This is a genomic window from Gordonia sp. McavH-238-E (genome assembly GCF_022348225.1).
GTDB classification, from domain to species: domain Bacteria; phylum Actinomycetota; class Actinomycetes; order Mycobacteriales; family Mycobacteriaceae; genus Gordonia; species Gordonia terrae.
Genome location: NZ_JAKRFE010000007.1, coordinates 1 through 57,671, shown reverse-complemented (window position 1 = coordinate 57,671; position 57,671 = coordinate 1). Strand labels below are relative to the sequence as shown.

Here is a 57,671-nt window from a genome sequence, read left to right as displayed (position 1 = left end):
GCAGCGCGACGAGGTAGGTGTCGTCGGCGGTGAGGCCGGCGATGCCCGCCGACAGCCGCGCGTTGAGGTCGTAGTCGTCGTGCGTGCGGGCGATCAGTTTCGGCAGGCCGGTGGTTCCCCCCGAGACCAGGAACAGCGCAGGCAGACCGGGGTCGGGGCCGTCGGGGAGCGCGGTCGCGGCGGGGTCGGCGTCGGGCAGCGCCGCGAACCGGCCGGGATCGCCGGAGATGAAGACCTGCGCGATGTCGGGCACCCGCGACTGCAGTTCGGCCGCGAGGTCGCGGAAGTCGAACCCCCGGCGGCCGTCCTCGCCGATGTAGGCGACCGCGCCCGAGCCGGTCGCGAGATGGGCGATCTCGGTGATCCGGTGCGCCGGCAGTGTCATCACCGGCACGACACCCGCGCGAAGGAGGCCGAACAGGGTCACGGCGAAGTCGAGGGAGTTGTTGAGCTGCAGGACGACCCGTTGGGCGGGCCGCAGACCGGCGTCGACGAAACCGGCGGCCCGGCGCAGGGTGGCGGCGCGGAACTCGGCGTAGGTGAGCGTTCGCGGACCGTCGGTGGATGCGTCGGTCACCGCGGGCGCATCGGGGGAGCGCTCGGCCGCGACGTCGAGGGCCGCGAACAGCGGGCGGCCGAGGAACACACCCGCGTCCCGGTATCGCTGGGCCTGTGCATCGGTGTGGGGTGAGAAACCGTCGAGCAGATCGGTCACGTGGTCGAGGTGCGTCGGCATGAGTTCATTCAAACACAGCCAGGATAGGGTAACCTTACCGGTCGATGCGGGACGGTGGGCCCGCTCTCGACCGTGGGGGGTTGTTTGATTAGGCTGCCCTAAGCTTCCCTATGATCATCGGTGCTCGAGTGCATCACGACCGGAGGAACGAAGGACATGTCGCTGACAACCGAATCGCACGCCGCGCAGTTCGTCGACCTGCTCGCGCCCGCCTCGCCGCTGGGTGAGTCCGATGCTGCGCGGATCACGGCCGCCTGGGCGGGTTCCGGCGAGTTCGGCGATCATGTCGTCTACGAGCGCGACCGGCGATGGACCTTCGCGGCCGGGGTGCGTGCTCGTGTGGTCGTGACGCGGAGCGAGGTCATCGTCGACGATCAGGGTGACCGGACGACGACGCCGTGGCGCGGCGACCCCGCCGACGCGCTCGCTGCCGCGACCGCTTCGTTGTCGATCCCGGACTGGCGCGTCTACGGCTGGGTCGGCTTCGACTTCTGCGCGCCCTATCACGGCATCCTCGACCGCGTCCCGGAGGACACCGTCCTGGCGCACCTCATCGTCCCCGAGTTCGAGGTGACCGTCGATGCCGAGGGCGTCGACACCGGCGCCGTCGACGCCGATCGCGCCCGTCGTCTTCTCGAGATCGCCTCGCAGGCAACTGTTTCGGCAGAGTCGCGACCGGTGGATGTCCAGGCGGACCCCGACGACTACCGGGGGCGGGTGGCGACTGCGGTCGCCGAGATCGAAGCCGGCCGGTATCAGAAGGTGATCCTCTCCCGCGCCGTCGACATCCCGTTCGACGTGGACATCCCCGCAACCTACGCGCGCGGCCGGGCCGACAACAATCCCGCCCGCAGCTATCTGCTCTCGCTCGGCGACCTCCAGGCCGCCGGATTCAGCCCCGAGCTCGTCGTCGCGGTGCATGACGACCGGACGGTGGTCACCGAACCGCTTGCCGGGACAAGGGCTTTCGGCATCTCGGCGGATCAGGACGCGGCGGCGCGCGCCGACCTCCTCTCCGATGCGAAGGAGATCGCCGAGCACGCCATGTCGGTGCGGGCGTGCTTCGACGAGATCTCGTCCATCGCAGCGGACGACACCACCGCGGTGAGCGAGTTCATGGAGGTCCGCGAACGAGGCAGCGTCCAGCACCTGGCCTCGACCGTCCGCGGCACCCTCGCTGCTCACGAATCACCCTGGCGTGCACTCGAAGTCGTCTTCCCGTCGATCACCGCGTCGGGGATCCCCAAGACCCCGGCGGTGGAGGCGATCGATCGCCTCGAGCCGCGGCGTCGTGGCCTGTACTCCGGCGCCATCCTCACCGCGGCATCGACGGGCGAACTCGAGGCCACCCTTGCGCTGCGCACCATCTTCTCCTCCGGAGACGGCGCGTGGCTGCGTGCCGGCGCCGGGATCGTCGCGCAGTCCACGCCGGAGCGCGAGTTCACCGAGACCTGCGAAAAACTCGGCAGCGTCGCCCCGTACGTGGTCCCGCGCTGATCACCCGATACTTTCGACCGAACACCCCATCTCAGGAGTCACCACATGTCCGACCACATCACCGAAGCCCTGCGCGGCATCCTCGAAGAAGACCTCGACCTCTCGCTGGGAGACGTCAGCCGCGACGCGAAGCTGATCGACGACCTGGGACTGGATTCGGTGGCGTTCGCCATCGGTGTGGTGGCGATCGAGGAGCGGCTCGGCGTGCAGCTGTCCGAGCGGGAGCTCTTCGAGTCCAAGACCGTCGGTGACCTCGAAGACCTCATCCGGTCGAAGGCCGGCACCCCGGCCTGAGACGGAGAGTCGACATGAGTGTGGACACACCGGTGCAGACGTACGCCGAATTGCTCGACGCCGCGTTCGACGAGCGGGTGACGTCGTGGACGGCGCAGGCCGAACAGGATCACCGGTTCCCGCGGCCCCTTCTCGAGCACCTCGGCTCCGAAGGTGTCTTCGTCCGTAAGTGGGAGGACCGCAAGTTCACCGACCTCCACGATCATTTCGCGCTCGGCGCCCACCTCGGCGCGCTCGGCTCCGCGGCGATCGGGGTGGGGGTGAGCCTGCACGACTCGGCGATCGCCATCCTCCGCCGCTTCGGCCGCAACGACTACCTCAAGGACCTCGCCCAGCGTGCGCTGACCGCCGAGACCGTGCTCTGCATCGGGGCCTCCGAAGAGCAGGGCGGCTCGGATCTGCAGAACTCCGAGACCCGGATCTTCCCGGAGAACGACGGCTTCCGCGTCGTCGGACACAAGAAGTTCGTGTCGCTCTCGCCGATCGCGGATCACGTGCTCGTGGTCTGCCGTGGCGTCGACGACGGTCCTGATCTGGGCGGCAACGTGGCCCTCGCCGCGGTGCCGATCGAGTCGGTCACGGTGGGTGAGCCGTACCAGAAGCTGGGCGCCGGGCCGCTCGACACCGCCCCGGTCACGATCGATGCCTGGATCCCGGAAGAGGCGCTGATCGCGCGGCCGGGGACCGGCCTGGCCATCATCAGCTGGGGGCTGGCGCACGAGCGGTACTCGGTGGCCGCCCAGATCGCCGCCGCCTGCGAGGTCATGATCGGGGTGACGCTCGCCCGGATGATGGAGCGCACCCAGTTCGGCAAGAAGCTCTACGACCACCAGGCGCTGCGCCTGCGCGTGGCGGACCTGCAGGCCAGGGTCGACGTTCTGCGGTACGCACTCGCCGGCGTCGCCGCCGAGGGCAAGATCAACCTGCGCACCGCCGCGGCGCTGAAGGCGACGGCCGCCAATCTCGGTGAGGAGGTCGCGTCGGAGTGCCTGCACATCTTCGGCGGGATCGGTTACCTCGAGACCGAGACCCCGATCGGCCGGTGGTGGCGGGACATGAAGCTGGCCCGCGTCGGGGGCGGCACCGATGAGGTGCTGTGGGAACTCGTCGCGGCAGCGATGAAGCCCGACACCGAGCGTTACCAGGCCATGTTCATCGATTCGGAGCTACACCGGCCGGGCTCGTCCGCGTCCTGAGAAGCATCCGAACATCCACTCCCACCCAGGCGGTCCTCACATGAACAGCCCAGCCGGCCAGGCCCCGGTCGACGCACGCGTCACCGAACTCGCGCCTCCCGACCACACCTACCTGCACATGGACAAGGCCGGTGCGCCGATGCACTGGTCGATGATCCTGCAGCTCGAGGGCGGCGGCGACGTGCTCGGCCTCGATGCGGTGCGGGAGCGGGTCCGCGAACGATCCGGGCTGTTCGAGATCTTTCGGCTGGGAATCCGTAACGGGCGCTGGCGCAAGCCCGAGGTGGTGCTCGCCGACGACAGCTGGGACGCCGGCGAGCACGTGACCGAACTGGGGTTCACCGACCGCGCGCACCTGCAACGTCGGGTGGCGAAGCTCCTCGAGTCGCCGCTGCCTCGCCCGCGCCCGTTCTGGGACATCACGCTGTTCACCCCGTCGGCCGGCGCCGAGGGCGTCGGGCAGTGGGTCCTGCTGCGGGTGCACCACAGCGTTTCCGACGGCATCGCGGGCGCGGCGTTCGCCGCACTCCTCGCCGACGGCGAACCCGAGGACCTGGCCGAGTTCGAGCGGTTCGCGACCAGCCCTCGATTCCGGATCAGCGGCATCGATCCCGAGGAACTCGCCGAGGCGAAGGCCGCCTACGGCGATCAGCACGCGGCCGGCGGTGGCAAGAAGCGGGCCTGGCCGGCGCTCACCAAGTCGGGCGAGCGGGAGTACGCACTCGTCGATGCCTCGACCCGAGACCTGCGCAAGGCGGCCAAACGCAACGATGCGACGGTCCACGAGTTCCTGCTCGCCGCCATCGGACGGGCGATCAGCCTCAACCCGCCGACGAGTCCACAGGCCGACGTCGTCCGCGTGACCCTGCCCGTGACCCTCGACGACGGATTCCGCCACACCGGTAACGCGGTGTCCGTGGCGCTCCTCAACCTGCTCGGCAACGAGCCCGATCTCACACGCCAGATCGACCGCGCGCGAAGCGAACTCGAGACGATCGCGAGACGGAAGCCGGAGCTGTACCTGGCCGCGGCCGACGATCTGCCGCGCGCACCGCTGTGGGGTCTGCAGCGCGCGATCGTGAACGCGTCGATGTCCCACATGCACCCCGACATCCACATCGGCATCAACCCCGGCTTCTCCCGGGTGCGGTCGGTGCTGGGGCAGTCGATCGTCACCCTGACGCCGCTGTCGCCGCTCGCGGGCTACTCGCTGTCGGTGACGACGTTGATCCTCGGACACACCACGACGTTCGGCGTCGTCACCGATGCGCAGGCACTGCCCGGTTACGCCGACCGCTTCGTGGCGACGCTCGGTGAAGTACTGCGGGAGGCCCTCCCGTCGACCTGACGGGGGTGCAAGCTTAGGCTTGCCTTGTCATCCGATGTCCGAGGGCTGCAAGATACAGGTGGCCGTCGGCTCGGCGGGGGCGAAGACATACACGGAGAAAGATCAACATGAGCAACGACGTCAACTACCAGGACCCGTCGGCGGTCGACTACCAATCCGGGGTCGATTACCGCGAACCGGATGCGGGTTCGTCGCGTCGGTCGGGCGGGGTCAGCATCCCGACCGTGCTGGCGTCGGCAGGCGTCGCCGCCATCATCTCCGCGATCGTCGTGACGATCGGCGTGGTGGGCATCGTGGTGAGCGAGCGTAACGACTCCGCCACCGCCGCCCAGCCGACCGTCGTCAACCTCGGTGCCGCGCAGACGGCGCTGCCCCAGCAGGGCATCGCCGGCCAGCAGCCGGGCGCGGTCCCGGGCCAGCCCGCACCCGCCGGGGCGCCGGCCGCCGGAGCGCCCGCAGCGGCCCCGACGGAGAACGTGCCCGAAGGCGGCGGCGCGATCGGCGGACCGGTCGGCCCTCCCGGTGAGGGAGCTGGTCAGGCCCCGGCACCGGCGCCGGCACCGGGCACCACGGCCGCACCGCAGCAGACCGTGGCCGCCGGGCCCACTGCGCTGACCCCGGGACAGCTCAACACCAAGGTCCGGATCGTCATGAACTCCAACGGCAGCCGCGCCGCCCGGGCCGCCGAACTCGAAGGCGGTGAGCGTGCGCTCCGCCAGATCGACCTCGTCGCCCGTGCGATCACGACCTACGGCAACGTCGGGCTGAGCTACCAGATGGTCGGGCCGGTCCAGGTCAGTGGCAACACGCTGACCGCGCCGCTGCAGATCAGCGTGGTCGGCCGCGGAAGCCAGAACCGGTCGATGACGTTCGTGTGGAGCGGCAACAAGTGGAAGCTGTCCAACCGAAGCGTCTGCACCATCGCGGGATTCGTCCTGCTGCCCTGCTCGCTCTGACAGCCGGGCACACACTCTGTCCGGTCCGCCGGACGACATCGACACTCCATTGGGGGATCTTCACGTGACTTCACGACATCGCCTGGGCGCTCTCGTCGCGAGCGCACTCCTGTTCGCGGGCCTGCTGGCCGGTTGCTCGAGCTCGGATGACGAATCCGCAGGCGGCTCCGTCCAACTCAATCTCCCGGACGGCAGGCAGGTCACCATCCCGGACACCCCGGAGCGGATCGTCACACTGGGTGACCAGTGGACCGACGTCGTGTTGTCGTTCGGTGAGACGCCGGTCGGTTACTACGACTACTCGAAGTCGGCGACCGGCGAGATGCAGCCCTGGTACGGCCAGAAGCTTGCCGATGCCACGTTCGTCGACCCCACCAAGGGTGACGACGCGACGACCATCGCCACACTGAACCCCGATCTGATCTTCGCACCGGGCTTCGCCTCGGACAGCCCGGAGTTCGAACAGATCTCGAAGCTGGCGCCGACGGTGAACGCCATCAGCGACCAGGAGATCGACCCCTGGCAGGACATGGTCACCGTGATGGGCACGGTGCTGCACGACCCGGAGAAGGCGAAGTCGATCATCGACGACACCAACGGCAAGATCGCGGCGGTGTCCGAGGAGTACCCGGGTCTGAAGGGCAAGACCTACGCGTTCGCCTTCATGTACGGCCCCGATCAGCTGTCGGTTCTCGGTGACGAGAACGACGGTGCCGCAAAGCTGTTCACCGAGCTCGGCATGAAGATGGCCCCCAAGCTGGTCGCCGAGTACCAGCGGACCGGGCAGCCGCGGTTCGGTCTGAGCACCGAGAACATCCCGATGCTCGACGCCGACGTGCTCGTCGTGGCCACCGCCACCCCCGAGCAGGCGGAGACCCTGCGGTCGCTTCCCGGGTACAAGAACCTGAAGGCGGTCAAGGACAACGCCGTCACGTTCATGACCCAGTCGCAGATCACCGGCCTCAACGCGCCGACGCCGAACTCGATCCCCTACGTCCTCGATCTGCTCAAGCCGTCCTTCGCCGCGGCGTCCAACTGATCTCCGTCTGACGAACTCGCCCTCCGCGGAAAGCGGAGGGCGAGTTCGTTTCTGGAGCACCCGACCCTTCGAGGCTCGTCGCTTGCGCTCCTCGCACCTCAGGGAGCAGAGGGTGCCCCCTGCTGGTTGAGCAGGCGACGAGCGCAGCGAGGAGCCGTGTCGAAGCCACTTCGCAACCCCACCAACGACAACGGCCCGACCCTTCGAGGCTCGTCGCTTGCGCTCCTCGCACCTCAGGGAGCAGAGGGGAATCGGTCGCTCGCGCTTCAAGCGACTCAGGGAGCAGAGGGGTGCTCGGCGGCTTGCGCTCCTCGCACCTCAGGGAGCAGAGGGTGCCCCCCTGCTGGTTGAGCAGGCGACGAGCGCAGCGAGGAGCCGTGTCGAAGCCACTTCGCAACCCCGCCAACGACAACGGCCCGACCCTTCGAGGTTCGTCGCTAACGCTCCTCGCACCTCAGGGAGCAGAGGGGAATCGGTCGCTCGCGCTTCAAGCGACTCAGGGAGCAGAGGGTGCCCCCCTGCTGGTTGAGCAGGCGACGAGCGCAGCGAGGAGCCGTGTCGAAGCCACTTCGCAACCCCATGAACGACCACGGCCCGACCCGCGAGGCGGATCGGGCCGTGGGCAGGGTCGACTAGGGAGCGACGATGTCGTCGTCGTCCGCGGCGCCGAAGCTGGTGAACGCGGTGTGCTTGGGCAACCGGTAGGCCTCTCGGCCCAGAACCGTGTTGAGGATGCGCGCGTTGCGGACGGCGCCGATGTCGAGGTTCGGGGCCGAGACGCCGTGCGCGTGCTCCTCGGCGTTGGCGACGAAGATCCGGTTGGTCAGGGCGTCGTCGGTCTCGATCTCATGGTTGGCGCCGATGACGAGCCGTCCACGGGAATCGCGATGCAGCGCAGACTCGATCGGAGCGAGGAAGTCCGCCTTGCGCGCCTGGTATCCGGTGCTGGCGATGACCATGTCGGTGGTGTGGGCCAGTTCGGAACCGGTGTCGAGGTGGCGGCCGCGCACCCGGAGCTTGCCGTCGGCGAGGGTGTCGACGCCGTCGACCTCGACCGAGATCCGCAGCTGCACCGGGTTGAGCTTGTCCTGCAACTGACGCCGGTACAGCAGGTCGTGGAGCCGCTCGAGCGAGTCGGTGGAGATTCCCTTGTGGAACTGCCAGTGCTGCGGGCGGACCCGGTCACGTGCGGCCTCGGGAAGACTGTGGAAGTAGTCCATGTAGGCCGGCGTGGTCATCTCCAGCGACAGCTTCGTGAAGTCCAGGGGTGCGAACCATGGTGTGCGCGTCCACCATCGCACGGCGGGGCCGCCGCGCAGGTTGGCCTCGAGCAGATCGATGACGATCTCGGCACCCGATTGGCCGGATCCGACGACCGTGACGGTGTCGGCGGCCAGCGCCTTCTCCTGGTTGAACAGGTAGTCGGAACTGTGGACCACGGCCGGCGACTCCGACGAGAGTGCCTGCGGGATGAAGGGTTCGGTGCCGATCCCGACCACCACGTGACGCGCGATCACCGTCGAGGAGCTCGTCGGAGTGTGCATGGTCACCCGGAAGGCATCGGCCTCGGTGTCCCATGTCACCTCGTCGACGGTGGTGCTCCACCGGAGTGAGTCGAGCCGGGACACGCACCAGAGAAGGTAGGCCTCGTACTCGATGCGCGTCGGAAAGAAGTCCTCGCGCACCAGGAATCGGTACATGCGATCGATGTCGGCCATGTAGTTCAGGAACGACAGCGGGTGGGTCGGATCGACGAGCGTCACCAGATCGGACAGGAAGCTCACCTGCAGGGTGGCATCGTCGAACATCAGGCCCGGGTGCCACCGGAACTCGTCGCGTGAGTCGACGACGAGGAGGTTCACGTCGTCGAGCGTCGAGGCGAGCGCGGCGAGGCCCAGATTGAACGGGCCGCAACCGATCGCCAATACGTCTACGTTCTCAACAGAGTTCATTCGGAGACTCTCACCATTTCTTCACTGTATGTTCCCGCGCCGGGTGCGGCGGTGCCTTCGGACTCCACCTCGAGGGCGACGCGGAGGAGTTCGTCGAACAGCTCGTCGATGTCGCTCGCCGAGGTCTCCGGGTTGAGGAGGGTCAACTTCAGGCAGGTCTGTGGCTCGTCCTCGCCCGGGATCCGGACCTGGGTACGGCCGATGAGGGCCTTGCCGTCGGCGATGAGGCGGCGCCGCAGTTCACCGTTGACCACGTCGAGATCGGTGCACCGGTAGCGGAACACGACGGTCGTCAGCGTGACCGGCGCGATGAGCTCGAGCTGCAGTTCGGTGGCGACACGCTGTTCGGCGTACAGCGCGAGGTCGTTGCACTTGTCGAGCATCTCCCCGAGGGTGCTGCGTCCGTAGGCGAGCAGGGTGGTCGCGACCTTGAGGACGTCCGGACGCCGGGTCGTCTGGAGGGTCTGACCGAGGAGGCCGCTGTACCCGGCCTCCACGTCGTCGTCGGGATTGAGGTACGCCACCGAGCGATTCAGGGACACGAAGCGATCGGCGTCGGACAGGAGCATGAGGCTCGCAGCGGCGGGCTGCCAGCCGACCTTGTGCAGGTCCAGGGTCACCGAGTCGGCGCGTTCGACGCCGGTGAGCAACCCGGCGAGGCGGTCGGAGAACAGCGAACCGAAACCGTATGCGGCATCGACGTGCATCCAGATCTCATGACGCTCGGCGATGTCGGCGATCTCCCCGAGCGGGTCGACGGTGCCGAAGTCGGTGGTGCCCGCGGTGGCGACGATCGCCAGTGGGGTGGCGGTGCCGGAGTCCCAGATCGCTGCCTCGAGGGCCTCCGGGATCATCCGGTGGTGTGAATCGACGTCGACCGGGATGACCGCGGACTCGCCCAGACCCAGCGCCGCGCAGGCACGATGGACCGAGAAATGGGCGACCCGCGAACAGAAGACGACGGGGCGATGCAGTGCGCCGACGCCGTCATGACGCACGTCCACTCCGTGACGCGCGGCGGTGTGATCGCGGGCGATCATGAGCGCCAGCAGGTTCGAGATCGATCCGCCGGGACTGAAGACACCGCCGGCATGCTCGCCGAAGCCGGCCATGCGGGCCAGTGACTGCACGGTCCAGGTCTCGAGCGCGAGCGTGGCCGGACCCGAATCGTAGGTGTCGAGTGAGGCATTGGTCGCCGATGCGAGGGCGTCCGCGGCAACCGCCACCGACAGCGGAGCGGGCTGCAGATGTGCCGCGGCCATGGGGTGGGTGAGGTCGAGACCGAACTCGGCCACCAGGCGAGCGAGCCGGGTCAGTGCCTCGGATTCGCCGATGCCGGTCTCGGGAATCCCGTGCGGACCGAGCAGTGCCGTCACGCCGCCGAGTACAGCCACGGGGTCGCCGCTCGGCAGCGGGGCGCCGTGGTGATCGTCGCTGACCGCGGCGGCGACCTCGGCCAGGCCTCGGCCGACGTCGGCCCAACCGTGGCCGGGACGGGCGAATCGCGAGGCACCCCAGACGGACTGGTGGTCTTCGGACACTGAGTTCCCCCTTGTTGACTCTGGCGCGCGATGGCGCGGCGGCAGGCCGGTCATCCGGCGATGCCCTTCTGCGGAACGCGCTCGGCGAGGATTTCGAGGAGCGCGGAGACGGAGTGGTGCAACGACGTCGGGATCAGGTCGACGAGCGTGGTGAGCACGGCGGTGGCTCGGTCGGCCATCTCGTCGGGGACGATTCCCGGTTGGTGATCGACCTCGACGTGGGTGCTGACGTCGTCGGCCTCGAAGGCGATCGAGAGCGGGTAGTTCGCGATCCCGTTGAAGACCGACCGGCAGGTGACCGGGGCGTCGGCGGGTTGCGGGATACCGCGCAGCGGCGCGGGCCGGACCGACGCCATGATCTCGATGACGGGGAACCGTCCACCCAGCTGTCGCAACGCGGTGAGGACCGGCCCGAAGTCGGTGCCGGAGTGTTCCATCGACCGGTAGATGACCGAACCCGCGTCGCGGAGGGCCTGTTCGACGGTGGCGTCGGGGTCGACGCGGAACCGCATCGGGATGATGTTGCCGCAGTAGCCGACGTCCTGCGGTGCCTGCGCGCGCCGACGGTTGTCCGCCGGCACCACCAGGACATGGTCGGCGGCGCCGGTCAGTGCGTACGACGCCAGCGAGCAGACCCCGATCAGAAGTGCGTTGGGCGTTGCCCCGACGGTCTGGGCCACCCGCCCGAAGGCGGACAGCGAGTCGGCCGCCACCGGGGCGGCGGCCTTGATCCCGTCGCGGTCGTCCATCGGTGACAGCCAGCTGTCGGCGGCGCTCTCCGTGGGCAGCTCGCCGGTGAGCGGGTAGCGGACATCGTCGGCAGCCCAGGACGCGATCGCATGCCGCACCGCGCTGTTCGCCGCTTCCGCGGCCGCCGCGGGGTCGGGCGTCTCCGGTCGCGCGTCCGCGGTGACGTCTCCCGGCCACGAACCCGACACCAGGGTGCCCAGGAGCAGGGGCCATGACGTGTCGTCGACCGCGAGGTGGTGGACCACCAGGATCATCGTGACGTTCCCGTCCGAACCCGAGACACGCATGCGCAGTGGGACTTCCGAGTGGAGATCGAACGGTGTCCGGGTGAGCGCGGTGGCTGTGGCGTCGACATCGTCACCGACGTCGCTCGCAGCCGTGTTAGTCGGTCCCCAGGTCCACACCGATCGCGAGGCGTCCCACGAGCCCGCGCGCGACACCTCGCGGCGGCTCGGCGTGCCCGCATCGTCGACCTCGACCACCGAGCGCAACACCCGGAACCGGTCGACGAGCAGCTCGGCGGCGGCGACGACCGAACCGAGCGTCCGGCGTCCGCCGAACTCCAGCACGAGTCCGATGTTGTGCGACAACGATTCCGGGTCCAGTTCATAGATCCGCCACATCCGGCGTTCGGCGATGCCGAACTCGCCGAACGGCACAGTCGCCTCGGGTGTGCCGGCGCCGGGAGCGGAGCGAGCGGGCCGAGTGTCACCGGCGCCGGGAGCGGAGTGAGCGGGCCGAATGTCACCGGCCTGCGCGAGCCGACGACGCAGGAGCGTGAGGCGCGCTTCGGTCAACGCGGGCATGGTTCCCTCTCGGTCGATGTGGCGGCGGTCGGCGTCGACGCAGCCGCGGCCATGGCGTGCAGGGTGTCCCAGTCGCGGACGACCTCGACCAGCTCGCCCGTCGCCCACTGGGCAGCCTGGTCCTGGAAGTGTTCGGATCGGGGATCGCCGCTCACGCCCAGCGGGACGATCCAGCGACTTGCGCTGCGATCGGCGAGATCCCACACATAGCGTGCCGCGGCACCGGTGATGCACAGGTGTGTGCCGACCGCCGCGGCGTTGGCGAAGACGCTCTCGGCGTCGCCGGCCAGGGGCAGCGGTGTCGGACGCAGCGTGGCGAACAGGTCCGGGTGCTGCGGCGATGCGCCGACCAGGTCGAACCCGTGGATGGGGGCGAGGCGGTGGACGCTGCCCCAGGTGGGTGTCGAACCGAAGCCGGCGACGCGGGCCACCACGGCGTCGAGTGCCGCCACCGCGACGGCCTCGATGTCGATGCCGATCCCCGCTGTGTTGGCGACCACGGACGTCAGTGCGGTGGCCAGCCGGGGTTCGGGCACGAACCAGGGCTGGAACACCGCCGGGAATCCGTGCGGCCCGCGGAGCGGGGCGAGGATGTCGGTGTTCGCCACCCCCAGGACGAGTTGGGTACGGAACTCGGCGTACAGATACGCATCGGTGCTGTCGGCGGCCATCGAACGGTCCCACGCCACCAGCCGCTGCCGGACATCCTCGGCCGCGGCGTCGTCGGCGCGTACGCGGGACAGCAACTCCTGGACGACGGTCGCCTGCTCGAGGCGCACGTCGGAGTGGATGTCGGCACAGTCGGCCGGACTCACCGAATCGAGATCGTCGAGCCGCGCGGCGATACGGTCGGCGCGGAACGGTTCGACGCACTCGCTCGTGAGCGGTTGCAGCGCAGGCACGTCCGACATCCGCTGGTTGGCGGTGACGGTGATGCCGCGACCCTTCGTGACGCCCTCCGCAAGCTCCGGGCTCCTCAGGGAGCGGGGGGTCGCGTCGAAGTCCGGATCGCCGAGTGAGCCGCGTTCGTATCCGCGCCACTGGTAGCGCTCGTCCCAGCCGGGCACCGGCAACCAGTAGTTCTCGGGCGCACGGACCGGTACTCGGCCGGCCACATGGGTGGCGACGGTGCCGTCGGCGTGGGCGATCACCGCGCGGTTGACCGGCTCGACCCAGTTGACGAGCGCGGCCTCGACGTCGGCGACCGTGCTCGCGAACAGCAGATCCAGCGGCGCGTCGAAGGAGACGTCTTCCGAGAGCAGAGGTGACCGGATGCTCATCGCGAACGAGTCCTCGGGGCCGCCGAACACGACAGCACCGTTCGGGGTGGTGATGACCTGTGCCGCCACGGGTTCGGCACCCCGGACCAGGATGGTCTCGGTGCTGACCCGGGCCGGCACCCGGCCACCACCCGGCACCTCGACCAGCAGTGTGCCCGTCTCGTCGCGCGTCAACCGCTCGAGGAAGAGATCCTGATAGTCGCCCATGGCGTTGGTGATGCCCCAGGCGATGTCGTCGCCCTGGCAGAAGTGGGGGACCCCGGGTACGCCCGCGAAGGCGAACCCGGCCATGTCGAATGCGTCGAGGGGTCCGGTGGAGGCGAGATGGAACTGCTGATAGATGCCCGGCAGCTCGAGGAAGCGATGGGGGTCACCGGCGACGATCGGCGCGCCGGTCGAGCTCCGCTCCGCGGAGACGCCCCATGCGTTGCTGCCCGACATCGGATCACCGAGGTCGACTGCGGGGGAGGGCTGTTCGGGGGACACCGGCCGGGTGATCGCCAGGATCTCCTCGAGGAACGCCTCGTCGGGCATCGCGGGCATCGTGGGGTCGGTCTCTCGTGTCTCGAAGTCCCAGAATCGCAACGCGTCCAGACCGAGCGTGCGGCAGGCGTGCAGCCGGAACAGTTTCGTCGTGAACCGTCCGAACAGCACGTGGTGCATGATGAACACCGAGATCGGTGTCCACGGGCGCCACGGTTGCGGACGATGCGCGAGCGCCTCGAGTTCCGGTGCCGCAGCGGAGGTGTCGGGGTCGTCGAGGGTGCTGTTCACCCCGGCCGCATAGGCGGCGACGAGATCTCGGGTCCGGGCGGAGGATGCGTCGAAGATCCGTCTGGCCGCGGCATCGAGCTGTGCCCGGCGGGCGAAGGTGTCCCACTCCACGCACGAGGCCCCGAAGACCTCGGCGGTGCGTCCTTCGGCGCGCAACCGCATGAACTCGATCTGCCAGCGCCGGTCCTCACCGCATGCCCGACCCTGTCCGTACAGGACGGCCGCCGGGTCGGCCCCGCGGACGTGCGGGATGCCGTGGCCGTCGCGCAGGATCTCCACGTCCGGTCCCGCGCCACTGTGGGTGGCGGTCATGTCCATCACCGGCCCCTCTGCGACGCAATCGGATTGGCGAGCCGGTGACCGGCATCGATCAGTGATGCGTAGGAGTCCTCGATGTCGACCATGCGTTTGTTGTTGCGCAGCTGCAGGCCGTTCATGTGCACCGCGCCGAACTCCGGCGCGAACAGATCCCAGCGGGTGAACCGGTCCTCGAGTTCGGGATGGGCGGCCACGAACTCGTGCAGGCTCTCACCGACCAGCGACCAGAACTCGCCGTCGCCGACGATGCCGTGTGTGTGCAGGACCGCGGCGAGGGGGCGCAGGAAGTCGTCGAAGACATCCGACAGCACGCCCAGGTTGCGGATCTCGTCCGGCTCGGTCGTCCGGACCCGTGCGCAGCTCTCGGGGAGGCCCTGGGCCTCCCCGAACACCGACACCTCCTCGCCGATGTCCTTGAGGATGGCGCGCACCGGGATGCCGTCGGCGAGTACCAGGATGAGGTTCTCGCCGTGCGGGGAGAACTTCAGCTCATATCGGTAGAGCAGATAGGCGATGGGATGGAGATAGGTCCGCAGGTAGCGGCGGATCCACTCCGTCGCCGGGACACCCGATCGCTCGATGAACGCGCCGACGAGTGATTCACCCAGGTGATCGACGTGGAGCAGCGCGGCCATGGTCGACAACTGCTCGTCGGCGGCCGTCAGCGGCACCGGGCTCTGTCGCCACAGCGCCGACAGGATCTTGCGGTACTCCGATCCCGGCTGGGTGATCGGCGTGAAAGTCGGGCTGCGGTAACCGATCGCCGCGACCTCGAAGATCATCTCGAACCCGATCGCCGCGAGGTACTGGTCGTCGGCCACGAGTCCGCGGACCCAGTTGTTGATCAGCGGTGTCGTACGCATGTAGTCGGCGGACATCCCGCGCGTGAAGCCCATGTTCACGATCGACAGCGCGACCTTCACGTAATTGCGGGTCGGCGTGGTCGAGTTGAACACCGTGCGGATCGACTGCTGGGCCTGGTAGAGGTCGGGACTCGTGCCGACCTCGACGATGCGACGGCCCGCGATGTCGGCGGAATACAGCTTCCGTACCTTCTCGACCCACTGCCAGGGGTGCACCGGCAGATAGCGATAATCAGCGGGGTCACAACCGGCTTCGCGCAGCGCCGAGTCGAACCCCGCCACAGTCTCGGCACCGAGTTCGTCGACGAGCAGTGTGTCGTAGTCGATGTCGCTCACGGTGGCGACATCGCAATCCTCGCGACGAGCAGCCAGCCAGACGAGCCGGAAATGGTTGCCGACCTCGGGGGCGTAACGCTCGATGTCCTCGGAACTGAAGCCCAGTCGGCCCGCGTTGGCCACGATGCACGGATGGCCCTCGGTCATCGTCGCCTCGATGGTCTGGAAGTCGGCGTGCGCGAGATCGGTTGCCGGAATGCGACGTTCGTCCGGACGGTCCGCGCTGATCGCCAGGGTGTTGATGAACTCCTCGAGGTATTCCGGCAGGGCCTGGGGCCCGATCCCCAGGAACGGGGCGAGGTCGACGATCATCGCGACCGCGTCGATCGGGAGTTCGTCGCCAGTCCGCACACGACGCAACGACGACTCGTCGATCGCCCAGCTGTCCAGGGCGAGCCGGTCGGCGCGGAAGTGGTAGTCGGTGAGACCGTCGGCGGAGGAGACGACGTAACCGTCGCCGCTCGCGACCGGGTCGAGGGCCCGCTCGTGCGAGAACTCGGCGAGGATCTTCGTCGCGATCCTGGTGTGATACGTCTGGCGATGGCTTCGCGCACCCGACCCCCCGGCCGTGCGCGTCGCGAATTCCTGAATGGTTCCGATGTCCTGGAGAGTCAACGATCTACGCCCCCAGATCCGTGACCTCGACCGGTCCGACGGACTTGCCGTTGTCGGTCACCGCGAGGAAATCGGCGCGGGTGCAGTAGCTCAGGTGAGCGGTCTTGTTCCCGACGGGATAGTCGCCGTCGACGCGGAAGCCGACACTCGCGTTGAGACGGTGCACGGCTTTGTTGCGGACATCGGGCTCGACGACGACGCGCGCTGCGCCCACCTCCAGGATCGCGGTACGCATGATGTGCAGCATCACCGCGCCGGTGAAACCGGGCAGTGCCTGTTCGGCGTGCGCGACCAGGAGATGCATGCCGATGTCGCCGTCGGCGGGCACGTAACCGCTGGCCGGGTCGGCGAGTTCACTGGCGGCCGGGTCGTAGAGCTCGAACAGGAACTGCGGACGCCCGTCGTGGTAGCCCAGGCGCATCCCGTACGGGGTGCCGGCCGTCGCCTCGGCCGAATCGCGAATCATCTTCTCCACGTCGGTGACCGAGCTGTCGAGCATGTCCCAGTACTTGGCCTTGGGATGGGTCAGCCATTCGTGCACGGTCGCGGCGTGCGACACGTCGTCGAGGTCGACCGAGTTCAGGTCGTAGGTCGGTGCGGAGGAAATGGTCATGATGCCTTTGCTCTGGGTGGTGGTCTGCCGTTGTGGCCGGAGGAGGTGCCGGATGCGGTCAGCTGCGCGCGATCTCGGCCTCCACCTGTTCGTCGGTGAGGTGTATGACGTCGAGGAAGGTCTGCGCCACGAAGGATGCGCGTTCCCCGCCGAGCTCGGTGAGCCGCCCGGCGAGACCCGCGATGGTCCGCTGGGTGAAGATGTCCGCGACCGAGAGGCCGGGTGCGTCGAGCCACTGGCGCACCAGCGCGACCACCCGGGTGGCCTGGACGGAATCCCCGCCGAGAGAGATGAAGTCCTCGGTGACGCTCGCCGGCGGGGCGGGCAGGACCTCGCCGAAGATCACCGCGAGGGCTTCTTCCACCGGGCCGCGAGGTGTGACGGCCTCGAGCGGGTCGTCGTCGGTGTCGGTGCCGGCGGCGATGGCTTTGCGGTCGTGTTTGCCGTTCGGCGTCAGCGGGAACCGGTCCAGGACCGCGACGGAACGTGGGACCATGTGTGGCGGCAGGGTTTCGGCCAACCGGGCGCGCAGGCCGGCGTCGTCGTCGGTCGCCCCGGCGGTGAGCACGACCGCCGCGCGTAGGTCCCGGCCGTCGGACCACGCGACCGCCGAGCCCACCCCGTTCAGGCCCAGGAGACCGGCCTCGACCTCACCGAGTTCGACGCGATATCCGCGGATTTTGACCATGTGGTCGGCGCGACCGAGGAAGTCCAGGAAGCCGCCGGGTAGGTAGCGCGCGAGATCACCGGTGCGGTACCAGCGTTGACCCTCGTACTCGACGAAGCGGTCGGCGGTGCGATCCGGATCGCCCCGGTACCCGTTGGCCACCCCGGCCCCGCCGATCCACAGTTCGCCCGGTACGAGGTCGGGACGGTCGCGACCGGCATCGTCGACGACTCGGCAGCGGACGCCGCGCAACGGTATTCCGTACGGTACGAACGCCATTCCGGCCGGGACGGCATCGGCTTCGCAGATGGTGGAGTGGATGGCCGTCTCGGTGGTCCCGCCGAGACCGGCGACGCGACAATCCGGCAATTGCGCCGCGACACGGTCGAGCAGTGACACATCGACCTTGTCGCCGCCCATGATGATCATCCGCAGCGACGAGGGCAGGGGCGCGAGGTCGAGGAGCATGCCGAGGATCGACGGCACGCAGTTGAGCACACTGACCGACTGTTCGCCGAGCAGTCGCACCCAGTCGTCGACCTTGGTCTGCTCGTCGTCGCCCGGCACGACGACGGCGCCGCCCACGGCCAGCAGTCCGAAGATGTCGAAGACGGAGAGATCGAATTCCAGCGACGACACCTGCAGGCTGCGGTCGCCTGCCCCGATCGCGTACCGGTCGACGAGGTCGGTGATGGTCGCCACCGCGGCGCGATGCGGAACCTGCACGCCCTTGGGCAGGCCGGTCGAGCCGGAGGTGAACAGTACGTAGGCGAGGTCGTCGGTGGTCACCGCGATCGGCTCGGTCGGCTCGGCGAGCCGGGCGTCGTCGAGCGTGAGCACGGTGCCGGCGGTGGTTTCCCAGGCCGCGGGATCGGTGGTGAGAACAGCGGCGGGAGTGGCGACGTCGAGGATGCGTTCGCGGCGTGCCCGGGGCTGTGTGGGGGCGATCGGGACGTAGGCGGCGCCGGCGGCGAGGACTCCCAGCGCCGCGACCACCTGGTCGCCGCCCTTGGGCAGATGGACGACCACCGTGTCGCCGGACGCGACACCGGCCGCGACAAGCGCTCCGGCGACGCGCCGGGCTTCCTCGGCCAACTCGGCGTGGGTCCAGGTACGTGCATCGGACACGACGGCCGGCGCGTCGTCGTGCTCGGCGGCCCGGGCGAAGAAGGTTCCGTGCAGGGTCCCGTCGAAGGTGTCGGTGACCGGCAGTGGGCTTTCCACCGAGAGTCGCTGTGCGCGAACCTCCGCGCTGATCGGCGACGGTGCGGGCGCATCCCATTCGCCGTCGACGAGGAGTCCGAGAAGCCGGACGTAGTGGTCGAACATCGAACGCGCAGTGGAGAGTCGGAGATCAGAGGCGCGGACGTCCCAGTTGAGGAGGAGGCCACCGGCCACCTCGGTCACCTGGGCGTCGAGAAGGACCTGCGGCCCCTGCGACACGATCCAGGACGGATCTCCCAGCACGTCGGTCGCCTGCTGGGAGAAGAGGTCTCCCAGTCCCAGTGCGCTGGTGAACACGATCGGCGAGACGACGGGCTCGCCACGGTGGCGGCTCAGTTCGCGCAGCACGTCCAGGCCGCTCATCGAACCGTGCGCGGCGGCCTCGTGCATCGACGACCGCATCGACCGTGCTCGCTCGGCGAGTGTGGCCGGCGCGCTCAGGTCGACACCCACGAGGATCGACGAGGTGAAGTCGCCCACCACGCGCTCGACGTCCGGGTGCGCCTGGGGTCGGTCGAACAGCGGCACGGTGATCAGAAAACGCGGTGTGGCCGAATGTGTTCCGACTGCCTCGGCGAACACCGCGGCGACCGCCGCCGCCGGGGTGACCCCGCGTCGGTGTGCGTGCTCCTCGAGCCGTTTCCAGTCCGAGGCGGACACCGAATGGTGCAGGCGGACACTGTGCGGCTCGACCTCACCGCGCGCCGCGCGCTCGTCGAGCGGAAGCTCGGGCGGTCCGGGGAGCGTGGGAATGCGTTCGCGCCACCAGGTCACGTCGTCGTCGAGGATCTCGCGGGACGTGCGATCCGCGGTGATCGTCGCGAAGGTCACGCCGAGCTCGGGCAGGGTCTCACCGCGATACAGGCGAGCGAAGTCGTCGACGAGTACCCGGTAGCTCATCGCGTCCGCGGCGATCATGTCGACGTCGAGGTGGACACGGGCCGAGTTCGCCGGCAGCAGACTCAGTTCGGCGCGGATGACCGCTCCTTCGTCGACCGGCAGCGTGCGGTGTGTGCCGTCGGCGCGCTTCGCGGCCAGGATCTGCTCGACCATCTCTGCCGAATAGGACCGGAGATCATGCACGGCAATGGCTTCCGGGTGCGCCGGGCCGATCTCCTGGGTGCCGTCGGGGAGCACGCGGACGCGCAGCATCGGGTGGCGCTCCATCAGCGCGGACATGGCCGCGGCGAAGCGTTCGGGATCGACGTCGGAACCGTCGAACTCGATGTAGAGGTGTGCCGCGACGTTGCCGAAGGCGTGACTGTCCGATCGCCCGATCCAGTAGGCGTGCTGCATCGGGGCGAGGGGGAACGGTCCGGTGGTCGCTTCGGACACCGGTGACGAGGAGTCGTCGTCGGCGATCGGTGCCGATGCGCCGCCCAGCAGTGCTGCCCAGGCGGTGATGGTCGGTTGTGCGGCGAGGCGGGCGAAGTCGATGTCGATGCCGCGTTTGCGCCAGGTGCCGGCGAGTCGCATCATCCGCAGGGAATCGAGTCCCTGGGCGATGAGGTCCTGGTCTGGGTCGAGCGACTCGGGAGAGACGCCCAGCGCGGTGCCCACCTCGGCGCGGATGTCCGGTGTGGTCGTGTCCACTTCGGCGTCACCGGTGGCAGCGAGAAGGAGTGGTGCCCAGGCGGTGATGGTCGGTTGTGCGGCGAGGCGGGCGAAGTCGATGTCGATGCCGCGTTTGCGCCAGGTGCCGGCGAGTCGCATCATCCGCAGGGAATCGAGTCCCTGGGCGATGAGATCCTGCTCCGGGTCGAGCGACTCGGGCGTCAGGCCGAGGGCCCCGGCCACCTCGGCGACGATGTCGGCCATGGTGGCAAGGTCCGTGGTCTGGGAATTCGTGGCCATCAGCCGGCGTGCCTCTCGCAGTTCGGTGACATGGTTACTCAGGCTGGGGAACCCGCATTTAGGGTAGGTTATACTAACTAACCGCTCTGCCCAATCCCTGGGCATGCCGGCGAGAGAGCCCCACGGGCCGACGCGAATTAGGTTAGCCTAAGTTCGCTCCGAACGTCCCATCGGATGATGTGAATCACGCTGCGCCACCGACAGGATCTGGGTCTTGTGTCCTAGAAAGATTAGGCTACCCTACCCAAATGACGCGAACGTTCATGTTCGCCGGACCGGCGGTCGAGACGACACGCGGGACGACCCCTCGGTCGTCGACACGACCGAAGACTTTGACACGACCGACGCCACATGCTGGCGAGAACGGGAAACGAGAATGTCGCAGAACAGCGTGATCCTGGAGGAATCGGGCTCGACCAATGCGTTGGCGGCCACCGTTCGTGAGGCGATGCTGGCGGGAGACACGAGCCTCTCCGTCCTGGACTCCGATACCGGCGAGTGGGTGACGGCACCATGGCGTGAGGTCCACGCCCGCGCCGAGCAGATCGCCGTCCAACTGCTCGCCGACAGCGAACTGCACGAGCCGCAGGCCCTCGGCCTGATCGGGGACCCCACGGTGGATCTGATCGCCGCCATCCAGGGCGCGTGGCTCGCCGGCGTTCCGGTCACCATCCTGCCGGGTCCGATCCGGGGGGCGGACGAGGAGCGGTGGGCGCAGAACACCTACCAGCGGTACGTGTCGATCGGCGTCGGCACCGTCCTCGGCAGCGGCACCCAGCTCGACCTGCTGACCAAGGTCGAGGGACGGCTGCACATCGCCCGCGTGGCCGAATACGGCCTGGGCGCAGACACCACCGATTTCGTCGCGCGCAATGTCAACGGCAACACCATCGCCGTCCTCCAGGGAACCGCCGGTTCGACCGGCGACCCGAAGACCGTCGCCCTCACGGCGTCGGCCGTCTACTCGAACGCCATCGAACTGGTCAGCCGGCTCGGCCTCCACCGCACCCGCGACACCGGATTCAGTTGGTTGCCGCTCTATCACGACATGGGTCTGATGTTCCTGCTCGCCGGAATGACCACCGGCATCCCGGCCTACATCGTGCCCAACACCGCCTTCGCCGCGGCGCCCTTCAAGTGGATGCAGTGGCTCACCGAGACCAAGACGACCGTCACCGCTGCGCCGAACTTCGCCTACGACATCCTCGGGCGCTACGGCAAGCTGCTGCGCGACATCGACCTGTCGAATCTGCGCGTCGCGATCAGTGGCGGAGAGCCGATCGACGCCGACGCGTTCGACAAGTTCCTCGAGGCGACCGCGCCGTTCGGCTTCGATCGGTCCGCCGCCGCACCCGCCTACGGAATGGCTGAATCCGCGTGCGCGGTGACGATGCCCGCGGTCGGCGAGGGCGTGCACTACGACGAGGTCACCGTGACCCCGCCCGGCGGTGGCGAGCCCATTCGCCGCCGGTACGCGATCCTCGGTAAACCACTGGGCGGCATGCAGGTTCGCATCGTCGAGCCGAATGTCGACGTCCCGGTGATCGACGGGCGCAACGTCGGGCACGTGGAGATCCGCGGTGCGTCGATGATGCGCGGCTACCTCGGTGACGCGGATCTCGGTGCGGGTGAATGGTTCTCGACCGGCGACCTCGGTTACCTGGTCGACGACCGGCTGGTGATCTGTGGACGGGCCAAGGAGGTCATCATCGTCGCCGGCCGCAACCTGTTCCCGATCGAGATCGAACGCGCAGCCGCCGAGGTGGCCGGGGTGCGTCGTGGTGGCGTCGTGGCGATGGCCCGAGGTGAGGGATCGTCCCGTCCGGGCCTCGTGATCCTCGCCGAGTACAAGGGTTCCGATCCGGACACCGCGCGCGCCGAGGTCAACTCCGAAGTCGCATCGGCGTGCGGGATCATGCCCGCCGAGGTGATCTTCGTCGCGCCGGATTCGGTGCCCCGCACCACATCCGGAAAGATCCGCCGGCTCGAGACCCGTCAGATGGTCGAGAACGGCACCTTCGAGTAGATCCGATTTTCCGTGGGGCGTCGTGTCATCCCGGCGGCCACGAGAATGACAGTGTCTCTCCGGCCCGTCACCGGGCCGGGGAGGCGCTGTAGAGAGGTTCAGGTATGAGCGAGGTATCGACCAAGGGGCGTGGCTGGCAAGGCGCGGTCATGAAGATCCTGGGTGGCGACGACTTCACCTTCACCGTCACCGCGAAGGAGTCGGTGACCGACCACTATCTGCGGCTGCGTTTCGATGGCGGCGGGCTCCTCGCCGGCTCCACGGTCCACCCCACCATGTGGGTTCGACTGTGGTTCGCCGATGGCGGCAAGATGCATCAGCGCGGATACACGCTGGTCGATCCCGACCCGTCGACGGACACCTTCGACATCGAGTTCGCCATCCACGACGGCACCGCGGCGCGGTGGGCCCGGGACGCGCAGGCGGGGGACACCATCGGTGCCACCCTGATGGGCTCGAAGTTCGCGATCCCCGAGCCCGCCCCGGTGGGCTGGCTCATCGCCGGCGACACCGCTTCGCTTCCCGCGATCAACTCCTTGCTGGACACGCTCGGGAACTCCGGTGCGGGAGCGACCATCTGGTTCGAGTACCAGCACGAGAGCGACAAGTCGTTGCCGCTGCGACTCCGCGATCACGACACGGTCCACTGGATCGCGCGCGGGGCGGACGGTAGCGCTCTCGTCGACGCGGTTCGGTCCGCCGCCTTCGACGCCACGGACCATTTCGGTTGGGTGGCCCTCGATTCGGTGAGCACGCGCGCAGTCGCTGGATCGTTCAAGGCCGACTTCGGGCTTCCCAAGAAGTCGGTGAAGTCCCAGGCGTACTGGATCGTCGGGAAGTCGTTCGCCTGAGTCGACCATCTCATGCTCCCTGAGGTGCGAGCGAAGCGAGTCCCATTGCTCCCTGAGGTGCGAGCGAAGCGAGCCACGAAGGGGCTCGCAACGCATCTCGCTGCGCCCTTCGTGGCTCGTCGCTATCGCTCCTCGCACCTCAGGGAGCGTGGGGAGGCTCGCACCTCAGGGGGCAGCGGGAGCTCGCACCTCGGGATGGGCTGAGTTTCACTCCGCGACCTCGAAGACCACCGGGGCGTGATCGCTGGCGCCCTTCGCCTTTCGCGCGTCGCGCCCGATGTGGGCGCCCATGATGCGGGTGTCGAGGGCGGGTGAGCAGAACGCGTAGTCGATGCGCATGCCCTCGTTGCGGGGGAAGCGCAGCTGGGTGTAGTCCCAGAAGGTGAACCCGGGCGCGTACGGGAGGGCCGAGTCGACGAGGCCGGCGTCCAGAAATCCTTGTACGGCTGCCCGTTCGGGCGGGGTGACGTGTGTGCGACCGTCGAAGTACTCGCGATCCCATACGTCGTCGTCGGTCTGCGCGACGTTCCAGTCGCCCGCGAGCATCAGTTCGGCGGCCGGGTCGTGCGCCAGCCGCAGGGTGATGTGGTTGCGCAGCGCGTCGAGCCACGCGAGCTTGTAGCTGTAGTGCGGGTCATCGGGGGTCCGGCCGTTGGGCACGTACAGGCTCCAGACGCGAACGCCGTTGCAGCGCGCGGAGATCGAGCGAGCCTCCCGGATCGGCTGGCCGTCGACCGGATGGGTCGGCACGCCGTCGAAGGCGATCTCGACCTCGTCGAGCCCGACCCGCGAGGCGATCGCGACGCCGTTGTAGGCGCCCTGTCCGACATGCGCGACGTCGTACCCGGCGGCGAGGAAACTCATCAGCGGGAACGCGTCGTCGTGGCACTTGGTCTCCTGCAAGGCCAGTACATCCACGTCGGCGCCCTCCGCCCAGGCGACGACGGACTCCGACCGGGCGCGGATCGAGTTCACGTTCCAGGTGGCGATTCTCATCGGCCGCCCCCCGGCGCGACCGGCAGGTCCGGCGTGACATACCGATAGGTGTGGTGCAATCCGAATCCGAGGCGGCGGTACCAGGACCCGGCCGACCGGTTGTCGGACTCGACCTGCAGGTAGACCGCCTCGGCGCCGCGGTTCACCCCCCAGGCCGTCAGTGCCGCAACCACATCGGAGGCCAGTCCGCCTCCTCGCCGGCTCGGCTCGGTCCACAGTGCGGTCAATCCCAGCCATCGGCGCCCGTCCGGTGCCTCGGTCACCGAGCCCCGCCCGATCGCTGCCGTATCGCCGATGGTCGCGAAGGTCAGCGGGCCGTCCCCGGTGGTCACGACATCGGCGGCCGCATCGGGCTGCCGAGACGCACGCCCGGTGGCGTACGCGCCCAGCCATCCGGCGTCCGGCGCGTTCTCGAGTCGGACAGGGCGCGAGGCGTTCTCGCCGATGCGCGCGTGCAGGGCGGCGAGGTCGGCCGTCAACATCTGCACCTCGACCCCGGGATTCCCGACCCCGGGATTCTCGGCGACGGCGGTCGGCGGGATGAGCCGGTCCGGCAGGGCGAGCAGCGCGGGGAGGTCGCGATCGGCGTACCACGCGCCGATGCGACGCAGGGTCGATGCGTCCGGACGTGCGTGTCGCTCGAGGGGCACCGCCGAGTTCGCGCGCCTGCTGAATCCGTGCCCGGCCCGCAGGAACCAACCGTCGACCCACTCGCTGTCGACGCCGGGCCAGGCGGCGGCGGCAGCCCACTCGAGGTTCCGGATCTCGTTGTTGCGCACGGGTTTCGCCGACAGCAGGCGCACCGCCGTGATGGCCGCGAACGGGATCGACAACTCCTCGTCGTCGCGTCGTATCCGCACGGGGTCGGCGTCGTCGAGCAGGACGCCGGTCACGTCGGACCGGGCGGCCGCGGGATCGCCCCGCCAGTCGGCGGGGGTGGAATCGCCCAGCCGGTACCGGACGACCACGCGGTCACCGATGACCGCACCCGACAATGAGACCTCCACGCGCGAAAGCGAGATCAGTCGTCGTCGTGGCCGAACGGGTCGGCGACCTCGCCGGGCGTCCAGGTCAACCCGGGCACGCCCCAGTTGTTCCGCTTGATCGCCTTCTTCGCGGCACGGGCGTTGCGCCCCACCAGGACGTCGACGTAGAGGAAGCCGTCGAGGTGGCCGACCTCGTGCTGGAGCATGCGGGCGAAGAACCCCTCGCCCTCGATGACGACCTCGGCGCCGGTCCGGTCGACCCCGGTGACGCGCGCCCAGTCGGCGCGGCCGGTGGGGAACTGCTCGCCCGGCACCGACAGGCAGCCCTCGTCGTTGTCGTCGGGATCCGGCATGGTCTCGGGGATCTCGGACGTCTCGAGGACCGGGTTGATGACCTCGCCGCGCCGGCGAGCCGACGACCGGTCGCCGTCGGGGCAGTCGTAGACGAACATGCGGGAGCCGACGCCCACCTGGTTGGCGGCGAGGCCCACGCCGTGGGCGGCGTCCATGGTCTCGTACATGTCGTCGAGGAGACCGACGACCTCGTCGGACGGACGGCCGTCCGCGTCGAGGGGGACCGGAGTGGTCGGCTGGTGCAGGACCGGCTCGCCCACGATGCAGATCGGGAGAATCGCCATGGCGCTCACCTTAGCGCTGCTCAGGGCGCAGGAACGACGCCGGGTACGGCGTCGCGGATGGCGTCACCGGCGGGGCCGGGAATGCCGGGGAAGAGCGTCGACTGCCAGTCGAAGCTGTCGACCGGCTCGGTCACCACGGCGCCGGCGCACGACCCGCGCAGGGAGGCCCGCACATCGGCGATGATCGCCGGGTCTCGCATCTCGATGGTGTGGTCGAAGCCGGTGTTCGCGAGGGGGACCGGTGAATAGGCGCGGCACTGTGCGGTCCCGTCGAGGCGGCCGTCGGTCCATTCGCCGTCGCTCTGCACCACCGAGTAGCGAGTGGGGCCGGGGGCGTCGGGACCACGGTTGAGGGCGGTGACCGCGTCGGCGTACATGCAGGTGTCGTACCCGCCGTCGCGCGGCTGAGCGCACCCGCCGGGTGAGCCGTACTGGGCCGTGCCGATCGCCACGTACTCGTCGACGACGGCGGACCCGCCGAGGAACTTCAGGTAGTGCCGGGCGCCGAGCCCGCCTGCGCTGTGGGCGACGATGCCGATGGACGACGCCTTGCCGACGAAGGGCTCGACCGTCCGTTGGATGAGCTTCGCATCCGATGCGACGTCGCGACCCCCGGCGTGCGCGTACACCACGGTGTTCCCGTCGGCGCGGATCGCGTCGGCGAGCGGACGGAACGTCTCCTCGTTCTGTGCATCGCCCGCGTAGAGCTGCTGACCGGGCACGATGACGACGACCCGATCGCCGGGCGCCGCGCCGGCGGCCGCGGGGAGTGCGGTTGCCGCCGAAGCGATCGCGATCGCCGACGCCAGGGCGAGGAGAGCGCCGCCGAGTGGTCGACGGGGCCGTGCGGTCCCGGATACAACTGTCGTCATCTCTGTGCCCCCGATCGATGGCATCCCCGGTCGGGGGATGTGTAAGGGGAGCCTAACAGTGGGCGCCGTCACCCGGATCGTGCGGAGTGCGGGCCGTGGCGAGTCACAGCGCGATCGGACCGGCCCGCCGTGGTTAGATTGTCTGCGAACCACACCGCTGTCATTCGTCGTCGTGAGGCGACGTCCGCATCCGCATCGCCCAGCGAATCGGTGCACGTCAGCGGTGGTGTGAGGTCGTTGACTGTATCTGAGGGAGTGAGATGGACAGCGCAGCTGCGCGTAGCCAGAAACAGGGCGATCAACCCACCCCCGACACGAACGCCGGAATCGGGGCGGACGGGACCGCCGCGCCGCTCGATCCGCACGAGGTCGGCGCGGACGGACTGACCCGCCGCGAACACGACATCCTCGCGTTCGAGCGGCAGTGGTGGAAGTACGCCGGTGCCAAAGAAGAAGCGATCAAAGAGCTGTTCGGGTTGTCGGCGACGCGGTACTACCAGGTGCTCAACGCGCTGGTCGACCGTCCCGAGGCGCTCGCGGCCGATCCGATGCTCGTCAAACGGCTGCGCCGTCTGCGGGCAACACGACAGAAAGCCCGCGCGGCGCGTCGTCTGGGCTTCGAGATCACCTGACACGCTGAACCCGGTCGCCGTCCCACGGTGCGTTAAGGTCGTCGGTGATGAATGCAGACCGTGAGCCCAATCGCCTTCCGCTGCGCGCGGGGGCGATGATGCTCTTCGCAGTCGCCGTCGTCTTCATCGGCCTCGGCTGGCATTCGGCGGCGACCGCGGGGAACGACTCGCCGACGACCGAGGCCGCGACGACCGTGTCGTCGACGCCCACCTCGACGTCGCCGTCCACCAGTGCGGCATCGACCGGCAAGCGGCTGTGCGTGATCAATGCCGGTCAGGTCGCGGGCCTGGCCTCGGACGTGACCGAGCTGCTCCAGGCCAAGGGCTATCAGATGGCCGAACCCGGCAACTACACCGCGGGTGGGTTCAGCGAGAACACGATCTTCCACGAGGACGACACGGACAAGGCCCAGGCCGACGAGGTGGCGGAGGCGCTGGGCGGGACGGTCGCCGTCGAGGAGCGTCCGACGTCGTTCACGCGCTGCCGGGGCGGTATCCCCGTCGTCGTGGTGACCGCGGTCAGCGGCGCGTGAGCGGTCGTGAGATGACACCGCGTACGTGACGCCGATGCCGAAGCATCCCTGGCCCCGAGAACCCGCCCGACCGACAACGCCCTGATCCTGAAAATCATTGTCCGCCAAACAAGGAGTGACATGTCCGGACGTTCCAAAATCGCCGCGCCCCGCGCCCTCGCCGCGCTGGTCTCCGCGGGACTGATCGGCGTGGCACTGGCCGGGTGTAGTCCCGACCAGGAGCCCACGGATGTCCCGGGCACGACGCCGCCCGTCGTCAGCGACGCGCCCCTTCCGCCCGGCGCCGAAGACGACGTGGACAGCGAGCCCAGCGGTCAGATCGCCGTCGCCGAGATCAAGGACACCTCCGGCGACGTCGTCGGCCAGGCCACCATCACCGCGGCCTCCGAGACCGCCGAGCCGGTCACCATCAACGTCCGCGTCACCGCGGGTGACCTGCCCGCCGGGTTCCACGGCATGCACATCCACGAGAACGGCACCTGCGACGCGGGCGCCGGCGGTTCGCAGGCGTTCACGTCCGCGGGCGGGCACCTGCAGGTCGACGGCAACACCAGCCACCCCTCCAGCGGCGACCTGATCTCGATCAACATCCTCGAGGATCACACCGGCCGGACGGTCACGACGACCGACGCCGTGAACCTCCAGCAGCTGATCGGCAAGTCGATCATGATCCACGAGAAGCCGGACAACTTCGGCAACATCCCGGCCGACAAGTACCCAGGCGGCGCGAACCCCGACACCCTGAAGACCGGCGACGCCGGCGCCCGTATCGCGTGCGGTGTCATCGAAGAGCAGAGCTAGGCGTCCTGGCACCGTCCGAGGCCGCCACGCACATGGCTCCGATCGAGTTCGACGGGTCACCGACCCCCACCCTCGGGGTCGAATGGGAATTCGCCCTGACCGACAAGGTGACCGGCGACCTGTCGAACTCGGCGGCGGCGCTCTTCGCCGCCGTCGGTGACCACCACCCCGACTTCGCGGGCAAGATCCACAAGGAACTGCTGCGCAACACCGTCGAGCTGGTGACCGGGATCTGCCGGACCACGGGTGAGGCGATCGCCGACCTCACCGGCACGCTGGGTGTGGTACGCGGGCTGACCGAGGAACTCGGCGTCGATCTGTACGGCGCGGGTACGCATCCGTTCGCGGAGTATTCGACCCAGCTGCTCACCGAGGGGCACCGATACGCGGAGCTGATCGAACGCACCCAGTGGTGGGGTCGGCAGATGCTGATCTGGGGCGTGCACGTCCACGTCGGGATCAGCCACCGCGACAAGGTGTTACCCATCCTCGACGCGCTCCTGAACTATTATCCACACCTGCTCGCGCTCTCGTCGTCGTCGCCGATGTGGGCCGGCCAGGACACCGGATACGCGAGCAACCGCGCGATGATGTTCCAGCAACTCCCGACAGCGGGGTTGCCGTTCCAGTTCCGGACGTGGGAGCAGTTCGAGAATTTCGTCGCCGATCAGAAGACGACCGGCATCATCGACCATCTCAACGAGATTCGTTGGGACATCCGGCCTTCGCCGCATCTCGGCACCATCGAGGTGCGGGTCTGCGACGGCATGACCAACCTCGGTGAGCTGTCGGCGATCGTCGCGCTCATCCACTGCCTCGTTGTCGACCTCGACCGTCGGTTCTCGGCGGGGGAGACGCTGCCGACGATGGCTCCCTGGCTCGTCCAGGAGAACAAGTGGCGGGCGGCTCGATACGGACTCGATGCCATCGTCATCCTCGACGCGGACTGCACCGAGGAACTGGTGACCGACGATCTCGCCGCGCTCCTCGAGCGTCTCGAACCCATTGCGCGCGAACTCGATTGCGTCGACGAGCTCGCCGGCGTCGAGCGCATCATGGCGCAGGGGGCCAGCTACCAGCGCCAGCGCGCGGTGCATCGTCGGACCGCGTCCCTGCGCGAGGTGGTCGCGTCGGTGGTCGGCGAACTCGACGCTCCCTGACCCGGTCGGATCGAGGTCGTCCCGGGACTCGACGTCAGAGGGCCAGGCCGATGGCGAGTACGAGGATCGCAAGGGCCGGAACGACTCCCTGCTTGAGTGCGGCCGCGATCTTGTCGGGGCTCGACACGGCGAGCACGAGTGCGGCGGCCGCCATCGACGCCGTGCCGGTGATGACGAGCGTCGCGCCGATCGCGGTGGACCCGCCGATGACGAAGGCGATCCCGACGAACACGGCGATCGCGAGGAACAGGTTGTAGAACCCCTGGTTGAACGCGAGTTCTTGCTGCGCACTCGCCTGTTCCACCGTTCCGGTGCCGAATGTCGCGCGTGCACGCTTGCTCGTCCACGCGATGGACTCCAGATAGAAGATGAAGACGTGGACGAGCGCCGCGATCGCGGCGAGCACCAGACCTGCGATGACCATTTCCGTACTCCTCGTTGTCGACGGCCGGCCGGAGCCATAGTGTTCCGACCGGTCTAAAATACCGAAGGACGACGAGGGAGAGGCGGGTGGGCCGCGGATGGGACGGATCCAGGAGTTCGACACGACGGAGGTCGTCCGGGCCGCCCGCGGGATCTTCTGGCAGCGGGGATACGAGAGCGCGTCCCTGCCCGACCTGGAACGGGCGACCGGAATCGGGCGATCGAGTCTCTATCACGCCTTCGGGTCGAAGCGAGGTCTCTTCGATGCGGCCGTACAGAGCTACCTCGACGAGGTGGTCCGCCCCCGGTTGCGTCCGCTGACCGGCAGCACCATCGCGCCGGACGCCGTCGAGGACTACCTGAACGGGCTGCGATCGTCGCTGAACGACGACACGTCCCCGGCTCGTGAGGGTTGCCTGCTCATCAACACCGCAGGCGCCCCCATCGGGCGCGACGCCGACGTGGCCCGGACCATCGCCGGGTATCGCGCGGAGTTGCGGGGTGCCGTGGGCGCCGGTGTGCGGGCGAGCGCACCCGCGCAGGACGACGCTCGACAGGCTGCACTCGCCGACGCCGTGACGGCGCTGGTCATCGCCGCGCTCGCACTCGTGCGGGTCGTTCCCGAGGAAGCGGCCCGGGGCCTCGACACCGCCGTCGCGCTGGTCCGTGAGGGGCGTCGGACGGCCGGTTCGCAGTCAGTCGCGGTCCGGTGACTCCATGTCCCGCTGATCGATGAGGCCATCACGCGCCCGCTGTTCCTGATACGCCAGCCGGCCGATCCGATGCGCCACGACGGGTGCGGTGATCAGGGCGAAGAGCCCGGCGAGAACGAGCATCCCGCTGTCGACGTTGTCGCCGAGCCGCAGGACCGCACCGAGCAGGATGAGCAGAAGGCCGAAGGTCTGCGGTTTGGTGGCCGCATGCATGCGACTGAGGGTGTCCGGGAAGCGGACGAGTCCGATCGCGGCGGTGACCGCCATCAGGCAGCCGGTGAGGAGCAGCGTCGCGCTGATGATGTCGATGATCATGTCTGGTCGTCCCGTACTCGGAATCGCGCGATCGCGACCGATCCGACGAAGCTGAGCAGAGCCAGGGCCACGATCGCCGGGACGACCGTCGAATCGCGGCTGAACGCGGCCCACGTCCCCAGACCGCACATGCACAGCGCGATGAGCACGTCGAGCGCCACGAGCCGGTCCAGCGTGGTCGGACCGCGCAGGATCCGGACCATCGTCAGCACCGTGGCGACGAGCAGCATGGCTGCCGCGATCGTCCACACGTAGCTCATGAGTCCCCCCGTTCCGTCTCGGCTGGTCGGTGGTCCGGCTCGGGCGCATCGGCGGAGTCGGTGGTCGAGGACGCCGTGTCGACCGAGCGGTCCACCGAGCGGACGTGGTGGAAGTCCTCGTCGATGCCGTGGAACGGACTCGGGTGCCATTCACTGTCGCGCTCGAACGCCTTGATGAACATGCGCTCGACGTAGGCGACCTGATCGTAGAAGGCGCGGACCTTCTTCTCCGATCGGACATCGAAGACGTGAACGTAGAGCATCCGGCGGCGGTGGTCGATCTCCAGGACCATGGTGCCCGGCACCAGGTTCAGGTAGTCGACGGCCAGCGTCAGCACCATGTCGGACTTGATCGCGACGCGCACCCGGACGACCGCACCGAGCGGTGGGCGGCCCGGACGGATGGCCATCCACCCGATCTGCACACTCGACACGAAGAAGTCGACGATCAGGCGGAACACGAGCTGCAGCACCGACAGCGGATGGATGCGGCCCTCGACCGGGACCCGCGGCAACGGCAACACCGTCAGCACCAGCGTCGCCAGCACCACGCCACCGATCACATTGGCCCAGGAGAGCGTGCCCCACAACAGAACCCAGACGAAGGTCAACCACGCGATGGTCCACAACCGGACTGCGACCTCACGACCGTCGCCACCCAGCCACCTCGGCAGGCGGGTGTGCGTCCGCAGCCAGACCAGCGCGCCGACGAAGTGCCAGAAGACGAACAGCAGCGACACCCGCCACACGTTGATGACGAGGGACAGGACCGGCCCCTTGGTCGAGACCACCGGTGCGCGGCGCCTCGGCGCGTCGCCCGATCCCCGGTCGCGTTCGCTCGCGCGTTCCTCGGCGCTCATCGGGAACCACCTTCGCCCAGCACCGCGTCGACGTAGACGGCACGGTCGACGACATCGGTCGCCGCATGGTCGGTGAAGTCGAAGATCGGTCCGGCCCACAGCGTCAGGACGAGTCCCGCCGCCACCATCGCCATCGTCGGCAGCACCATCATCACGGGCATGCGGCCGACGTCCTCGCGGTCGGAGAAGGCGGCGTCGTCGGCGCTCTCGTCGATGAGTGCGGAGGGGCCCTTGTCGGCGAGCTCGCCTTCGGGGGCGTCGGCGCGCGGCCGCCAGAAGCCCTTGGTCCAGATGCGGGCCATGACGTAGAGCGTGAGGAGGCTGGTGACCACCGAGCCGGCGACGAGAATCCAGGCCAGCACGGACCCGTCCTGGGTGCCGGCCTCGAGGAGCGCGACCTTGCCGATGAAGCCGGAGAACGGCGGGATGCCGCCGAGGTTCAGCGCGGGCACCAGGAACAGCACGGCCAGCAGAGGACTGGCGATGAGTCCGCCGAGTCGGCGGAGCGACGCCGAGCCGGCTTGCCGTTCGATCAGCCCGACGACCAGGAAGAGGGTCGTCTGCACGAGGATGTGGTGGGCGACGTAGTAGATCGCCGCCGACATCCCGAGGTCGGAGGACAGCGCGATGCCGAAGATCATGTAGCCGATGTGGCTGACGAGGGTGAAGGACAGCAGCCGTTTGATGTCGGCCTGGGCGATCGCGCCGAAGATGCCCACGAGCATCGTCAACAGTCCGGCGACCAGCATCACCGTGTCCATCGAGCCGCCGGGGAACAGCAGTGAGTGCGCGCGCACGATCGCGTAGACGCCGACCTTGGTGAGCAGACCGGCGAACACGGCGGTGACCGGTGCCGGGGCGGTGGGGTAGGAGTCGGGCAGCCAGGTCGACAGCGGGAACACCGCGGCCTTGATGCCGAACGCGACGAGCAACACCGCGAACAGCGCGTTGCGGGTCCCGTCGGGGACGTCGTCGAGGCGGACGGCCATCTCGGCGAGGTTCAGGGTGCCGGTGGTGGCGTAGGCGAACGCGATGCCCGCCAGGAAGATCAGCGACGACACCATCGAGACCATCACGTACGAGGCGCCCGCACGGACGCGCTCGGCACTGGCACCCAGGGTGAGTAGCACGTAACTCGCGGTCAGCAGGATCTCGAACGAGACGTACAGGTTGAACAGATCGCCGGCGAGGAACGCGTTGCACACGCCGGCGGTCAGGATCAGATAGGTCGGCAGGAAGATCGACGTCGGCTGCTGCGCCGTACCGTCCCGGATACCCTGACCGATCGCGTAGACGATGACGCACAGCAGCACGATCGTCGACACGACGAGCATGAGCGCCGCGAGCTGATCGACGACCAGCGTGATGCCGAGTGGTCCATTGGGTTTGCCCTTGTCGCCCCACCCGCCGATCGCGACCGCGAAGGTGCCGTGGCGATCGGTGAGGTAGAGCATGATGCACGACGCCACGAAAGCGACCGTGATGGCGACGATCGACACGAATCGCTGGATCTTGGGACTGCGTCCGAGCAACAGCGAGATGGCGGCGGCGCCCAGCGGCACGAGGGTGGGCAGGGTGATCAGGACCGGAATCCACGACTCTTGCGGGGTCATCGGTCACCCCCGTCCTCGTCGGCATGCTTCTTCTTGTCCGGCCCGACCACGTCGCGGTCCGGCATCTCGTGCTGGTCGATGACGTCGGGGTCGGCGTCGTCCTCGCCGGACCCGTCGGGAGGTGCGGTGGCAGCCTTTTGTCCCACCTCATCCGGACCGAGTTCGCCTGGTCCGTACACATCCGGCCCCGCCTCGCGGGCGGCACTCTGCTCGGTGGTCTCGGGGTCCGGTTCTTCCTCCGCGCCGCCGATCTCGTCGACGACGTCGGAGTCGGTCGGCATGATGTCGGTCTCGTACAGCGCGGCCTGACGGGCGGCGGCCTGCTCCGGGGTCAGGGGATTGCCCTTGTCGTCGAAGTAGTCGCCGGTGGGCGTGTCCGAGTGGGTCAGGGGATCGTCGCTGCGATCGCGGTCGGGCGCCGTGCCCAGGGACCCGCTCAGGATCTTGACGTCCTCCTCGTCGTCCTCGACGTCGTCGTCGTCGCGGTTGATCACGAACAACCGGTAGACCAGTGCGAGCACGAAGGCGGCGACGCCCATCATGATGACGATCGCCGTCAGGACCATGCCCTGGGCGAGTGGATCGGCGTCGGACGCGCGGTTCTCCGACGAGCGGCCCATGATCGGCGGATTCCCCATGCCGCCGGACACGACGATGATCATCAGGTTGAGCGCGTTGCCGACGAGCAGGAGTCCGAACAGCATCCGGACCAGGCTGCGTTCCATCAGCAGGTACACCCCGCACGCCGCCATCGCGCCGACGACCAGCATCAGCGGCAGATTGGTGGTCATCGGCTCACCTGCCCGCCGGCCGCGTTCGCTGCCTCGCCGGTGGTGTCACCGGTGGCGGCGCCGCTGCTCGAGGTGCCATCGCCGGAGTCGCTGATCCGCGCCGCGGTGCGGGCGATCGTGGTCTCCACGTCGAGCCGCGCGCCGAGACTGCGCAGCACGTCGAGCACGAGACCGACCACGATCAGGTAGATGCCGAGATCGAAGAACAGAGCGGTGACGAACTTGATGTCGCCGAGGACGGGCACGGTGACCTCGAAGACCGCCGACGACAGCGCGGGCGCACCGAGGAACATCGAGACGATCGCGGTCGTCGCGGAGACGGCGAGGCCGGCACCCAGGATGCGGCCGGGTTCGATCGGCAGGGCTTCCCCGAGTTCGTAGCGTCCGCCCGCGAGGTAGCGCAGCACGAGCGCGAGACCCATGGTCAGGCCACCCGCGAAACCGCCGCCCGGCGCATTGTGACCGGCATAGAAGAAGTAGATCGACAGCACCACCATCGTCGGGAACAGCAGGCGGGTCGTGGCCTCCAGCACCATCGACCGGTGGCGCGGGTCGCGCAACCCGGAACCGAGCAGCCACGTGGTGCGGTCCGGTGGGACGTGATCGTCGTCGTCCCCGTTGTCGCCGGCCTGCAACCGGGCGGCGTCGGCCACGCGTGGCGCGGCCCCGAACCGGCGGTTGCGGAAGACCATCGATGCCACGCCCGTGGCGGCCGCGATGAGCACCGACACCTCGCCGAGGGTGTCCCAGGCGCGGATGTCGACGAGCAGGACGTTGACCGCGTTGGCGCCGTGACCGAAGTCGTAGGCGGCCTCCGGGAGATCGACGTGAAGCGGTTCGGTCGAACGTGCCGACGCCGCGAACAGGCCGATGAGCACCAGCATGGCGCCGAAGGCGAGTCCGATCAGGGCGCGCAGCGGCTTGAACCCGGTGGCGTGACGCTTCTCCGGTTCGGCGGGCAGCTTGCGCAGTACGAGCACGAAGATGACCAGGGTCAGTGTCTCCACCAGGAACTGGGTGAGTGCGAGGTCGGGTGCGCCGTACAGCGCGAACAGCATCGCGCAGCCGTAACCGGTGATGCCGACGACGAGCGTGGCCGCCAGGCGGTTGCGGAGCAGGACGGCGGACAGCGACGCGGCGACGATGCAGCCGCCGATCACCCATTGGACCGGGGTGGCGGTGTAGTCGATGCTCAACCGATCGCGAGCGCCGGCGAACAGGACGATCGTCGGCAGCAGGATCGCGGTGCACAGGATGACGCCCTGTGTGACCGGCAGCGAACCGCGCTGGGTGTTGCGGGTCAGCAGCAGCGACAAGGTGTCGGCGCCGCGCAGCGTCGCGTCGTAGATGCGGTCGGCGTTCACCAGCGGGCGGAAGCCGAAGACCCGGTCACGAACACGCCGGACGCCGAGGAACAGCGCAGCTCCGCCGACGATGACGATGATCGAGAAGACGACGGGCAGGCCGAACCCGTGCCACAGTGCGAGATGCTCGAGTTCGTGCCCGTAACCGTTGAGGGTCTCCGCATACGGTTCGAAGAGGCCGCCGAGCTGGGGACTGAACACGCCCGCCGCCACACCGGCAGCGGCGAGGGCGACCGGCGAGAAGTAGAACGGCCACGTCGGCGGGTGCATCTTGGCGACCGCCGGACTCGGGGTGTTGCGTACCTTGCGGCCGAACGCGCCCCACAGGAAGCGGAGCGTGTAGGCGCAGGTGATGATCGAGCCGACCAGCAGGACGATGTCGACGGCGTGCGCCTGCCAGGAGACGAATGCGCCGGTCTCCCACACCGACGCGAAGGCCGTCTCCTTGCCGACGAATCCGAGGGTGATCGGGATGCCGGCCATGCTGGCCCCGGCGACGGCGGCCGTGACGGCCAGTCCCGGGAGTCGATGACCGAGGCGCGCGAGCTTGCGGACATCGCGGGTACCCGTCGAGTGGTCGATGATGCCGACGACCATGAACAGCGACGCCTTGAACAGAGCGTGTGCGACCAGCATGGCGATGCCGGCCATGGCGACGTTCGCGTCGCCGATGCCGACGAGCACCGCCATGAAACCGAGCTGCGACACGGTGCCGAACGCCAGGATGAGTTTGAGGTCGAGTTCGCGCAACGAACGCCACCCGCCGAGCACCATCGTCACCAGGCCGAGTCCGACCACGGCGACCTGCCAGCTGATCGTCACCGAGAATGCGGGGGCCAGCCGGGCGATGAGGTAGATGCCCGCCTTGACCATCGCCGCCGCGTGCAGGTAGGCGCTGACCGGGGTGGGCGCGGCCATCGCGCCGGGCAGCCAGAAGTGGAACGGGACGATGGCCGACTTGGTGAGGGCGCCGATGAGCAGGAGCACGACCGCGATGTCGACGTAGACGCCGGTGGGCGGGGCCGAGATGATCTCGGACAGCAGGTAGGTGCCCGACCGCTCGCCGAGCATGATGATGCCGACGAGCATCGCCAGACCGCCGAAGGTGGTGACCAGCAGGGCCTGCGTGGCGGATCGTCGAGCCGTCGCGCGCACCCCGTAGAAGCCGACGAGCATGAACGAGAGCACGGTGGTGAGCTCCCAGAACACGTAGAGCACGAGCATGTTGTCGGAGATGACGAGTCCGAACATGGCCGCGGCGAAGGCGACCATCTCGCCGCCGAACACCGCGACCCGGGGGCGGGCGTCGTCGAAGTAGTGGGCGCAGTAGCAGAGCACGAGCGCGCCGACCCCGAGGATGAGTACCGACAGGATCGCCGTCAGGGTGTCGAATCGGGTGACGATGTCCATCTGGAGCGATGGAACCCAGCTGACCGTCTCGACCCGGGCGGCGGCCGCGTCGGCCGGCGGCCAGTTGGCGATCACCCAGATCAGACCACCGAGCGGCGCGAGCGCGAGGACGTAGAAACCGCGGGTGCCCATCCAGTGGATGACTGCGGGCGCGACGAGTGCGCACACTGCCAACGCAGCCAACACAGTGATCAAAAGGGCACTCCGTCTTTCTCCCGGCGGGGTGTCACGGGCGAACACCCGCGGTCGCTACTTTACCGTTGCCCGTATGTTCCGGTTCGACTGGCTCCGGCGTACCGCCGTCATCACCGCTGCTGTCCTGCTGGTATTCGGCCTCGTCGCTGGGTGCGCGGACGAGGAACAGGCCGGTCCGGACGGTGTCCCGCTGCCGTCGGACTTCCCGGTCACCCAGGTGCCGCTCATCGACGGCCACGTGCTCTCCGCCGGGGGCAGCCGCTCCGACGGCTGGGAGGTCACGGTGCAGGGTCCGGTGAACGCCGGCAACCAGCTCGAGGCCGCGACCGACACACTGGCCGAGGCGGGCTTCGCCGAGTCGCACCGCTCGACCGAGGGCGGCCAGTCGGTGGTCGTGATGTCGGCGACCAAGGAGGGTGCGACCTACTGGGTCCAGATCGGCGCGTCCCCACAGGCCGCGGGCGGCGGCTCGTCGGTCTTTTATCTGGTCAACGTGGAGTAGCGCGCACCGCGGGGGTTCCATCACGACGTTCGGCTGTGGTCCACGATCGCGATCGGGCAGCGCGTGCGATGCTGCGCCGCGCGTGCGACCGATCCCGCCCAGGCGGCGAAGGTGCTCCCTGCGCGTGGTCGGGTGACGACGAGCAACGACGCCTGCGGAACCGCCTCCCCGACGGCCCGGGACGGGTTGCCGTTGACCAGTTGCAGCGTCGTGGCGCAACCGGGGAAGCGCCGGCGCCACGGTGCGAGCAGCGCGTCGGCCCGCGCGTACACGGACTCGATTTGGGCGGGAGGAGCCGCGTCGGATATCGCACACACCACCGCCACCGCGCTGCCCGTGCCACCGGCGTACTCGAACGCGGTCGACAGGGCGAGGTCGGAAGGGGCGTCGACGTCGATCGCGGCGACGACCGGACCGCCGGTTGCGAGGTTGCCGTACGGGACGGTCACGACGGTGCAGTGCGAGCGCCCCGAGAGCGCGGAGCTGATGCTCCCGGTGGTGAGACGCTCGATCAGTCCGGGCCGGTGGTGACCCACGACCATCAGATCGACCTGGCTCGACAAGCGCGTGAGGAGCGGGATCGCGAAGTCGTGCTCGACGACGGTGTCGATGCGCAGGCCGGGATGGTGTGCGCCGAGGCGGGTGGCCACCGCGGACAGGTGGTCGACCGCTGCCCGCCGCGTGGCGGCCACGTCGAAGTCGAGCTCGAACTCGCTGAGAGGTTGCAGCGCCCCGGCGGCCGCGAATCCGTGGATCAACACCAGGCGGTCCCCGACGCGGGCCGAGGCGGCCGCCCAGCGGGCGGCCGCCTCGGATTCGGGACTCAGGTCCACCCCGACGGCGATGGTGTTCATCGCGTGCGGGTGGGGTCGCCCGTTCGCGTGTCGGCGACGGACCCGGTGACGTCTTCCTGCGGTCCCTCGGCGGGGGCGAAAGCCTGCGGCGCCGATGCGGCGATGGCTGCCTCCTCCGCGCGCCGTTCCTCGTCGCTGCTCATCGTCTTGAGGGCGACCTCCTTGATGAGCGTGATGGCGATGAAGCTCAGCGCCGCCATGACTGCCGCGACCAGGAAGATCCGGGCCGTTCCGTCGCCGTACGCACCGCGGACGATGGCCGCGATCGGAGCCGGCAGCTCGTTCAGATTGGCCAGGCCGGCCGCGCCGCCACCGGTCTGTCCGGACCCGATGCCCAGGGCCCCGAGACCCTTGGCGATGAGATCGGTGACGTGGTTGGACAGGATCGCACCGAGCACCGACACACCTGCGGCGCCGCCGAGTGAGCGGAAGAAGGTGACCGTCGAGGTCGCCGCGCCGAGGTTGTCCGGGCTGACGTTGTTCTGCACCGCGAGAACCAGGTTCTGCATCGTCATGCCCATGCCGCAGCCGAGAACGAACAGGAATGCACCGACCAGGACCATGTCCGTGTGCGCGTCGATCGTCGCGAGCAGGCCGAAGCCGATCGTCATCATCGCGGCACCGGCGACGAGGAATCGCTTCCACCGTCCGTACCGGGTGATCAGGTTGCCGGAGACGGTCGCCGACAGCATCGAACCGATGACCATCGGGAGGGTCAGCAGGCCGGCCGCGGTGGGCGAGTACCCGCGGGCGATCTGGAAGTACTGGCCGAGGAAGACCGCGCCGCCGAAGAGAGCGACACCGACGCCGATGCTGGCGAGGGTCGCCAGGGCGGTGGTGCGATCCCGGAAGATGTGCAGCGGGATGATCGGGCTGGACACCTTCGACTCGACGACGACCGCGGCGACGAGCAGCGCCACACCGAGCGCGACGAGCCCGTACGAGGTCAGCGACGCCCAGTCGAAGTTCTTACCGGCCAGCGTGACCCAGATCAGCAGGGTGCTGACACCGGAGGCGATGAGCGCGGCGCCGAGGTAGTCGATGCTGACCTTCTTGCGCACGACCGGAACATTCAGCGTTCGCTGGATGACGACGAGGGCGAGGACGGCGAGCGGTACGCAGACGTAGAACGTCCAGCGCCAGCCGAGCCAACTGGTGTCGACGATGACGCCGCCGATGAGCGGACCGGCAACGGTCGCGACAGACATCACCGCGGCCATCGGGCCCTGGTACCGGCCTCGTTCGCGCGGGCTGAACATCGTCGCGACGACGATGACGACCAGCGCCTGCAGACCGCCGAGGCCCAGACCCTGGATGACGCGGAAGCCGATCAGCATGTCGACCGAGGTGGAGAGTCCGGCGAGGACCGAACCCAGGGTGAACAGGAACAGGGCGCCCTGCACCAGCAGCTTCTTGCTGACCAGGTCGGCGAACTTGCCCCAGATGGGCGTGGTGGCCGTGGACGCGAGCAGTGTCGCGGTGATGACCCAGGTGTACTGGTCCTGGGTGCCGTGCAGATCGGTGATGATCGTCGGCAGGGCGTTGGACACCACGGTCGAGGACAGGAACGCGACGAACATGCCGAGCAGGAGGCCGATGAGGGCCTCGATCTTCTGGCGATGGGTCATCGGCACGTCTTCGACCGGCGCCACCGCGGATGCGGGTGCACTCATAGAACAAACCTCCGAGAAAGAAAGCTGCCCGCGACGAGGAGACGAGCGGGCTGCGAATCGGCGCGCACGGCGGCGCACCCGATTGGTTGATTGATGCAACTATAAAGCGTGATGGTTGCAACCAACAACTATCGGAGGTTATTCCGGGTGTGTTCCGGGACTCACCCGGCCGGCGAAGGGACCTCGGCTGTGGTCAGTCGAGGCGGCGCTCGGCGTAGGCCTTCAGGTCGGCGACCTGTGCGGGGTCGAGCGACGGGCGGACCCGCTTGCGGGCTTCGTCGACGTCGGCGACGGTCACCGCGGCGGCATCGATGTCGCGACGCATGGCCGACAGCGCCGCCTCGCGCAGCAGCGCCGAACAGTCCGCCGCCGAATAGCCCTCGAGATCGGTGGCGAGTTCGTCGAGGTCGACGCCGTCGAGCGGGACGTCGCGACCGGTGGCGCGCAGGATGTCCCCGCGGGCGTCGGCGTCGGGCGGCGGCACGAAGACGAGTCGTTCCAACCGTCCGGGGCGCAGCAACGCCGGGTCGATGAGGTCGGGACGGTTCGTCGCGCCGAGAACGACGACGTCTTGGAGTGGTTCGACGCCGTCGAGTTCGGTGAGCAGTGCGGCGACCACGCGGTCGCCGACACCGGAGTCGGTGGACTGCCCGCGGCGCGGGGCCAGCGCGTCGACCTCGTCGAGGAAGATCAGCGACGGTGCCGACTCGCGGGCCCGTGCGAACAGGTCCCGCACCGCCTTCTCCGACGATCCGACCCACTTGTCCATCAGCTCAGCGCCTTTGACCGTGTGCACCGACAGCTGACCCGACGCCGCGAGGGCGCGGACGACGAAGGTCTTGCCGCAGCCGGGCGGACCGAACAGCAGGACCCCGCGCGGCGGATCGACGCCGAGTCGGGCGAAGGTGTCGGGGTGTTGCAGCGGCCACAGGACCGCTTCGGTCAGGGCCTGTTTCGTCTCGACCATGTCGCCGACGTCGGCGAGGGTGATCGAGCCCAGCGCGACTTCGGGGGAATCCGAGCGGGACACCGGCCGGATGACGTCGAGGGCGCCGACGAGGTCCTCGGTGCGCAGCGACGGCGCAGACTTCTCGGCACTCGCGCGGGTGGCAGCCCGGAGGGCGGCCTCGCGGGCGAGTGCGGCGAGATCGCCGGCGACGAAGCCGGGGGTTCGCGAGGCGACCGACGTGAGGTCGAGATCGCCGTCGGTCGGGACGTTCGACAGGATCGCCGACAGCAACCGCGCGCGGGTGGCGGCATCGGGCAGACCGATGACCAGTTCGCGGTCGCACAGCGACGGATCGCGCAACCGCGCGTCGAGGCGGACCGGTTCGGCGGTGGTCGCGACGAGCGCGATGCGCCCGTCGGCGATGCCGGAGCGCAGTTCATCGAGGATGAGGGCGCCCACCGGCTCGGGTTCGGCGGGCAGCAGCGCGTCGACATCGGTGATCAGCAGGACGCCGCCCCCCGATCGGGTGCGGGCCACCGCGTCGGCGACTGCCCGTAGTCGCGCGGTGGCCTCGAGGGCTCCGACCGTCGGCCCGTCGACCGTCACCAGCGCGCGCGACGCGCACACCGAGCGCACGAGCGTCGCCTTGCCGCCGCCGGCCGGGCCGGTCACCAGGACGCCGAGACGCGGTGTCGCGCCGAGGGTGCGCAGGACCTCCGGTTCGTCGAGGGTGATGGTCAGCCACTCGGTGAGTTTGGTGATCTGGGAGTCGACGCCGACGAGCTCCGACACCGGCCGGACCGGGACGTCCTGCTCGCGGGCGGGCTCGCGGACAGGGGTGGGCGCGGCGACCGGTCGCGGGCGGGAGTCGGACTCCGACACCATGCCGAGTGCGCCGGGGATGCCGGGTGACCCCGGCCAGGTCCGGTCGCCGAGCGGCGGCACCTCGCCCGCGGTCGTCGACCACAGCACGGCGGTGTTGGTCTGCACGCTGACCGGTGCCGACACCTGGTCACCCGTGGGCGGGCCCGGCTCGGTCGCGGTGACGGTCAGCAACTCGGTGGTCCAGGTGATCCCGACCGACCGGGCCAGCGCGCGCGTGGCCTCGGTGGCCGCGAGTTCGGGACCGAGGTCGCGGGGGAGCAGCGAGACGGCGTCACCGACGGACAGGACCTTGCCCAGCAGCGCGCGGCGCAGCGTCGACTCGGTGATCGACTGGGTGGCCAGCACCGAACCGCTCACCACCACCCGGCTCGCGCCCTGCACCTCGACAGGTGCGAGAACGACCGGCGAGTTCTCCCGGACACCGGCATTGGAGAAGGCGATCTCGTCGAGAAGGGCCACCCCGGTCGGCGCGGTCGGCTCGGTCGCGGCCACCACGGCAGCCGTGACGCGTGCGCCGGTGATCGACACCGCATCCCACTCCCGCAGCGAGAGAGCCGTCAGCACCTCGGGATGCACGCGGATGATGCCGCGCCGGGCCTCGGCCGCCGAGGGATTGTGGCGCGCCGTCAGGGTGAGGGATGCGGGTGTGCTCATTCGGGCTCGCTTTCGGTCGTCCCGCCGGTCGTGCGGGGCGCGGTGACGCCGGGGCCGGTGGGGCGGTTCAGGCCCAGGCGGCCGAGCGAGTTGATGACCGGCCGCCGGCGCCGGCCACCGGGAGACGCGGTGCGCAGGGCCCGACGCTGGGCACGACGTTCGGCCGGTTTGTCATCCCAATGCTCGGGCCGGGAGGCGACCCAGCGACGTGCGCGCCACGCGAACGGGATGTGCACTGCGTACCCGGCGATAGCGATCATCATCAGCACGTAGGGAAAGGTCACCAGCAGTGCCGCGGCCGCGGCGACGAGCACCAGCAGGCCGGCCACCGCGCCGGGCGGGATCGAGGCGGTCTTGAGCGAGGAGGTCGGGATGCGGCTCACGGCCATGAACGCGACGAGGATCAACCACCCGCCCACGGCCGGCAGCGAGGTCCACCACCCGTCACCGAACTGTTGTTCCAGCCCGATCGGCAGGAGTGCGCAGATCGCCGCGGCGGGCGCGGGGACACCGGCGAAGAAGTCCTTGGTGTACGCCGGTGCCTCGTCGTCGTCGAGCAGGGTGTTGAATCTCGCGAGCCGCAGCACGATGGCGCAGCAGTAGATCAGCGCGAGCACCCAGCCGAGGTCGTGCCCGTCGATGAAGTGGAAGTAGATGATCATCGCCGGGACCACACCGAAGTTGATCGCGTCGGCCAGTGAGTCGATCTCGGCGCCGATGCGGCTCGTCGCTCCCATCAGGCGTGCGACCCGGCCGTCGATGCCGTCGAGGAACGCGGCCGCGACCAGGAGCGCCATCGCGGTGTCGACGTCGCCGTTGATGGCCGACCGCATGGCGGTGAGGCCCGCGCAGATCGCGAGGATCGTCAGCGAGGACGGGATGACGATGCGGCTGGCCTGTGCCTGGCGGCGCAGACGACGGCGCTCCGGCTCCTTCCGCGGAACCGGGTGCGCCTGTGCGTGTCGGCTGGCCGAGCGTGCTGTCGGGGTCCGGGCGGTGCGCGAGCCGGGTCGTCGACGCCCGGGGGTCGTGCCGGATGAGGTCATGTCGGTCGGGTTCACCGGGCCGGAGTTCACTGATCCAGGTACGCGAACGGGGTCTCGCCGCCCACCGCGCGCTGGCCGACCGAGACGCGGGGCCGGGTGCCGGCCGGGAAATAGACGTCGACCCGCGAGCCGAATCGGATCAGCCCGTAGGTCTCACCGAGCGCCAGCGAGTCCCCGACCGTCGGCTCGCACACGATCCGCCGCGCGATGAGACCGGCGATCTGCACGACCGCCAGCTCGGGGCCGGGTGCGCCGCCTGCGGCGGTGGTGCGGATGGTCATCGTGGTGCGCTCGTTGTCGCGACTGGCCTCGGGGAGGTCGGCGGAGACGAACGCGCCCGGCGTGTGGGTCACGGCGGTCACCGTGCCCGCGATCGGCACGCGCTGCACGTGGACGTCGAAGATCGACAGGAACGTCGAGACCCGGGGCAGCGGCTGCGTGCCCAGGCCGGACTCGGCGGGCGGGACGGCCTCGTCGACCAGGGCGATGGTGCCGTCCGCGGGCGCGACCACCACCCCGGGCTCGGTGGGCGGAACCCGCTTCGGATGCCGGAAGAAGGCCGCGCACGCCCCGGCGGTCAGAGCGGCCGGCCGGGCGATCCAGCGGTGCCTGCGACCCAGCAGGGCAACGGCGGCCGGAGCGGCGACGAACGGCACACCGGCTGGATGGATCGGGGGGATGGTCTCTCGGGCCAGATCGAGAAAATGGGCGACACGGCCGGTGTCACCGGAGCCGTCCGGACGCGGACGTCGGGCCACGATCAACCTCCTCTGGCCTGTGTCCAGGCCGGGTACTCGGTGCGCACCGCATCGCCGGGTGCCTCGGCGTCCACTCTAGAGCGCTGCCCCCGCGGGCCTCGTCGTCAGCGCAGGACCAGCACTTCCACCAGCGTTCCGGCCTCGACTGACTCGACGTCGGCGGGGATGTCGATCAGTGCGTCGGCCTCGGCCAGGTAGCGCAGGTGATGGGAGGCGGGTGGGCCGATCGGATCGACCCCGACGGCTCCGTCGAGGTGCCCCGCGTCGAGTACGCCGCGCAGGAACTGTCGTTTGCCGCGGGGTGAGCGGATGTCGGCGCCGAGGCGGGCCTCGACCCGCTCCCGGTCGGCCGGCAGGGCCATCGCGGCGCGCAGGGCCGGCCGGATGAAGACCTCGAAGGACACGAGCGCACTGACGGGGTTGCCCGGCAGGGTGATGATCGGTACCCGCGTCCCACGCGTCGAGGGGAAGTGGCCGCAGCCCTGGGGCATTCCCGGCTGCATCGCCACCTTCACGAACTCGACGGTCCCCGTCGCCGACAGTGCGTCTTTGACCACCTCGAAGGCGCCGGCGCTGACGCCGCCGGAGGTGATGATCAGATCGGCGTCGTCGGCGACCTCGTCGAGCCGCGCGGCGAAGTCCGCGGTGTTGTCGGGAACGAAGTGGAGGTGACGACCGATCGCGCCGGCCTCGGTGACCGCGGCGGTCAGCATGGCGCCGTTGGACTCGTAGATCTGACCGTGGCGCAACGGTTTTCCGGGCTCCACGAGTTCGGAACCGGTGGACAGCACGACGACGCGCAATCGTCGGGCGACGGTGACCTCGGCGATACCCAGTGCCGCCAGCAAGCCGATCTGCGGCGCGCCGATCACCGTGCCGGCCGGCAGCGCGCGGGTGCCGAACTCGATGTCGGAGCCCCCGCGCCGGATGTGCTTGCCCCGCTCGGGCGCCGCGGTGAAGGTGACCGTCGGCGCGGCTGCCACCGGCCCGACCACGGCGTCGGTCAGTTCGACCGGGACGACCGCATCGGCGCCCGCGGGCATCGGGGCGCCGGTCATGATGCGGTGTGCGGTCCCCGGTTCGAGCGTCAGGTCGTCGGTGCGGCCGGCGGGGATGTCCGCGGCGACCGGTAAGGTGACCGGTGAATCGGTGCTCGCGTCCGCGAGATCGGCGGCGCGAACGGCGAATCCGTCCATCGCGGAGTTGTCGAAGCCGGGCAGGGACAGCGGGGCGTCGACATCGGTGAACGTGGCGAGGCCCAGCGATTGCGGCACTGCGACCGTCGACGGTGCGGGCGCGCCGAACAAGGCCGCGACGACGCGCTGATGCTCTACGACGGTACGCATGGGCTCAGCATGCCAGGTGCCGCCGCGGGCGCCGCCGCGGTCCCGGCAGGTGGCCGGGCCTGTCCTGCGACTCAGCTGCCCGAGGACTACATTCGTGCGCATGGCGCTGGGTCTGCTGCTCGACATCGACGGGGTGATGGTCACCTCGTGGCGGGCGCTGCCGGGCGCGGTGGAGGCGATCGCCGAACTCGCCGATCAGGGCATCCCACGGATGTTCCTGACCAACACGACGTCCCGGTCGCGCGGGGAGATCGCCGAGGCGCTGAACGAATGCGGTTTCGAGGTGGAGTCGGACGAGATCCTGTCGGCGGCCAAGCTGACCGCCGAACACGTCGCCGCGGCGTATCCGGGCAAGCGGGTATGGGTGCTCAACGAGGGGCCGATCGCCGAGGACATGACCGGCGTGGAGCTGACCGACGATCCGGCCTCGGCCGAGGTGGTGGTACTCGGCGGCGCCGGTTCGGTGTTCACCCACGCGGCATTGTCGAAGGTCCTGGAGATGCTGCTCGACGGCATCCCGGTGATCGCGATGCACCGGTCGATGACCTGGTCGACGTCGGCCGGTCTGAGCATTGACACCGGGGTGTACCTCGAGGGCCTCGAAAAGGCCTCGGGCGCAAAGATCAAGGCGATCGGCAAGCCCTCGCCGGTCGGTTTCCGGGCGGCCACCGAGATCCTGGGTCTCGAGCCGACGCAGGTGGTCATGGTCGGCGACGACATGCACAACGACGTCCTGGGAGCCCAGGCCGCGGCGCTGATCGGGGTGCTGGTGCGCACCGGCAAGTTCCGCGAGGAGGCGCTGCATGCGTTGCAGCGTGACGAGTTCGGGCCCTACCCCGACCACATCATCGACTCGGTGGCCGACCTCCCCGAGCTCATCAACAAGCTCAGCGGAACCTGATCCCCGCGCCCTGAGGAGCGAGCTTGCGAGCGTCCCCCGCTCCCTGAGGAGCGAGCTTGCGAGCGTCTCGAAGGGTCAGTTGGACTCGGCGGCGCGCTTGATCTTGCCGAGCGTCTCGGCCATCCCGAGCTTGAGTTCCTCTTCGAACGAGTCGGCCCCACCGAAGAGCTTGTCCACGAGCACCGACGAGACCTTGGTGGTCGATCCGTTGACCTCACGGCGCTCGGTGACCGTGACGCCGGCGTCCTTCGGGGTGATGGTGTAGCTCCAGATGGTGTGGTTTTCCGCGACCCGGAAACCGAGTTCCTGGTTGGGGGTGAAGCGCACGACCTTGGAGGTGGTCGGCCACACCAGCGGGCCCCGGCGGTTGATGTTGATGGTCTTGGTCCCCAACCCGACGGTGCCGCCGCGGATGATCATCTTCTTGCACTGGGGGCTCCACTCGCCCATGCGCTTGAGATCGGAGATCACCGACCACACCTGCTCGGGGGTGGCGTCGATGTCGATGGATTCCTCGATGAGTGCTGCGGTCATGGTCGCTCACCCTATGGGCTTGTTGGCCGAGGGTCAATAAGCATGTTCGGGTGCCTGAGTCAACCCCGGAAAACGCGTGGACCAGCGGTGTCGCCCCGAACTCAGACCAGCAGGGTCATCCCGATGACGGCGCCCACGGCGACGAACACCGCGGCCGTGATCCACCCCGCGGGATGCTCGTCGGCGGCCCTCCGGCCGGTGCCGAGGGAGTCGGCAGTGTCGTCGGCGCCCGGCGCCCCGTCGAACAGCAGGGTCCCGAGCTTGCCGGGCGTGAGCCAGTCGATCAGTACGAACGACCACATCATGACCGCGATCGCCAAGACCGAGTAGGCGACGGTGTAGAGCAATGCGCGCCACAGCTCGAGGAGTTCGGTGTCGACGACCGAACAGACCAGCACGATCGCGAGACCGATGACCATCGACGTGGTCAGCAGCACCGCGTTGCGGTTGTGTTCGATCCACACCAGCTGCCGCAGCCGGCCGGGCGTCACCAGGTCGAGTGCCGCGAATCCCAGGATGAGCAGGGCGATGCCGACCAGACTGAACGACGCGCCCGCGGCCAGATTGTCCCGCAGCAGTTCCATCCGGATTCCTCTCGCCTCACGACACCGTCAGCGGGCGGTCGCCCGACAACGACTTCAGCGAAGGTCCGTACGCGGGAAGCGCAGAAGGACCTTCGCTGAAGGACAGTAGCCGGGGCACAGCCCCCGCAGCACCCCTCCGGAGCGTGTCCGGGGGAGATCGGCGTGTCAGCCGACGCTGAGCATGTCGTAGGAGTCGACGTTCTCCGCCAGGCGGGTCACATGGTCCGACGCGTCGCCGAGGGTATGGCTGATCGCGGTCAGTCGGCTGACGTAGTGGGCGATGGGGTACTCGGCGGTCATGCCGATACCGCCGTGCATCTGGATCGCTTCCTGGCCGACCAGACGCGCGGACCGGCAGATCTGCAGCTTCGCCCGCGACGCGATGATCGGGTCGGCGATGCCGTCGGCGAGCGCCGAAGTCGCATACAGGCTCAGGCTGCGCGCCAGTTCGAGCTGGACGTACATGTCGGCGGCCCGGTGGGTGAGCGCCTGGAACGACGACAGGGTGACGCCGAACTGCTTGCGCGACTTGAGGTATTCGACGGTGAGATCGAGGCTGCGCTCCATCGCGCCGACGGCCTCGGCGCACAGCGCCGTCTGGATGCCGACCTCCGCATCGGCGATCGTCTGCGAGGCGTCGCCGTCGCCGAGGCGCGTGGCCTTGGCATCGGTGAACTCGATCTGCGCACCGCGCCGACGATCGTGGGTCCGGTAGGGGGTGCGGGTGACGCCCTCGGCGTCGGCGTCGATGAGGTAGAGGCCGACGCCCTTGTCGTCGCGGGCCGACACGACCAGCTTGGCTGCGCAATCGCCGTGTCCGACAAGGCTCTTGGTTCCGTTCAGGACGCCGTCGGCCGACGCGGTGGTCTCGACCCGGGCCTCCGGCCACCGGTCACCGGGCTCGGTGTGGGCGAAAGCCATCAGGAGTTCGCCGGATGCCAGTGCGGTCCGCAGCTCGGCGCGGGTCGCGTCGTCGGCGAGGCCGAGGAGCGAGCCGGGGACGAGGACCGAGTCGAGGTAGGGCTCCGGAGCCAGTGCGCGGCCGAGTTCGGTCATCACACTGGTGAATTCGACGGGCCCGGCATCCATGCCGCCCTCGTTCTCCGGGAAGGTGAGGCCGAGGATGCCGATCTCGGCCAGCGACTTCCACACCTTCTCGCTCCAGCCGAGATCGGTGTCGGTGACCTTGCGCAGCGTCTCGACGTCGTAGGTCTTGGTGAGGACTTCGCGAACGGTGTCGCGCAGCATCCCCTGCTCTTCGGAAAGCTCGAAATCCATGGTGTTCCTTAGGTGAAGGTCGGTAAGGGTCGTGGCCGGGGCTCAGAGGCCCAGGACGGCCTTGTCGATGATCTGGCGCTGCACTTCCGACGAGCCGCCGTAGATCGTGACCTTGCGGTAGTTGAGGTAGGTCGGTGCGGCGAGCTGGGCCCACTCGGGGGCGCTCACCTCCGCGCTGCCGTTGGGTGCCGACGCATCGAGCTGGGCGACCGGGAGCGAGTCGGGGCCGGCGATGTCGGCGAGCAGCTCCATCGCGGCCTGCTGCAGCTGGCTGCCGGTGAGCTTGAGCAACGACGACGCCGGGTTCGGCTTGCCGTCGGCCGACGACGCGGCGACACGCAGCTGGGTCAGCTCGAGCGCGAGCAGTTCGTTCTCGACCTCGGCCAGACGCGCGGCGAACAGCGGTTCGTCGAGCAGCGTGCCCTTGGCGGTCCGGGTCTGCTTGGCGAGTTCCTTGGCGCGCGCGAGCTTGGCCTTGGTGTAACCGACGCGGGCGATGCCGTTGCGCTCGTTGCCGAGCAGGAACTTGGCCTGCGTCCAGCCGCTGTTCTCCTCGCCGACCATGTTCTCGGCGGGTACGCGGACGTCGTTGAAGAAGACCTCGTTGACCTCGTAGCTGCCGTCGATGAGCTGGATCGGGCGGATCTCGACGCCCGGGGTGTCCATCGGGAACAGGAACATGCTGATGCCGGCCTGCTTCTTGACATCGGGGTTCGTGCGCGCGAGGCAGAAGATCCAATCGGCGAACTGGCCGAGCGTGGTCCACGTCTTCTGTCCGTTGATGACGTAGTCGTCGCCATCGCGAACCGCGCGGGTCTTGAGCGAGGCCAGGTCCGAACCGGCCTCGGGCTCGGAGAAGCCCTGGCACCACCAGATGTCGAGGTTCGCGGTCTTGGCGAGGAAGCGTTCCTTCATCTCGTCGGACCCGAACTGGGCGATGACCGGACCGATCATGCCGACGTTGAAAGGGAGCATGTCGGGGACGAACGCGAGGCTCATCTCCTCGCGGTAGATGTGGTGCTGGATCGGGGTCCAGTCCTTGCCGCCGTACTCCGCGGGCCAGCTCGGGGTGGCCACACCGTGCTCGTTGAGGATGCGCGTCGTGGTGACGAGGTCCTCCGGGTAGTTGAGTTTGCCCTCTTCGCACCGCTTGCGAACGTCTTCGGGGACCTTGGCGAAGATTCCGCGCAACTCCTCGCGGAAGGCCTCTTCTTCAGGACTGAATGTCAGCTGCATGGGTTCTTCTCTACTCCTGTCGAGGGTGTCCGTACTCCGGGCGGTGTGGCCGAACCGGGGACCTCTGCCGTGTGCCTCCCGGCTGGGGAGACCCAGCCGGTTCACGAATGACTAAGCGCTTGCTTAGTGATAGGTTGCACTATGCCGCGCGGGCCGGAGGCTGTCAATCACGGGTCCGTTGCGATGACCAGTCCGACCGTTTCGAGAGGGTGACGATGGGCCCGTCCGCCGATCCGGCGTCGCAAACGCGGCCGATGGCCGCTCGGGCCCGGCTCCTGCGTGCCGCCGTCGAGGCGTTCGCCGCGAAGGGGTTCAACGGCACCACCACGAGGGACATCGCCAACGGTGCGCAGATGAGCTCAGCAGCGGTCTACGTGCACTTCCGCTCCAAGGAGGAGCTGCTGTTCGAGATCTCGGACGCGGGGCACCGTGCCATTCTCGCGGCGATCGACGACGCCGACGATCCGTCGGCGTCGCCCGGTGACCGGCTGCGGGCGATCGTCCACGCGTTCACCGAGCACCACGCGCGCGAACACGTGGGGGGTCGGGTGGTGAACTACGAGCTGAACGCGCTCGCGCCCGACCATCTCGGCACCGTGATGGCCATGCGCCGCGAGATCACCCGGCGGGTGCGCGCGATCGTCGACGCCGGCATCGGCAACGGGGACTTCGCCGTTGCCGATTCGCTCGCCACCACCAACGCGATGCTGTCCATGGGTATCGACGTCGCGCGGTGGTATCGCGACGGGGGTTCGCTCTCGCCCGAGGAGATGGGGGACTTCTACGCGGAGCTGGCCACTCGGATGGTCGGGTGGCGACCGACCGTCGCGGAGTGACTCAGCCCTTGCATGCCGGTTCCGGTTGCGCCGCAGCGTCTTCGGCGGAATCGCGGACTGCTGTCGTCGCCCGGCGGCGCATCGTCACCGCGAATGTCGCCGCGATCATCACCATCGCGAGGACATAGCCGACGTAACCGATGATGGTGTCGCGCAAGCCGATGTGCGACACGACGATTCCGGCGATCACGGCCGGGACGCTGAAGGCGAGGTAGCTCGCCACGAACACCGACGAGAAGACCTGACCGCGCTGGGCGGGCGGGGTCGCGGCGGTGATGTTGTCCATCGCGGAGAGGAAGGTGGCGGCCCAGCCCGAGCCGGCCACGATCGAGCCGACGATGTAGAGAGGCAGGGATTCCGCCAGGACCCCGGCCAGTGAGATCACCACACCGGCGGCGAGTGCGGGGAGACCGTATGCCGCCTTGACCGTCGACGGGCGATCGGTGATGAACAGGGACGTGAGGGCCGCGCAGGCGAAGAAGACGAACAGGATCGCGCCCGCCGCGCCGTGGTTGTCCACGCCGAAGACGCGTGAGACGACCGACGAGCCGAGGGAGAGATACAGGCCGCCGAGGGACCAGGTGGCGACGAGCGCGGGGACGGATGCCAGGAACACCGTGCGGACCTCGCGGGGCACGCGCACCTGCGGCGCGAGCGTGCCCGCCAGGTGTCGTCGGGAGTCGAAGCCGATCCGTTCGCGTGTCTCCGGGACGATGAGCAGGGCGATCAACAGCGCGGCGAACAGGCCGAGGATGATCTCGTAGATCAGGACGCGGGGCGCGGGTGCGTATTCGACGAGCACACCGGCCACGGCGACGCCGCTCGCCAGGCCGATCGCCGGTGCCGCGCCGACGATCGTCGAACCGATCCGAGCCGAGGGCTGCAGATCGACCGTTGTCGCGGTCAACGTGCCCATCGCCGCCCCGGTGGCCAGGCCTTGGAGGGCGCGGGCGGCAAGCAGCGTGCCGACGTCCTGGGCGACGACGAACAGCACCATGCTCGCGATGAGCAGGACGAGCGCGACGGCGAGAACGGGCCGCCGGCCGACATGATCGGAAAGAGACCCGACCGTGAGGAGGCTCAACAGCATGGTGAGCACGTACACCGCGAACACCAGCGTCAGCGTGAGCGCGGAGAACCCCCAGAGTTCCTGGTAGACGGGATACAGCGGTGACGGTGCCGCGGACGCGAACAGGACCATCATGTAGGTGGCCGCGATCAGCCAGAACGCGCGATGGGGGTGAAGTGGCGCCACGAGGTCTCCTTAAAGCAAACAGAGTTGCATTCAGAAACTAGCCCGGACTGTGTTCCAAAAGCAATCAGCTTTGCAATAATGGCGTCCATGACGACCGCCCGCACTTCCGACGAGCCGACTCCTGGCGGCCCCGCCGCGCCGACCCGGCGTCCCGGTGGTCGCAGCGCGCGCGTGCAATCGGCGGTCTACACGGCTGTCGGTCAGCTCGTCGGCGCCGGACGCCGCGAGACGATGACGATCCCGGAGGTCGCCGAACTCGCCGGGGTCAACCCGACCAGCATCTATCGACGGTGGCGGTCGATCGACGCACTGCTCGGCGAGGTGGCGGTCGCGGCGCTGACGCAGGGCGAACCGCTGCCCGACACCGGCACCCTTGCCGGGGATCTCGCGGAGTGGGCGCAGATCATCGCCGCCGACATCGCGCGTCCCAAGCGCCGGGCCTACCTGCGCGCCATGGTCGCGGCCCGCGAGGACATCGTCGAGGTCTGCCCCTGCTGGGAGATCAGGCGCGAGCACGCCGAGCAGATGATCGCGCGGGCGCAGAAGCGCGGTGAACCCACGCCGTCCGTGCGCCAGGTGCTCGATCACGTGATCGCCCCGCTGTACCACCACGCGGTGTTCGGGCTCGCCCTCGACGCCGATCACGCCTCGGACCTCGTGGGTGACGTCTTGTCGATGATCGGGGTTGCGCCGAGACGGTAGGGTCCGGGCATGAAACACGTCCACGCGTTCACCGACGACGCACTCGGCGAGCACGACGCGGTCGGCATCGCCGACGCGATCTCCTCTGGCCAGATCTCCGCAGCGGAAGCGGTCGAGGCCGCCATCGCCCGCATCGACGCCGTCAACCCGCATCTCAACGCGATCGCCTTCGACGATCGTGAGCGCGCTCGGAAGCGTGCCGTCGACAACGACTTCCCGCTGGGATCGTTCATCGGGGTGCCGTCGATCATCAAGAACAACACCGACTTCGCGGGACTGCCGACCCGCCATGGTTCGGCGGCGGTGCCGCCGCGGCCGGCCGAGGCCAACGAGGCCTTCACCAATCAGTTCCTGTCCAGCGGGGTGAACGTCGTCGGGGCGTCGACGATGCCCGCCTTCGGGCTGACCTCGACGACGGAATTCGTCGACCGCGAGCCGACGCGCAATCCGTGGGACACCGACTATTCCTCGGGTGGTTCGTCGGGTGGTTCGGCGGCGCTCGTCGCCGCCGGTGCGCTACCGATCGCGCACGCGAACGACGGTGGCGGGTCGATCCGGATCCCTGCCGCCATCTGTGGTCTGGTGGGGCTCAAGCCGAGTCGCGGGCGGGTCGAGTCGTCGAAGGAGACGCGGGACGCTCCGATCGACCTGGTGTCCAACGGCATCGTCAGTCGCTCGGTGCGGGACACGGCGCGCTTCCTCGCCGACACACAGGGTTTCCGGCCCGCACCCGGGATGCCGCCGATCGGTGTGGTCGACGGTCCGGGCACGAAGCGGTTGAAGATCGCGCTGATCACCGAGCCGCTGACCGGGGCGCTGCTCGACCGCGAGACCCAACGGTGCGTTGCCGAGGCCGCCGAACTCGTCGAGTCGCTGGGCCACCGCACCGAGATGGTGCCGTTGCCGGTCGATCGCGACTACGTCCGGGACTTCATCGACTACTGGTCATTGCTGGCCCTGGCGCTGGACCGGTTCGGAAAGCGGGTCGTCGACAAGGGCTTCGACCGCTCGCAGGTCGACTCCTTAACCCGCGGGTTGTCGCGGAGCGCCCTCCGGCACTTCTACCGGCTCCCCGGCGCGGTTCGCGGGCTGAAGAAGTCGACCGCCACGATCCGGGGTCTGCACGACACCTTCGACGTGATCCTCACCCCGACCGTCGTCCATACAACCCCCGAGATCGGATATCTCGATCCGGCAATCGAATTCGACGAGGCGATGGACCGGCTGACGAAGTTCATCGCGTTCACCCCGGCCAACAACACCGCGGGCACCCCGGCGATCAGTTTGCCACTCGGACAGACGGAGTCGGGTATGCCGGTGGGCATCCACTTCGCCGCCGACCTCGGCCAGGAGCGCACCCTCCTCGAATTGGCCTTCGAACTCGAAGCCGCCAAGCCGTTCGCGCGGATCCAGGACGCCTGAGTCCCGGGGTTGATTGTGTTCCCGCGGTTCCGTTTCCGTTCCGCTTATTGGATCCGATAAGCGCGACGGGAGCAGGGCCGCGGGAGTTCGGATGGGTCTGGGGATGCGCGACCGCGCAAGATGCCGAACTCCGATAGTCTCCCCCCGGGCAGCACCGATTGTGTGCTCGGTCGACGGGGGTTGGGGATGGGCCAGAACGGAAGCACTGGGGAGTCGGGAACGGTCGACGCTGCCGATCCCGTCGACGACACGACGGGTCGCGGCTCACAGAGGTCGGCCGCCGTATCCCGCTCGACTGGTTATGTGATCGCATTCCTCGCGGTTGCTGGGATCGTGCTTTCTGGACTGGCTTTCGTCCAGCGGGTTCCATCGGGCCGGGTGTCTGGCGGATTCTGGACCGGACCAGAGTGGGCCGCAACGACACTCCTACTCGGGGCGTCGCTCGCATTGTCGCTTCTGGTTGGTGCCGCACTGCTCTGTTTTGTCGGTCGCGGTGTGGCGATCGGGTCTGCATGTGTCTCGGGCGCCTGCCTCGCCTATGCGGTCCGATCGGAGACCATGGACGGCATCGCAGCGCTGACCGGGGGCCCAGGTGGACACGACGTGGTCCGATCGGTCACCGCGGCCTGGGCGTGCCTACTCGCCGCCGGAATCGTGGCGATGGTTCGACGAGGTCGGTTGTCCGCGAGAGAGATCGGAGCGACGACCGGTGTCGCCCTGGTCGCCACCCTGGCGGTGGGCCTCGTGCCGTTGGAGCACCGAGGGGCTGCACCGGTCGAAGCCGTCCACATTCCCGAAGTGCCGCCCTCGGCCGGCGGGGACGTCGCTTACCGAGTGGATGACGTCGACCCCTGGCCCATCACCCCAGCAGGCCCGGGCTTCGCCGCAGTCGTCGAAGGCGTCCTGGTCGCCTACGACGGCACGACGGGCCGACCACGGTGGAGCCACACCTCCGATGGCGTCGGTGCGGCGAATTGCGCCGAACGAGGGTTCGATCGCATCACCAGCACCGGAACCGGAACCGAATCGGTGGTTGTGGTCAGCTGCGACTTCGTCCGCGCAGGGCGGAAAGGGTATTTCACGACCGGGATCGACGCCATGACCGGACGAATTCTCTGGACAAACGATTCGTCGTGGATTCTGGTGTCCGACGTTCCACGTGCCGGACAGGTCGATCGGCCGTTGGCGGTGATTCGTGACGGCGAGATAGCAGTCCTCGAGCCCCGGAGCGGAGAAGTCAGATGGCAGCGACGTGTGTCGCCGTCGACCGGACGGGATGAACCCAGCCCGCATCCGCGTTCGGTGTCCGCTACCGGTGCCCATGTCGTCCACGTGGCCCCGGACGACGGTCACGTGAAAGTCGTCGCTTTCGACGCACTGACCGGTGTTGATCGGACCCATCGCATCGCGATCACGGCAGCGGATGAGCGGCTCGACGTCACCGTTGGCGAAACAGGCGACTCCGAGTTCGTGGCTCACCTGTGGGACGTCGATGACGTCCCCCGGTCATTGGTGGTCTCCATCGCGAACGGGGACCACGAGCCGGTCGACAGATGGTGGTGGGGTTCAGATGCCCGAGGGCGTCGTATGTCGGGGATCTCCGTGAGTCCCCAGCCGTCCTGGTTCGTGTACGGCGACAAGCCGGGGGTGGCAATCATCAGACGCCTGGACTCCGACGTGACGACCCGCGCCGTGATCCCGACCGGCACCGGTTGGCCAAGGGATCCGATCCCGGAGTCGCAGACCTGGGTTCTTCTGCACGACTCCGTGGTGACGGCCCAACTGGAGAGACCTCTCGATAGCCCGAGGCGGTACGACCTGACCACAATCCACCCGGACGGTTCGATCACGTTCGTGCCCTCGCCGTGCGGGACGGCCACGGGCGGCGTGATACCCGTGCCGGGAGCCGTGCTGGTCGCATGCTTCGGCGAGCCCGGTGACCCCAATGCGCCGGTGAGCGTGGCGGCACTTCGACCGGAGTAGTCGAGTACCCACAAACCCACCCCTTTTCCTGAAACCCACCGCCTCGCATGGACTGCTCCCCGGGAGTTGGACTGAAAATCAGTTTCGACTACCCGGGGAGAGTTGTATGCATCCACGTAGTTCGTTGTCGGTGGAGCAGCGTGAGCGGGCGGTAGCCTTCTTCGAGGAAGGCTTC

49 protein-coding genes (1 of these 49 running past the window's edge) are annotated in these 57,671 nt (G+C 68.8%); 19 read left to right on the top strand and 30 right to left on the bottom strand.

Going from position 1 to position 57,671, the window contains the following annotated elements:
* Window positions 1-736 carry the 5' end (the start) of a (2,3-dihydroxybenzoyl)adenylate synthase gene (locus MHN80_RS11790; RefSeq protein ID WP_239401844.1) on the bottom strand. It extends 923 nt beyond the left edge of the window, so only the first 736 of its 1,659 coding nucleotides appear in the window; the start codon lies at window positions 734-736; its stop codon lies off the left edge, out of view.
* A gap of 156 nt (window positions 737-892) precedes the next feature.
* On the opposite strand from MHN80_RS11790, the gene MHN80_RS11785 reads away from it, so the two are divergent.
* The 6 genes from MHN80_RS11785 to MHN80_RS11760 all read left to right on the top strand — a co-directional run bounded on the left by MHN80_RS11785 (window position 893) and on the right by MHN80_RS11760 (window position 7,066).
* Window positions 893-2,233, top strand: coding sequence for a salicylate synthase (locus tag MHN80_RS11785; RefSeq protein WP_004019728.1), 1,341 nt, complete (start codon window positions 893-895; stop codon window positions 2,231-2,233).
* Window positions 2,234-2,278: 45 nt separating this feature from the next.
* Complete coding sequence (locus MHN80_RS11780; protein ID WP_239401842.1) at window positions 2,279-2,527, top strand: acyl carrier protein; 249 nt, start codon at window positions 2,279-2,281, stop codon at window positions 2,525-2,527.
* A 14-nt stretch (window positions 2,528-2,541) separates the two neighbouring features.
* Window positions 2,542-3,723, top strand: a complete 1,182-nt coding sequence (locus MHN80_RS11775) for an acyl-CoA dehydrogenase family protein (RefSeq protein ID WP_239401840.1) — start codon at window positions 2,542-2,544, stop codon at window positions 3,721-3,723.
* A 40-nt stretch (window positions 3,724-3,763) separates the two neighbouring features.
* A complete protein-coding gene (locus MHN80_RS11770) occupies window positions 3,764-5,071 on the top strand; it encodes a wax ester/triacylglycerol synthase domain-containing protein (protein ID WP_004019731.1) in 1,308 nt (435 codons plus the stop codon).
* A gap of 107 nt (window positions 5,072-5,178) precedes the next feature.
* Window positions 5,179-6,027 carry a hypothetical protein gene (locus MHN80_RS11765; RefSeq protein WP_004019732.1) on the top strand — a complete coding sequence of 283 codons (849 nt, stop codon included), beginning with the start codon at window positions 5,179-5,181 and terminating at the stop codon, window positions 6,025-6,027.
* Window positions 6,028-6,091: 64 nt separating this feature from the next.
* A complete protein-coding gene (locus tag MHN80_RS11760) occupies window positions 6,092-7,066 on the top strand; it encodes an ABC transporter substrate-binding protein (protein ID WP_239401838.1) in 975 nt (324 codons plus the stop codon).
* Between the two features lie 632 nt (window positions 7,067-7,698).
* Here MHN80_RS11760 and MHN80_RS11755 read toward each other — a convergent pair.
* From MHN80_RS11755 to MHN80_RS11725, 7 genes are read right to left on the bottom strand one after another with little or no spacing between them, the layout of a single operon-like run.
* Complete coding sequence (locus tag MHN80_RS11755) at window positions 7,699-9,018, bottom strand: lysine N(6)-hydroxylase/L-ornithine N(5)-oxygenase family protein (RefSeq protein ID WP_239401836.1); 1,320 nt, start codon at window positions 9,016-9,018, stop codon at window positions 7,699-7,701.
* A complete protein-coding gene (locus MHN80_RS11750; RefSeq protein ID WP_239401834.1) occupies window positions 9,015-10,559 on the bottom strand; it encodes an aspartate aminotransferase family protein in 1,545 nt (514 codons plus the stop codon). Before MHN80_RS11750 ends, MHN80_RS11755 begins: the two co-directional genes overlap by 4 nt.
* A 50-nt stretch (window positions 10,560-10,609) precedes the next feature.
* Window positions 10,610-12,115 (bottom strand): condensation domain-containing protein, encoded by a 1,506-nt coding sequence (locus MHN80_RS11745; protein WP_239401832.1) that lies wholly within the window; start codon window positions 12,113-12,115, stop codon window positions 10,610-10,612.
* Window positions 12,103-14,487: a penicillin acylase family protein gene (locus MHN80_RS11740; protein ID WP_374206346.1), complete on the bottom strand. Its 2,385-nt coding sequence runs from the start codon at window positions 14,485-14,487 to the stop codon at window positions 12,103-12,105. Before MHN80_RS11740 ends, MHN80_RS11745 begins: the two co-directional genes overlap by 13 nt.
* Complete coding sequence (locus MHN80_RS11735; protein WP_239401829.1) at window positions 14,487-16,301, bottom strand: IucA/IucC family siderophore biosynthesis protein; 1,815 nt, start codon at window positions 16,299-16,301, stop codon at window positions 14,487-14,489. Before MHN80_RS11735 ends, MHN80_RS11740 begins: the two co-directional genes overlap by 1 nt.
* A 4-nt stretch (window positions 16,302-16,305) precedes the next feature.
* Complete coding sequence (locus MHN80_RS11730) at window positions 16,306-16,914, bottom strand: GNAT family N-acetyltransferase (RefSeq protein WP_004019740.1); 609 nt, start codon at window positions 16,912-16,914, stop codon at window positions 16,306-16,308.
* Between the two features lie 58 nt (window positions 16,915-16,972).
* On the bottom strand, window positions 16,973-20,659 hold the full coding sequence (locus MHN80_RS11725) for an amino acid adenylation domain-containing protein (protein WP_239401827.1): 3,687 nt from the start codon (window positions 20,657-20,659) through the stop codon (window positions 16,973-16,975).
* Between the two features lie 376 nt (window positions 20,660-21,035).
* Between MHN80_RS11725 and mbtM the strand changes: the two genes are divergently transcribed.
* Together mbtM and MHN80_RS11715 are read left to right on the top strand one after the other, a co-directional pair.
* Window positions 21,036-22,685 (top strand): long-chain-fatty acid--ACP ligase MbtM, encoded by a 1,650-nt coding sequence (gene mbtM, locus MHN80_RS11720; protein ID WP_004022807.1) that lies wholly within the window; start codon window positions 21,036-21,038, stop codon window positions 22,683-22,685.
* A 104-nt stretch (window positions 22,686-22,789) separates the two neighbouring features.
* Window positions 22,790-23,536 (top strand): siderophore-interacting protein, encoded by a 747-nt coding sequence (locus MHN80_RS11715; RefSeq protein ID WP_239401825.1) that lies wholly within the window; start codon window positions 22,790-22,792, stop codon window positions 23,534-23,536.
* 207 nt (window positions 23,537-23,743) lie between these two features.
* On the opposite strand, the gene MHN80_RS11710 is transcribed toward MHN80_RS11715, so the two are convergent.
* The 4 genes from MHN80_RS11710 to MHN80_RS11695 are packed head-to-tail and all read right to left on the bottom strand — an operon-like array spanning window position 23,744 to window position 27,028.
* Window positions 23,744-24,532, bottom strand: a complete 789-nt coding sequence (locus MHN80_RS11710) for an exodeoxyribonuclease III (RefSeq protein WP_004022809.1) — start codon at window positions 24,530-24,532, stop codon at window positions 23,744-23,746.
* Entirely contained in the window at window positions 24,529-25,539 is a 1,011-nt protein-coding gene (locus MHN80_RS11705) for a GNAT family N-acetyltransferase (RefSeq protein ID WP_239401823.1), read from the bottom strand. The genes MHN80_RS11710 and MHN80_RS11705 overlap by 4 nt, the downstream gene beginning before the upstream one ends.
* A gap of 14 nt (window positions 25,540-25,553) precedes the next feature.
* Window positions 25,554-26,156, bottom strand: a complete 603-nt coding sequence (locus tag MHN80_RS11700) for a peptide deformylase (protein ID WP_004022811.1) — start codon at window positions 26,154-26,156, stop codon at window positions 25,554-25,556.
* A gap of 20 nt (window positions 26,157-26,176) precedes the next feature.
* Window positions 26,177-27,028, bottom strand: a complete 852-nt coding sequence (locus MHN80_RS11695; protein ID WP_239401821.1) for a triacylglycerol lipase — start codon at window positions 27,026-27,028, stop codon at window positions 26,177-26,179.
* Between the two features lie 260 nt (window positions 27,029-27,288).
* Here MHN80_RS11695 and MHN80_RS11690 point away from each other — a divergent pair, with 260 nt between their 5' ends.
* From MHN80_RS11690 to MHN80_RS11675, 4 genes are all read left to right on the top strand, one after another.
* Complete coding sequence (locus MHN80_RS11690) at window positions 27,289-27,660, top strand: DUF3263 domain-containing protein (RefSeq protein ID WP_004022813.1); 372 nt, start codon at window positions 27,289-27,291, stop codon at window positions 27,658-27,660.
* A 47-nt stretch (window positions 27,661-27,707) separates the two neighbouring features.
* Window positions 27,708-28,193 carry a LytR C-terminal domain-containing protein gene (locus MHN80_RS11685; protein WP_064570980.1) on the top strand — a complete coding sequence of 162 codons (486 nt, stop codon included), beginning with the start codon at window positions 27,708-27,710 and terminating at the stop codon, window positions 28,191-28,193.
* A 120-nt stretch (window positions 28,194-28,313) separates the two neighbouring features.
* Window positions 28,314-28,994, top strand: a complete 681-nt coding sequence (locus MHN80_RS11680; RefSeq protein ID WP_239401819.1) for a superoxide dismutase family protein — start codon at window positions 28,314-28,316, stop codon at window positions 28,992-28,994.
* Between the two features lie 32 nt (window positions 28,995-29,026).
* Window positions 29,027-30,154 carry a glutamate--cysteine ligase gene (locus MHN80_RS11675; protein ID WP_064571465.1) on the top strand — a complete coding sequence of 376 codons (1,128 nt, stop codon included), beginning with the start codon at window positions 29,027-29,029 and terminating at the stop codon, window positions 30,152-30,154.
* A gap of 34 nt (window positions 30,155-30,188) precedes the next feature.
* Here the strand turns inward: MHN80_RS11675 and MHN80_RS11670 are convergent, their stop codons facing one another.
* Window positions 30,189-30,578, bottom strand: coding sequence for a DUF1304 domain-containing protein (locus tag MHN80_RS11670; RefSeq protein ID WP_239401817.1), 390 nt, complete (start codon window positions 30,576-30,578; stop codon window positions 30,189-30,191).
* Between the two features lie 97 nt (window positions 30,579-30,675).
* Between MHN80_RS11670 and MHN80_RS11665 the strand changes: the two genes are divergently transcribed.
* On the top strand, window positions 30,676-31,290 hold the full coding sequence (locus MHN80_RS11665) for a TetR/AcrR family transcriptional regulator (protein WP_239401815.1): 615 nt from the start codon (window positions 30,676-30,678) through the stop codon (window positions 31,288-31,290).
* Here MHN80_RS11665 and mnhG read toward each other — a convergent pair.
* The 6 genes from mnhG to MHN80_RS11635 are packed head-to-tail and all read right to left on the bottom strand — an operon-like array spanning window position 31,273 to window position 38,098.
* Complete coding sequence (mnhG, locus tag MHN80_RS11660) at window positions 31,273-31,605, bottom strand: monovalent cation/H(+) antiporter subunit G (protein WP_004022819.1); 333 nt, start codon at window positions 31,603-31,605, stop codon at window positions 31,273-31,275. The genes MHN80_RS11665 and mnhG overlap by 18 nt on opposite strands.
* Window positions 31,602-31,865, bottom strand: a complete 264-nt coding sequence (locus MHN80_RS11655) for a monovalent cation/H+ antiporter complex subunit F (RefSeq protein WP_004022820.1) — start codon at window positions 31,863-31,865, stop codon at window positions 31,602-31,604. Before MHN80_RS11655 ends, mnhG begins: the two co-directional genes overlap by 4 nt.
* Window positions 31,862-32,725 (bottom strand): Na+/H+ antiporter subunit E, encoded by an 864-nt coding sequence (locus tag MHN80_RS11650; protein ID WP_239401813.1) that lies wholly within the window; start codon window positions 32,723-32,725, stop codon window positions 31,862-31,864. Before MHN80_RS11650 ends, MHN80_RS11655 begins: the two co-directional genes overlap by 4 nt.
* Window positions 32,722-34,338, bottom strand: coding sequence for a Na+/H+ antiporter subunit D (locus tag MHN80_RS11645; protein ID WP_004022822.1), 1,617 nt, complete (start codon window positions 34,336-34,338; stop codon window positions 32,722-32,724). The genes MHN80_RS11650 and MHN80_RS11645 overlap by 4 nt, the downstream gene beginning before the upstream one ends.
* Window positions 34,335-35,129 (bottom strand): Na(+)/H(+) antiporter subunit C, encoded by a 795-nt coding sequence (locus tag MHN80_RS11640; RefSeq protein ID WP_064571460.1) that lies wholly within the window; start codon window positions 35,127-35,129, stop codon window positions 34,335-34,337. The genes MHN80_RS11645 and MHN80_RS11640 overlap by 4 nt, the downstream gene beginning before the upstream one ends.
* Window positions 35,126-38,098: a Na+/H+ antiporter subunit A gene (locus MHN80_RS11635; protein WP_239401811.1), complete on the bottom strand. Its 2,973-nt coding sequence runs from the start codon at window positions 38,096-38,098 to the stop codon at window positions 35,126-35,128. Before MHN80_RS11635 ends, MHN80_RS11640 begins: the two co-directional genes overlap by 4 nt.
* Window positions 38,099-38,171: 73 nt before the next feature.
* Between MHN80_RS11635 and MHN80_RS11630 the strand changes: the two genes are divergently transcribed.
* Window positions 38,172-38,600 (top strand): hypothetical protein, encoded by a 429-nt coding sequence (locus MHN80_RS11630; RefSeq protein ID WP_004022825.1) that lies wholly within the window; start codon window positions 38,172-38,174, stop codon window positions 38,598-38,600.
* Window positions 38,601-38,620: 20 nt separating this feature from the next.
* On the opposite strand, the gene MHN80_RS11625 is transcribed toward MHN80_RS11630, so the two are convergent.
* The 6 genes from MHN80_RS11625 to glp form a co-directional block, all read right to left on the bottom strand.
* Complete coding sequence (locus MHN80_RS11625) at window positions 38,621-39,454, bottom strand: universal stress protein (protein ID WP_239401809.1); 834 nt, start codon at window positions 39,452-39,454, stop codon at window positions 38,621-38,623.
* Entirely contained in the window at window positions 39,451-41,127 is a 1,677-nt protein-coding gene (locus MHN80_RS11620; RefSeq protein ID WP_064571457.1) for an MDR family MFS transporter, read from the bottom strand. Before MHN80_RS11620 ends, MHN80_RS11625 begins: the two co-directional genes overlap by 4 nt.
* Before the next feature lie 193 nt (window positions 41,128-41,320).
* Complete coding sequence (locus MHN80_RS11615; RefSeq protein ID WP_239401807.1) at window positions 41,321-43,615, bottom strand: AAA family ATPase; 2,295 nt, start codon at window positions 43,613-43,615, stop codon at window positions 41,321-41,323.
* Complete coding sequence (locus tag MHN80_RS11610; protein WP_239401805.1) at window positions 43,612-44,661, bottom strand: phosphatidylcholine/phosphatidylserine synthase; 1,050 nt, start codon at window positions 44,659-44,661, stop codon at window positions 43,612-43,614. The genes MHN80_RS11615 and MHN80_RS11610 overlap by 4 nt, the downstream gene beginning before the upstream one ends.
* 26 nt (window positions 44,662-44,687) lie before the next feature.
* Window positions 44,688-45,419, bottom strand: coding sequence for a phosphatidylserine decarboxylase (locus MHN80_RS11605; protein WP_101822593.1), 732 nt, complete (start codon window positions 45,417-45,419; stop codon window positions 44,688-44,690).
* Between the two features lie 104 nt (window positions 45,420-45,523).
* Window positions 45,524-46,765, bottom strand: coding sequence for a gephyrin-like molybdotransferase Glp (gene glp / locus MHN80_RS11600; RefSeq protein WP_239401803.1), 1,242 nt, complete (start codon window positions 46,763-46,765; stop codon window positions 45,524-45,526).
* 100 nt (window positions 46,766-46,865) lie between these two features.
* Here glp and MHN80_RS11595 point away from each other — a divergent pair, with 100 nt between their 5' ends.
* Entirely contained in the window at window positions 46,866-47,666 is an 801-nt protein-coding gene (locus MHN80_RS11595; RefSeq protein ID WP_239401801.1) for an HAD-IIA family hydrolase, read from the top strand.
* A 75-nt stretch (window positions 47,667-47,741) separates the two neighbouring features.
* Here the strand turns inward: MHN80_RS11595 and MHN80_RS11590 are convergent, their stop codons facing one another.
* The 4 genes from MHN80_RS11590 to MHN80_RS11575 form a co-directional block, all read right to left on the bottom strand.
* The gene (locus MHN80_RS11590; protein WP_004022833.1) at window positions 47,742-48,200 is read right to left on the bottom strand and encodes an SRPBCC family protein; all 459 of its coding nucleotides are present in this window, start codon (window positions 48,198-48,200) and stop codon (window positions 47,742-47,744) included.
* Between the two features lie 101 nt (window positions 48,201-48,301).
* Window positions 48,302-48,784, bottom strand: a complete 483-nt coding sequence (locus MHN80_RS11585; RefSeq protein ID WP_239401799.1) for a DUF350 domain-containing protein — start codon at window positions 48,782-48,784, stop codon at window positions 48,302-48,304.
* 165 nt (window positions 48,785-48,949) lie between these two features.
* Complete coding sequence (locus MHN80_RS11580; protein ID WP_239401797.1) at window positions 48,950-50,062, bottom strand: acyl-CoA dehydrogenase family protein; 1,113 nt, start codon at window positions 50,060-50,062, stop codon at window positions 48,950-48,952.
* Window positions 50,063-50,104: 42 nt separating this feature from the next.
* Window positions 50,105-51,298, bottom strand: a complete 1,194-nt coding sequence (locus MHN80_RS11575) for an acyl-CoA dehydrogenase family protein (RefSeq protein WP_239401795.1) — start codon at window positions 51,296-51,298, stop codon at window positions 50,105-50,107.
* 215 nt (window positions 51,299-51,513) lie between these two features.
* On the opposite strand from MHN80_RS11575, the gene MHN80_RS11570 reads away from it, so the two are divergent.
* Window positions 51,514-52,134 (top strand): TetR/AcrR family transcriptional regulator, encoded by a 621-nt coding sequence (locus MHN80_RS11570; RefSeq protein WP_004022837.1) that lies wholly within the window; start codon window positions 51,514-51,516, stop codon window positions 52,132-52,134.
* Between the two features lies 1 nt (window position 52,135).
* Here MHN80_RS11570 and MHN80_RS11565 read toward each other — a convergent pair whose 3' ends face one another.
* The gene (locus MHN80_RS11565; RefSeq protein WP_239401793.1) at window positions 52,136-53,389 is read right to left on the bottom strand and encodes an MFS transporter; all 1,254 of its coding nucleotides are present in this window, start codon (window positions 53,387-53,389) and stop codon (window positions 52,136-52,138) included.
* A gap of 87 nt (window positions 53,390-53,476) precedes the next feature.
* Here MHN80_RS11565 and MHN80_RS11560 point away from each other — a divergent pair, with 87 nt between their 5' ends.
* The 3 genes from MHN80_RS11560 (at window position 53,477) to MHN80_RS11550 (ending at window position 57,496) form a co-directional block, all read left to right on the top strand.
* Window positions 53,477-54,091 carry a TetR/AcrR family transcriptional regulator gene (locus MHN80_RS11560; protein WP_239401791.1) on the top strand — a complete coding sequence of 205 codons (615 nt, stop codon included), beginning with the start codon at window positions 53,477-53,479 and terminating at the stop codon, window positions 54,089-54,091.
* Window positions 54,092-54,100: 9 nt separating this feature from the next.
* Complete coding sequence (locus MHN80_RS11555; protein ID WP_239401789.1) at window positions 54,101-55,513, top strand: amidase; 1,413 nt, start codon at window positions 54,101-54,103, stop codon at window positions 55,511-55,513.
* A gap of 495 nt (window positions 55,514-56,008) precedes the next feature.
* Window positions 56,009-57,496 carry a PQQ-binding-like beta-propeller repeat protein gene (locus MHN80_RS11550; protein WP_239401787.1) on the top strand — a complete coding sequence of 496 codons (1,488 nt, stop codon included), beginning with the start codon at window positions 56,009-56,011 and terminating at the stop codon, window positions 57,494-57,496.
* Window positions 57,497-57,671 lie beyond the last annotated feature (175 nt).

Excerpts from the sequence above, each read along its gene's own strand:
- MHN80_RS11785 (WP_004019728.1), top strand. The coding sequence starts at position 893 with ATGTCGCTGACAACCGAATCGCACGCCGCGCAGTTCGTCGACCTGCTC.
- MHN80_RS11780 (WP_239401842.1), top strand. The coding sequence starts at position 2,279 with ATGTCCGACCACATCACCGAAGCCCTGCGCGGCATCCTCGAAGAAGAC.
- MHN80_RS11775 (WP_239401840.1), top strand. The coding sequence starts at position 2,542 with ATGAGTGTGGACACACCGGTGCAGACGTACGCCGAATTGCTCGACGCC.
- MHN80_RS11770 (WP_004019731.1), top strand. The coding sequence starts at position 3,764 with ATGAACAGCCCAGCCGGCCAGGCCCCGGTCGACGCACGCGTCACCGAA.
- MHN80_RS11765 (WP_004019732.1), top strand. The coding sequence starts at position 5,179 with ATGAGCAACGACGTCAACTACCAGGACCCGTCGGCGGTCGACTACCAA.
- MHN80_RS11755 (WP_239401836.1), bottom strand. The coding sequence starts at position 9,018 with ATGAACTCTGTTGAGAACGTAGACGTATTGGCGATCGGTTGCGGCCCG.
- MHN80_RS11745 (WP_239401832.1), bottom strand. The coding sequence starts at position 12,115 with ATGCCCGCGTTGACCGAAGCGCGCCTCACGCTCCTGCGTCGTCGGCTC.
- MHN80_RS11740 (WP_374206346.1), bottom strand. The coding sequence starts at position 14,487 with ATGGACATGACCGCCACCCACAGTGGCGCGGGACCGGACGTGGAGATC.
- MHN80_RS11730 (WP_004019740.1), bottom strand. The coding sequence starts at position 16,914 with ATGACCATTTCCTCCGCACCGACCTACGACCTGAACTCGGTCGACCTC.
- MHN80_RS11725 (WP_239401827.1), bottom strand. The coding sequence starts at position 20,659 with ATGGCCACGAATTCCCAGACCACGGACCTTGCCACCATGGCCGACATC.
- mbtM (WP_004022807.1), top strand. The coding sequence starts at position 21,036 with ATGTCGCAGAACAGCGTGATCCTGGAGGAATCGGGCTCGACCAATGCG.
- MHN80_RS11715 (WP_239401825.1), top strand. The coding sequence starts at position 22,790 with ATGAGCGAGGTATCGACCAAGGGGCGTGGCTGGCAAGGCGCGGTCATG.
- MHN80_RS11710 (WP_004022809.1), bottom strand. The coding sequence starts at position 24,532 with ATGAGAATCGCCACCTGGAACGTGAACTCGATCCGCGCCCGGTCGGAG.
- MHN80_RS11700 (WP_004022811.1), bottom strand. The coding sequence starts at position 26,156 with ATGGCGATTCTCCCGATCTGCATCGTGGGCGAGCCGGTCCTGCACCAG.
- MHN80_RS11695 (WP_239401821.1), bottom strand. The coding sequence starts at position 27,028 with ATGACGACAGTTGTATCCGGGACCGCACGGCCCCGTCGACCACTCGGC.
- MHN80_RS11690 (WP_004022813.1), top strand. The coding sequence starts at position 27,289 with ATGGACAGCGCAGCTGCGCGTAGCCAGAAACAGGGCGATCAACCCACC.
- MHN80_RS11685 (WP_064570980.1), top strand. The coding sequence starts at position 27,708 with ATGAATGCAGACCGTGAGCCCAATCGCCTTCCGCTGCGCGCGGGGGCG.
- MHN80_RS11680 (WP_239401819.1), top strand. The coding sequence starts at position 28,314 with ATGTCCGGACGTTCCAAAATCGCCGCGCCCCGCGCCCTCGCCGCGCTG.
- MHN80_RS11675 (WP_064571465.1), top strand. The coding sequence starts at position 29,027 with ATGGCTCCGATCGAGTTCGACGGGTCACCGACCCCCACCCTCGGGGTC.
- MHN80_RS11670 (WP_239401817.1), bottom strand. The coding sequence starts at position 30,578 with ATGGTCATCGCAGGTCTGGTGCTCGCCGCGATCGCGGCGCTCGTCCAC.
- MHN80_RS11665 (WP_239401815.1), top strand. The coding sequence starts at position 30,676 with ATGGGACGGATCCAGGAGTTCGACACGACGGAGGTCGTCCGGGCCGCC.
- mnhG (WP_004022819.1), bottom strand. The coding sequence starts at position 31,605 with ATGATCATCGACATCATCAGCGCGACGCTGCTCCTCACCGGCTGCCTG.
- MHN80_RS11655 (WP_004022820.1), bottom strand. The coding sequence starts at position 31,865 with ATGAGCTACGTGTGGACGATCGCGGCAGCCATGCTGCTCGTCGCCACG.
- MHN80_RS11650 (WP_239401813.1), bottom strand. The coding sequence starts at position 32,725 with ATGAGCGCCGAGGAACGCGCGAGCGAACGCGACCGGGGATCGGGCGAC.
- MHN80_RS11645 (WP_004022822.1), bottom strand. The coding sequence starts at position 34,338 with ATGACCCCGCAAGAGTCGTGGATTCCGGTCCTGATCACCCTGCCCACC.
- MHN80_RS11640 (WP_064571460.1), bottom strand. The coding sequence starts at position 35,129 with ATGACCACCAATCTGCCGCTGATGCTGGTCGTCGGCGCGATGGCGGCG.
- MHN80_RS11630 (WP_004022825.1), top strand. The coding sequence starts at position 38,172 with ATGTTCCGGTTCGACTGGCTCCGGCGTACCGCCGTCATCACCGCTGCT.
- MHN80_RS11625 (WP_239401809.1), bottom strand. The coding sequence starts at position 39,454 with ATGAACACCATCGCCGTCGGGGTGGACCTGAGTCCCGAATCCGAGGCG.
- MHN80_RS11620 (WP_064571457.1), bottom strand. The coding sequence starts at position 41,127 with ATGAGTGCACCCGCATCCGCGGTGGCGCCGGTCGAAGACGTGCCGATG.
- MHN80_RS11615 (WP_239401807.1), bottom strand. The coding sequence starts at position 43,615 with ATGAGCACACCCGCATCCCTCACCCTGACGGCGCGCCACAATCCCTCG.
- MHN80_RS11610 (WP_239401805.1), bottom strand. The coding sequence starts at position 44,661 with ATGACCTCATCCGGCACGACCCCCGGGCGTCGACGACCCGGCTCGCGC.
- glp (WP_239401803.1), bottom strand. The coding sequence starts at position 46,765 with ATGCGTACCGTCGTAGAGCATCAGCGCGTCGTCGCGGCCTTGTTCGGC.
- MHN80_RS11595 (WP_239401801.1), top strand. The coding sequence starts at position 46,866 with ATGGCGCTGGGTCTGCTGCTCGACATCGACGGGGTGATGGTCACCTCG.
- MHN80_RS11590 (WP_004022833.1), bottom strand. The coding sequence starts at position 48,200 with ATGACCGCAGCACTCATCGAGGAATCCATCGACATCGACGCCACCCCC.
- MHN80_RS11585 (WP_239401799.1), bottom strand. The coding sequence starts at position 48,784 with ATGGAACTGCTGCGGGACAATCTGGCCGCGGGCGCGTCGTTCAGTCTG.
- MHN80_RS11580 (WP_239401797.1), bottom strand. The coding sequence starts at position 50,062 with ATGGATTTCGAGCTTTCCGAAGAGCAGGGGATGCTGCGCGACACCGTT.
- MHN80_RS11575 (WP_239401795.1), bottom strand. The coding sequence starts at position 51,298 with ATGCAGCTGACATTCAGTCCTGAAGAAGAGGCCTTCCGCGAGGAGTTG.
- MHN80_RS11570 (WP_004022837.1), top strand. The coding sequence starts at position 51,514 with ATGGGCCCGTCCGCCGATCCGGCGTCGCAAACGCGGCCGATGGCCGCT.
- MHN80_RS11560 (WP_239401791.1), top strand. The coding sequence starts at position 53,477 with ATGACGACCGCCCGCACTTCCGACGAGCCGACTCCTGGCGGCCCCGCC.
- MHN80_RS11555 (WP_239401789.1), top strand. The coding sequence starts at position 54,101 with ATGAAACACGTCCACGCGTTCACCGACGACGCACTCGGCGAGCACGAC.